This is a genomic window from Actinomadura monticuli (genome assembly GCF_041463655.1).
GTDB classification, from domain to species: domain Bacteria; phylum Actinomycetota; class Actinomycetes; order Streptosporangiales; family Streptosporangiaceae; genus Spirillospora; species Spirillospora monticuli.
Window position 1 is genome coordinate 280,826 of the sequence record NZ_JAXCEI010000010.1, and the last position, 57,671, is coordinate 338,496.

Here is a 57,671-nt window from a genome sequence, read left to right on the forward strand (position 1 = left end):
TTGATGGTGAAGATCAGCCCGGCCGCCGGGCCGATGAACAGCGCCGGCGCGGCCAGCAGTCCCGCCACCGCGCAGATCAGCGTGGCGATGACGAAGCTGAGGACCACGATCCGCTGCACCGGGACGCCCATCAGCACCGCGGCGTCGGAGTCGTGCGACGCCGCCCGGATCGCCCGCCCGTACGCGGTGCGGCGCAGGAACGCGTCGTAGCCCGCCATCACCGCGACGGCGACGGCGACGGTCAGCACCTGCTGCCAGGACACCGGGTCGCCGAACAGGTCGAAGCCGCCGCCGATGATCGGCTCGGGGCGCAGCGCGTCCACGTCGTAGTACCGGAGCGTGAACAGCGCCTGGAAGATCAGCGCGGCGGCGAGGGTGGCCACGATCCAGGCGTGCCGGGACCCGGACCGCCGTACCGGCAGCATGATCATCCGCTCCGTGGCGATGCCCATCAGCACCGCCGCCGGCACCGCGATCAGCACCGCGGCCGGCCAGCCCCACCCGGTCAGGGTGACGACCTGGTACCCGACCACGGCTCCCAGCACCAGCGCCTCGCCCTGGGCGAAGTTCATCACCCCGGTGGGCTGGAACACGATCGCGAGCGACAGGGCCACCAGGGCGTAGATCGCCCCGGTGAAGATCCCGTCCGCCCAGACCTGCGTCGTCACTTCGGGGCGTCCAGCTGCTTGGTGTACCAGCCCTGGCCGTCCTTGTTCCACTGGTAGAGGTGGATGCCCCCGATGTCGTAGAACTCGTGCGACGGCCCCGACTTGATCGCGTTGCCGGACGGTGTCTGCGCCGCCGGCACGGCCAGCTTCTCCAGCGCGGCGGCGACCTTGCCGGGGTCGGTGCCCCCGGCCGTCTTGGCGGCGGCGGCGTAGGCGAACACGCAGTCCGCGGCCATGGCGGTGCCCTTGGGCGAGGAGGCGCCCGTCTTCGGGCCCACGTTCTTGCCGTACCGCTTCTCGATCGCCTCGATGTGCGCGCGGTAGCCGGGCTCCCACCGGGAGCGGTCGCGGATCGGGTACTGGTAGTTGGGCGCGGGGAAGATCGCCCCCTGGGCGTGGTCGCCCGCGGCCTCCACGAACGAGATGTTCTGCATGCCCGAGCCCGTGCCGAGCAGCCGGCCGCGGTAGTCGGCCTCCCCGGCGGCGGCCATCGTCTTGGCGCCGCCGACGTTGCTGGACAGCAGGATCGCTTCGGCGTCCTTCAGCTTCTCGACATAGACCTTATGGCTCTGGTCGTCGGTCCGCGTCTGCTGGAAGCCCAGGTACTTCAGGCCGTATTTGCTCGCCTGGGCCTTCAGCATGGCGTCGGTCTGCTTGCCGGTGTCATCGTTCTCGTAAATGAGCCCGAACGTCTTCACCTTCTGCTGCTGGAGATAACCGAGAACTTTCTGGATATCCAGGGCCGCTGGGTCCTGTGAACGGAATCCGTAGCGCAGCGAGGAGAAATCACCGGTGGATACGCCGGGCTGGCAGTTGATCTTCTTGTGCTGCTCGAAAACGCCCTTGGCGGCCGAGTAGAAGGCGGTGATCGAGGGGCCGATGATCAGCTTGATCTGGTCGTCGCCGGCGAACTCGTTGGCGGCCTGCACCGCCTTGCCGGGGTCGAGCGCCATGTCCCGGGCGACCAGCGAGAGTTTGGCGCCGTCCACCCCGCCCGCCGCGTTGACCCGGTCGATCTCGACCTGGAGCGAGTTCTGCTGGGAGATGCCCAGGACGGCGAACGCGCCACTCATCGGAGCGATCAGTCCGACCTTGATAGCCGGCTTCCCTTTCGCGTCTTTGCCCGAACATCCGGACGCGACCAGGGCGAGGGTCGCAACCGTCGCCGCACACATGATGACAGGCTTACGCACCTGCGCCTCCGTAGGGGTTTGCGTCCTTGTTCCGGTTGAGGGAACGCTGTTCCGATGCAGCAAACTACGGAGGACGGGAGCGGGATGTCAATAGGTCTGATGTTTCCAAGTGTTACGTCTGGGAGACGGGCCGGAGGGCGCGCCGAGCCGGCGCGCCCCCGGCGGTTCCGCGGGTGCGGAGTGCTCAGGAGGCCGTCGGCTCGCGACGGAAGCCCAGGTGGACGGGAGGGTCGGTGACGATCCGGGTGTCCACGAAGTCCCACCAGTCGTCCTGGGTGACCCGCTGGTCCTCCCAGCCGCCGTCGGCCTTGAGGGTCGCCAGCGCGCTCCGGTAGGCGCCCCAGGCCGCCTCGTCCTCGAATGCGGCCCAGTTCTCCAGCGTGTAGACGTCGCCCACCACGCTGTAGTGCCAGCGCACTTCCCGCACCGTCGGCAGATCGCGGTAGAACCAGCGCTCCCGTTCTTCCAGCCAGGCCCAGAACTCCTTCATGTTCCGCCGGGCGCGTTCGGTGAGCTTCATCCGGTAGACGAGGTAGATCATGCGGTCCTCCGCTCGTGCGGGTGTGGTCGGCTACATTAGTAACAGCCGTTAAAGAGGGCGCGCATCCCGGCCCGATATTTCCGCCCGTCCGGCGCCGTGACGAATTCACTATTGACAGGGCGGCGAGTTCCGGGCCATCCTCTCCCAGAGTTATGAAACAGCGTTCCGCATGGCGGAACGACGCTACGGGAGGCGACCGGCGTGCGACCCCATGTCGAACTGATCCAGGAGCAGGACTACATCTGGCACGCGGCCGAGCTGGTGGGCGGCGAGGGCCGGGCCAGCGAGCGGCGGCTGTCGGTGGACGAGGAGGACGGCTCCTCCTCGCTGCGGGTGGACTTCCACACCGATTGGGGGCGTGGGCCGGGGATCCACCACGCGAACACCGAGTACTACGTGGTCGAAGGGGAGATGGACTACGGCGGCCGGAAGATCGGCAAGGGCGGGTACGTGTACGCGCCCAAGGGCGTGCCCGCCGACTACGTGAAGTTCGCCGAGGGCACCCGCATCCTGCACTACCGCGAGTACGGCGACGCGGGCTTCGACGCGGTCGAGAGCCCGGCGGCGCCGGGCTGGAAGGACGCTCGCGAAGAGGTCATCGTCATGGACACCGAGGCGATGACGTGGGACGCCGTCCCCAACGCGGGCCCCATGCCGGGCCTCTACATCAAGTACCTGCACGTCGACCCGGTGACCGGCTTCTACACGCGGCTCGTCCACTCCGAGGCGGGCTGGACCGAGCACCGGCTCGCGCACCACCCCTGCTACGAGGAGGCGTACACCCTCTACGGCCAGATGGAGGGCAACTTCGGCACCCTCGACCTCGGCACGTACTTCTTCCGCCCGGCGCGGGTCAAGCACGGCCACTTCACCACCATGGAGGGCGGCGTCACCTGGCTGCTGCGCTCCGACGGCGAGCTGATCAACTGGTACACCCAGAACGAGTGGGTGCGCTGGGGCGGCGAGGCCCTCAACTACGGCCCGGACGGCGGCTTCATGCGCTGGTCGATGTCGTCCCACGACCTGGGCCGCGGCACCCCCGGCCGCAGTGACCAGGACGTGGCCGACTTCAAGAAGTCGATCGACTTCCAGCGCGAGCAGGGCCAGCCCGACGTCGACTTCGCCCAGCACAACGCGTCGGACAAGAGCCTGATCGCGATCGCCAAGGCGCTCGACACCGCCCGCCTCCAGGCCGGCCAGGGCCCGGGCCTGGCGCACGACCACGACCATGACGACCACGACCACGACCACGCCCAGCTCGAACTGGACTGGGGGCCGGACCCGGCGAGCCTGGAGCACCCCGACGAGCGCACCGACGACAACAGCCACAACTGGGGCATCGGCCGCGCCTGGCAGGAGGGCCAGCAGGTCCCGGTCCCGATCATCTCGACGCTTCCCGTCCGCAGCCGCTCCACGGGCCGCTGGAACGGCGAGGGGATGTAGCCCGGCCGGGCGTCCGGCTCCGCCGCATGATCGTCGACCGGGCGGTCCCGCGCCCGGCTCGGCCGGGCCGCCGCCTGTCGGCGTGGGGTCGGTCGGGGTCGGGGTCGGCGACCGCGGCGTGCGGTTGCCGTCCGACACCCGCAGGAACCTGAGGGCCGAGGGCGCGGTCCGTCAGGACAGGCGGGACTCGATCGCCTCGATGATGCGGGGGCGCAGCCCGGCGGCGGGGATGACGGCGTCGACGGAGCCGACCTCGACCGCGCGGCGGATGTCGTGCACGCGGTCGAACTCCGTGGCCACCTCGCCGAGCTTCTCCGCGCGGACCGACGAGCGCAGCTCGTCGAGCTCGGCGAGCAGCGCGGCGCGGTCGGGGCCGGTGGCGGCGGCGACGCGGGCCTCCAGGTCCCGGACGCGGGGGTCGGCGGCGGTGCGCGCGTCCACGTCGCGGGAGAACACGACCGCGGCGGCGGGCGCGCCGCCGAGCACCGAGGCGAACGACCCCTCCAGCGCCAGGACGGTCATGTTCGGGTTCAGCGCCTTGGAGAACACCACGAACGCGCCGCCGTGGTAGCGGGAGATGACGCAGAACACGATGGGACCGCGGAAGTTCACGATCGCGCGGCCGATCTCGGCGCCGTACTCCAGTTGCAGCTTCCGCAGCGACTCCGGCGAGCCGTCGAAGCCCGACAGGTTCGCCAGCACCACCAGCGGCCGGTTGCCGCTGGCCGCGTTGATCGCCCGCGCGGCCTTCCTGGACGACTGCGGGAACAGCGTGCCCGCGGTGTAGGCGTCCGGGCCGTCGGCGGGCGGGAAGCCGCGCCGCGGCACCGCCTGCGACTCGATGCCGAGCAGGCACACCGGCATGCCGCCGAGATGGACGTCCTGCACGACCGCGGTCTCCGCGTCCGCCATGCCCGCCCAGCGTTCCAGGACGGGGTGGTCCTGGTCGGAGAGCGCCCGCATCACGGTCCGGATGTCGAACGGCTTCTTGCGGTCCGGGTTGGCCTCGGCCGAGAAGATCTCGCCGACGGTCGTGAAGTCGCTGCCCTCCACGGTGTGCGGGAAGTCGGAGACGTCGCGGTCGACGGGATCGGTGGTGACCGCGCGGCGCGGGGCCCGCTCACCCGGCGCGACGTACGTGTGGTCGTAGTACGACATCAGCACGTCCCGCGCGGCGACCAGGTTCGGCGCCCAGTACTGCGCCTGCCCGTTCGGGCCCATCACCCGGTCGTAGCCGCCGATGCCGAAGTTGTCCTCGGCCGACACGCCGCCGGAGAAGTCCAGCGACTGCTTGCCGGTGAGCACCATCGCCGACTCCGGCGTCATCACCAGGACGCCCTTGGTGTGCATGAGCATCGTCGCCTCGGCGTTCCAGTACGGCTGCGCGCCGACGTTGATGCCCGCGACCACGACGTTGATCTCGCCGCCGTCCTGGGTGAACTCGACGATCCGCTTGAGCGCCGCCGCCACCCAGTCCATGTTCTCCGTGCCCGACTCCATGGAGATGCGCGCGCCGGCGGACAGCGCGTACCACTCCAGCGGCACCCGCATCCGCTCGGCCAGGTCCAGCGCGGCGATCACCCGCCGGCACTCGGGCTCCGACAGCGCGCCGAGCGCCTTGGTGGGGTCGCCGAGCAGCACCACCCGGGTCACGCCCTCCGGGTGCCGCCGGGTCGGCGTGGTGACGACGCCCGCGACGATCGCCGCGGTGTTGCGGCCCTTCGGCCGGTCCACCGGCACCAGGGCGTGGCCGTCGTCGAGGTCGTGCTCGGTGAACTCGCCCAGGACCTCTGTCAGCTCGTACGGGTACACCGTGTTGCGGCTGCTCGCGCGCAGCACCTTCTGCCGGTAGCCGTCGACGGGCTCGACCGGTTCGTCCGACGGTTCCCCGACGGTCAGCCGGGTGCCGCCGGCGGCGTCGAACGAGATCCGCAGGACGATCTTGACCAGCTCGCCCGTCTCCCGGTCGCGCCGCCGCGCGATGAACTCGATCTCCTCCAGCCCGGCGCCCGCGGCCGTCGGCAGCATCCGCTCGACGAGCATCTCCATCTCCGCGCGGGTGAGCTCGCTCGGCGGCCAGACGTAGATCACGATCCGGTTGGTGGTGAGGCGCTTGCCCGACGGCCGCCGCTCCTGCGCCCGGCGGATCGAGTCCAGGCAGGTGGCGAGGGTGAACTCGGCGGTCGGGAGGCTGAGCAGCCTGCCCTCGTGGTCGCGCAGCTCGGACAGGTCGCGCACCTGCGCGAACGCGACGAGCCGGTCGTCGGACGGGTTCTCCCGCGCCACGCACCGGTAGAGGTAGACCTCCTCGTCCGAGGACGGCAGCCGGGTGAGGTCGAACCTGCCGAGCCGCTCCATCCGCATCCGCTGCGCGATGTAGGGGTGCAGTCCGCGGATCAGCCGCTCCTCGGTCATCCCGGCGGCGGACGGGCGGAACGTGAAGTGGTGGTGCATGACGGCGCCGCTGCTGCCCGCGACCGTCGCGGTCAGCCGGCGGACCCGGTCGGGCAGCGGATGCGCGCCGATGACCTCGTGCAGCGCCGCCGCCATCGCCTCGAAGTCCTCCGGCTGGTTCTCCCAGGAGAGGTAGACGTCGGCGTCGACGGCGTCCTCGCCGTCCGCCAGCTCCGCGAGCCCGCGCAGCGCCCCGCCCAGCGCGTCGAAGCTCACCGCGGTGGAGACCAGGCTGGACCCGGCGCGCTCGGCGACGATGAACGCGCAGCCCGCGACCTCGCTCGTGCGGACGCCGGCCAGGCCCTTGTTGCCGTAGTAGCGCCGGGTCAGCACCTCCAGCATGACCGAGTTGTCCCGGACGCCGCGGCGCAGCCGGCGGCCGAGCAGCCGCACCAGCGGTTCGGTGCTGCGCACCATCTCGGCGATGCGCTCGGCGCGGTCCGGCGCGTCCGGGTGGGCGTCCAGGTGGTGGAGGTGCGCGCGGACGCCAGCGTAGACGCGGGCGCGGTTGCGGCGCAGCATCGGCTGCGCGTACCAGGCGAACACCACGCCGCACGCGAGGTCGTAGACGACCGGGAAGCGGATCTGCGTCGCGGCGATGAGCCGCTCCAGCGCGAGGCCCGCGGGCTCGCGCAGCGCCTCGGCGGGCGGCGGCTCGCGCAGCCACGCGCGCAGCAGCGACGTGACGACCGCGGCGTCCGCGGACGCGCGCTGCTGGGCGAGGAAGATCCGGAAGACCGCGGCCTCCAGCTCGGCGGAGCGGTCCAGCTCGGTGACGCCGTAGTGGCCGAGGGCCTTGGCGAGGGCGGCCTGGAACGCCTCCGGCAGACCGGCCCGCTCGACGTCCAGGCTCTGCAGGTAGGTGTGGAAGTACTCGCGGGCGCTGTGCACGTGCCCGTCCCCGTCGGCGCCGTCGCCGCCCGCCGGGCGGTTGCGGCTCAGCTCGGCGAGGTCGGCGAACACGTCGAGAAGCGCGATCTCCGCGGCGAGCCGGCGGTGCCCGTCCGCGGCGGCGGCCTCGCGCGCGGCGAGGTAGTCGTGCAGGACGCGGCGCTCGTCGTGCGGGTCGACGTCGAAGCCGAGCAGCAGGCTGCGCAGGTCCTCCCGGCCGCGCGCCGCGCGCTCGCACGCCGGGACGGCGCCGGGCGCGGCGGGCAGGTCGAGCTGGACGGACGCGGCGGCCGAGGCGTCCCCGGCCTCGTCGCCGTCGCCCGCGAGCGGCTCCAGCCGGAGCAGCGGCGCGCCGGTCTCGACCTGGCTGCCGACCGACACGACGCATTCCTTGAGCCGGGCGCGGAACGGCGCCCGCAGCACCGTCTCCATCTTCATGCTCTCCAGTACCAGCACCGGCGCGCCCGCCTCGACCTCGGCGCCCGCCTCCAGCGGCGTGGCGACGACCAGCGCGGGCGCGGGGGAGCGGACGACGCCGCCCTCGTCCCGGCTGACCCGGTGCGTCACGCCGTCGACCTCGACCAGGTGGACCGGCCCGTGCGTGCCGGTGAGCAGCCGGTACCGGGCGCCGTTGACGACGATCTGCGCGGTGTGCCGGTCGAAGCGGTCGATCTCGACGTCGGCGGTGCGGACGTCGTCGCCCGCTTCGATGCCGACGCGGAACCGCTGCGCGCCGATCCGCGCGACGCGCACCCGGTAGGAGGCGCCGCGCAGCTTGAGCTCCAGCGGCCGGCCGCTCTCGTGCCGCACCTGCGGGCGCCCGCCGGACGCCGTCGACAGCAGCCGCCGCCGCGCGGCGCGCTCCCCGTCCTCGTAGGCGTCGATGGCGGCGGCGGCCAGCGCGATCGCGGAGTGCCGGTGCGAGACGAGGTCGCCCTCGGCGCGCACGCGGTCGATCCAGCCGGTGTCGGCGCCGGCGCCGATGACCTCCGGGCGGTCGAGCAGGTCGAGCACGAAGCTCTTGTTCGTCGCGCCGCCCTCGATGATCACCGTGGTCTGCGCCATCGCCCGGCGCAGCCGGCCGAGCGCCTCGTCCCGGTCCCGGCCGTAGGCGATGATCTTCGCGATCATCGAGTCGAAGTCGGCGGGGATGGTGTCGCCCTCCCGGACGCCGGTGTCGACCCGGATGCCCGGTCCGGCGGGCAGGTCGAGCCGCGCGATGCGGCCGGGGGCGGGCGCGAAGTCGCGGTCGGGGTCCTCGGCGTTCAGCCGCGCCTCGACGGCGTGCCCGCGCTCCGCCGGCGGCGCGCCCTCGAGCCGGCCGCCCGCCGCCACGTGCAGCTGCGCCCGCACCAGGTCGAACCCGGTGGTCGACTCGGTGATCGGGTGCTCGACCTGGAGCCGGGTGTTGACCTCCAGGAACGCGAACAGCTCGTCGCCGGGGTGGTAGAGGAACTCGACCGTGGCCGCGCCCCGGTACCCGACCGCGACGGCGAGCCGCTCGGCCGACGCCTTCAGCCCGGCGGCCTGCTCCGGGCTCAGCACCGGCGACGCCGACTCCTCGATGATCTTCTGGTTGCGGCGCTGCACCGAGCAGTCGCGGACGCCGAGCGCCCACGCGGTCTCGCCGTCCGCGATGACCTGCACCTCGACGTGCCTGGCGCCGGTGACCAGGCGCTCCAGGAACACCACGCCGCTGCCGAACGCCCGCGCGGCCTCCTGGCTGGTGCGCTCGTAGGCGTCCGCCAGCTCGGCCTCGCTCGTGATCACGCGGATGCCGCGCCCGCCGCCGCCGGCCGTCGCCTTCAGCATCAGCGGGTAGCCGATCTCGGACGCCGCCGCGAGCGCCGCGTCCAGCGTCTCGACCGCGCCGCGGCTCCACGGGGCGACCGGCACCCCGACCTCCTCGGCGATCAGCTTCGCGCCGATCTTGTCGCCGAGCCTGCGCATCGCCTCCGCGCTCGGCCCGACGAAGGTGACGCCGACCTTCTCGCACAGCTCCGCGAACGCCGGGTCTTCGGCGACGAACCCCCAGCCGACCCACGCCGCGTCGGCGCCGGTCTCCACGAGCGCGCGCTCCAGCACCTCCAGATCCAGGTACGGGCGCGCGGACGCGGGGCCGAGGTCGTAGGCGATGTCGGCCTCGCGCACGAACGTCGCCGTCCGGTCGACGTCGGTGTGCAGGGCGACGGTCTCGATCCTCGTCCCGGTCTCCGCGGCGATGTCCCGCACGGCGTGGATGAGCCGCATCGCGGCCTCACCCCGGTTGACGATGGCGACACGACTGAACACCCGACCGAGCCCTCCTGTAGACCACTGCGCACGCCGCGAGTCGGCGACCCCGACGGTGCCACCTTTCCGCCTACCGGTCCGTAGCGCCATGTCGCAGACATCGCACGCTGAGCCCGTCGAGTTGTGGGAATCGTGCAAAGCGGCGCCGTCGCCCCGGGCGCGGTTCCGGGTGTTCCGCGGCCCTGGCCGGGCACCCTGCGGGAGTGGAACCGCTGCTGACGTTCGGGCACGGCACCGCGGGCCGCGCGGAGCTGGCGCCCCTCCTGCGCGATGCCGGGGTGCGGTCCGTGGTGGACGTGCGCACCGCGCCGGGCAGCCGGCGCAATCCGGACGTGCACCGCGACGCCCTGCGGGAATGGCTGCCGGCCGGGGGCGTCGGCTACCGGTGGGACCAGCGGCTCGGCGGCTTCCGGCGGCCCGCGCCTGACTCGCCCGACACCTTCTGGCGCAACGACTCCTTCCGCGGCTACGCGGGGCACAGCCGCACCCCCGAGTTCCTGGACGCCGTGGACGAGCTGCTGCGCGAGGCGGAGCCGACCCGTACGGCGGTGATGTGCAGCGAGTCGGTGTGGTGGCGCTGCCACCGCCGGATCATCGCCGACTTCGCCGTGCTGGCCCGCGGCCGCGCCGTCCTGCACCTCGCCCATGACGGCCGGCTCTCCGAGCATCTCCCGACGTCCGGGGCACGCCTCCGTGACGATGGGCTGCTCGTCTATGACGGAGAGTGAGTGTCCGCCGATGCCCCGGGACCGGGCGGCCAGGGGGCCGGCCAGTGCCCCACCCTGGTGCGCGCTCCGCCCCCGCCGGTGACAGTTGGCCCATGGCTTCCGGAAGAAAGTTCGGGGGAGCTGTCACAGGGCGGGCGGCCGTCCTGTCCTTGATGGCAGCCGGACGGCACGGAACGCCCCGGCGGACAGGAGGGAATGCGGCATGAAGATCGTGGTGATCGGCGGCACCGGCCTGATCGGGTCGAAGCTGGTGGCGGGGCTCGGCGAGCGCGGCCACGAGGCGGTGGCGGCCGCCCCGAACACCGGGGTGAACACGCTGACCGGGGAAGGTCTCGCGGACGTCCTGACCGGCGCGCAGGTGGTGATCGACGTGGCGAACTCGCCGTCGTTCGAGGACGCCGCCGTCCTGGAGTTCTTCGAGACCTCGACCGACAACCTGATGGCCGCCGAGGCCGCGGCGGGCGTCGACCACCACGTCGGGCTGTCGATCGTGGGGACCGAGCGGCCGCCGGAGCGCGGCTACTTCCGCGCGAAGGTCGCCCAGGAGAACCTGATCCAGAAGTCCTCGATCCCCTTCTCGATCGTGCACGCCACGCAGTTCTTCGAGTTCACCAGGGGCATCGCCGACTCGGCCACGGAGGGGAACACCGTCCGGATCGCGCCGGTGGCGTACCAGCCCATGGCGGGAGACGACGTCGCCCGCCAGGTCGGCAGGGTCGCGCTCGGCTCACCGCTGAACGGGCGGATCGACATCGCCGGGCCCGAGCGGTTCCGGATGGACGAGTTCTTCCGCGACGCGCTGGCCTTCTGGAACGACCCCCGCGAGGTGGTCACGGACCCGCACGCGCACTACTTCGGGGCCGAGGTCGAGGAGAACAGCCTGGTCCCGATCGGCGACGCCGTCCTCGGCACGATCCGCTACAGCGAGTGGCCCAGGCGCGGCCAGGCCGCCAAGTAGCGGACCGGCCGGAGACGGGGGTTCCGCCATGACGGCACCGGCGATGGTCGCCGAGTTCGATGACGTCGCCGGCTGGACGGCGGACGCCGTCGAGCTGCTGGGGGAGCGGCACGCCATCCCGGCGGCGTGCCGCGGCAGCGCGAGCCCGGCCGCGCTGGCCTGGCTGGCGGAGGCGTGCGAGCTGTCGGCCGGGACGACGCTGTTGGACGTCGGCGCCGGCGCGGGCGGCCCGGCGGCGTGGGCGGCCGAGCGGTTCGGGGTGCGGCCGGTCCTGCTGGAGCCGATGCCGGCCGCGTGCCGGGCCGCCGCCCGGCTGTTCGGGCTCCCGGTGATCAGCGCGGACGGCACGCGGATCCCGCTGCGCACCGGGTCGGCCGGCGCCGCCTGGTGCCTCGGGGTCCTGGACACCGTCCGGGACAAGGCCGCGATGCTCGCCGAGATCCGGCGGGTCCTGGCGCCCGGCGCCTCGCTGGGGCTGCTGGTCGTCGTCGCGCGGAGCCCGCGGGTCCGCGCGGCCCCGGACGGCAACCACTTCCCCACCCAGCGGGAGCTCGCCGCGCTGCTCGACGCCGCCGGTTTCGACCTGGTCGAGCAGATCGACCGGCCGGAGAGCGTGCCGCTGGCGTGGTCCCGGCGCGCCGAGCAGGTCGCCGCGGTGGTGGCGGCCCGCCATCGCGGCGACCGCGCCTACGCGCTGGCGGCCGGCCAGGGCGAGCGGCTGTCCCGCCTGCTGGCCTCCGGCCGGCTCTCGATGCAACTGGTCCATGCGGTCGGCCGCCCGGTCCGCCGGGCGCCCATCACGCGAGGAGAAGGAATGAGCAAGGACGGCGACTTCGAGATCGAGTTCGAGGTCGAGATCGAGGCGGAACTGAGCCTGGTCGAGTCGAGCCGCGCGGACGAGGCCGCCGGGCGGCCGACCGCCGAATGGCTGTTCGACCCGACGGACGCCGAGCGCGACGAGGTCGGCCTCCGCAACCTCCTCGGCGCGGCGGAGGCATTGGAAGGCGAGCATGAGTGACCCGCAGGCCATGACCGCGGCGGCCCCGCCGGCCCGGATCACGACGCTCGAAAGCCTCCGCGAGCACCTCCAGTGGGCGATCGAGCTGGAACACGCGACGCTGCCCCCGTACCTGTGCGCGCTCTACTCGCTCGACCCGGCCCGCAACCCGGAGGCCGTGCGGGCGGTGGGCAGCGTCTTCGCCGAGGAGATGCTGCATCTGGCGCTGGCCGCGAACCTGCTCAACGCGGTCGGCGGCCGGCCCCGGCTGGACGTCCCGGAGATGCTGCCGCCGCATCCCCGCCGGCTGCCCCACGGCGACCGCTCCCTGCGGCTCTCCCTGGTCCCGTTCGGCGCGGAGGCGATCGAGACGTTCCTCCGCATCGAGCGGCCGGCGCCTCCCGGCGCGCCCGCGGAGGCCGACGGCTACGAGACGATCGGGCAGTTCTACGACGCGATCGAGAAGGGACTGCGCCGGCTCTGCGACCGGCTCGGCGAGCGGGCCGTTTTCTGCGGCGACCCCGCCCGCCAGGTGACGTCCGCGCACTTCCGCAACAGCGCCGGGCGGCTGATCGCCGTCACCGGCCTGGCGTCCGCGCTGGACGCGCTGAAGGAGATCGTCGAGCAGGGCGAGGGCACCGCGCGAGGCGAGGTCTGGGACGGCGACCGCGACGTCTTCCACCCCGAACGCGACGAGGTCGCGCACTACTACCGGTTCCAGGAGCTGAAGCTCGGACGGCGATACCGGCGCGGCGACACACCGGAATCCGGGCCGACCGGCGAGGCGATCAGCGTGGACTTCGAGGGCGTCCACCCGATGAGGCGCGACCCCCGGCGGGCCGACCACGCCCCCGGCAGCGCCGTCCGCGCGGCCCAGGAGGAGTTCGACCACACCTACTGCGCCGTCCTCCATCTCCTCGACGAGGCGTTCAACGGCACCCCGTCCATGCTCGCGGTCGCGATCGGCAGCATGTACGCGCTCAAGGCGCAGGCCCAGGCACTGATGCGCATGCCGGACGAAGACGGCATGACCGCCGGCCCCACGTTCGAGTACGTGCCGCCCGGGGAGCGCGGCTGGAGGGCCGGGGAGGGGCGCCGCATCGTCGTCCTGCGCGACGGCCCGTACGTCGTGTACGGCGGCATCCCGCTCCGCCGGAAGAGCAAGATCGTCTCGGCGGACAACGACGCGCTGACCTGGAAGACGGGCGAGGACCTGCCCACCGAGGACGTCTACGCGCTGTGCCGGTGCGGGCATTCGGGCTCCAAGCCCTTCTGCGACGGGACGCACGCCGTGATCGGGTTCGACGGGACGGAGGCCGCCCCGCTGCGCCCGTACAAGGAGCTCCAGCACGTCCACGACGGAGTCGGGATCTCGGCCCAGCGGGTCGGCGAGCTCTGCATCCACGCCGCCTTCTGCATCGGGCGCACCAGGCCGATCGCCGCGATGCTCGCCGACACGGACGACAGCGACGTGCGCTCCGACATCATGGGGCGGATCGACCACTGCCCGTCCGGGTCCTACAGCTACGCCCTGGAACGCGGCGGCGAGACGATCGAGGCCGACCTCCCGGCGGCCGTCTCCGTCCTGGCGGAGGAGGACGGCCTGGCCAGCGCGCTGTGGGTCACCGGCGAGGTGCCGGTCCACCGGGCGGACGGCCTGCCGCAGGAGACCCGCAACCGCGTGACGCTCTGCCGCTGCGGCCGTTCGGCGAACAAGCCGCTGTGCGACGGCACCCACCGGGAGATCGGTTTCCGTGACGAGCGAACACCGTAACGGCGCCGCGCGGCCGCCGGGCGCCGGGATCCGGATCAGGGTGCGGATGCGGGCGCGCCCGATCGACGAGCCGCACCGCGCCGCGAGCCCGCTGGAACTGCTGTTCGACCTGACCTTCGTGGTCGCGATCGCGGCGGCCACCGCATGGCTCGCGCACGACATCGCCGAGGGCCACGGCGCCGCCGGGGTCGTCCCGTTCCTCCAGGTCTTCTTCGCGATCTGGTGGGCCTGGATGAACTTCACCTGGTTCGCCTCGTCCTATGACACCGACGACGTCGCCTACCGGCTGCTGACCATGCTTCAGATGGCGGGCGTGCTGGTGCTCGCCGCGGGCGTCCCGGCCGCCGTCGACCATACGGACTACCGTGCCGTCACGATCGGCTACCTCATCATGCGGATCGGCCTCGGCGCGCAGTGGGTGCGGGCGGGCGTCGAGGAGCCGGCGGGCCGCCGCACCGCTCTGCGCTACGCCGCCGGCATCTCCGTCCTGCAGGTGGGATGGCTGCTCCGGCTGCTGCTCGCCGAGACCGGCAACCTGCCGGCGTCCGCCGAGGTGCCGGCGTTCGTCGCGCTGGCCGCGTGCGAACTGGCGGTGCCGCTCTGGGCGGAGCGGGCCGCGCCGACCACCTGGCACCCGCACCACATCGCCGAGCGGTACGGCCTCTTCACGATCATCGTGCTCGGCGAGAGCGTCCTCGCCGCGACCCGGGGCGTCGCGGGATCGCTGGAGGACACCGACGTCGGCGGTCCCCTCCTGGTGATCGCCGTCTCCGGTCTCGTCGTGCTGTTCTCGCTCTGGTGGCTCTACTTCCTGGCGCCGGCGGGCGAGGGGCTCAGCGACCGCCGGCACCGCTCCTACCTGTGGGGATACGGCCACTACGGCATCTTCGCTTCCCTCGCCGCCCTCGGCGCCGGCCTGGAGGTCGCGGTCGAGCAGACCGGGCACGGCGTGCACGCCTCGCCCGCCGCGATCTGCTACGCGGTCGCGATCCCGCTGAGCGCGTACCTGGGGCTGCTGTGGCTGGTGCACGCGTCGATCGTGGCCGAGCCGCTCGCCCATCCCGTCGCGGTCGCGGCCTGCGTCACCGTCATCCTGCTGCTCCCGTCGGCGGCGCCGCACGTCGGGACGGCCGCCGTGATCGCCGCGATCGCCGGGCTCTGCGTCTTGCTGACCGCCTTCACCATCGCGTCCAGGCGTCCCACCCGAGCCGGGGGGTGATGGAATGGGGGGCAGGACGCCCACCCGACGCATCCCGGCAGGAGCGCACTTGAGCCGCGACCCCGACATGCCCGCCCCGACCCCGCCGCCGGTTCCCGGGGGACGGGCGCGCGGCGTCCTGGTCAGGCTGCTGGTCCTGGGGGCGGTCCTGCTCGGGCTCGGGGTGCTGGCGGCGCTTGCCGGTGAGGCGCTGTGGGAGGACATCGGCGCCTGGGTCGACTCGCTCGGCCCGTGGGGGCCGCCGGTCTTCGCGCTCTGCTACGTGCTGGCGGTGACCGCGCTGGTGCCCGGTTCGGTGCTGAACGCGTCCGCCGGGGCGCTCTTCGGCGTCGCCGTGGGGACGGTGGCGGTGCTCGCGGGCGCCACGGCGGGCGCGGCCCTCTCCTTCGGCCTGGCCAGGCTCCTGGGACGCCCGGCCGTGGCCCGCCTCGCCGGGACGGGGCGGCTCGCCCGCCTGGACGCCTACCTGTCCCGCCGGGCTTTCGAGTCGGTCCTGGTCCTGCGCGTGGCGTCGGTGTTCCCGTTCGGCGCGGTGAACTACGGGGCCGGGGTGGCCGGGGTGCGGTTCGCGCCCTACATCGCCGGGACCGCGCTCGGGATCGTGCCCGGCACGCTCGTCTACACCGGGCTCGGCGACGCGCTCCGCGAGCCCGGCTCCCCGCTGGTGTGGATCGCGCCGGTGGGCCTGGTCCTGCTCAGCGCGCTGAGCTGGTGGACGGCGCGGCTCGTCCGCTCCTCCGCGGCCCGCAAGGAACCGGGCGCGGAAGACGCCTCCCTCAGCTGAGGCGCTGCCCGTTCCGCCCTGTCACAGGCGCGGAAGAACGCGCCCCTCCCCGAGAAGGAATTCGAGAAGGGGCGCGGGCGAAAGACTCAGCCATTCGGCAGGTCGTAGCGCCCATTCTTCGCATCGGCGAGGAACCGTTCCCAGACTGCGTGACGGAAGCCCAGCACCCCGGCGGAATGCGGTGCCCTGCTGTCACGGACACCGATCACTCGCGGCAGCAGGCGCGCGGTCTCGACACAGTCGCCCATCGCGGAATGGGAGCTTTTGAACCATCGGGCGTCCGAGAGCGGAGCGCGGCGCATCAGGACGTCCTTTCCGAACCGGCGGGCGTGGTGGGCTGCTTCTCGCGCGACTCTTCGGCGCCGTTCACCGGGTCGGGAGTCGGCGTCCGTGTCTGCGTCGGGGTCGGGGTCGGTGGCGCGGTGGGCGGTGGCGTCGCGGGATCGGTGCGGCGCTCGCCGGGCTCGGACGGCCGCGCCGGAACGATGTGCACGGCGGTCGCCTTGCACGTCCCGGACGGCCGGTTCCGCGTGACCCCGACGACGATCGCCCCGGCCGTCCGGGTGATCGGGAAGCTGAGCGTCGCGGGGTCCTTCGCCTGGTTCGCCAGCGGCGTCCCGCCGGCCGTCGCGGTCCAGTCGCACCCGGGCGTTCCGCTCGGGACGTGGGCCATGAGGATGCCGTCCACCGCCGGCGCGCTCAAGGTGATCTTCACGTGTCCGACCGGCAGGTCGCTGGTGACCGTCCAGGTCTTCACGCCCGGACCCCCCTTCCCGGGCGGCACGGGGGGCATGGGGATCGCCTTGATCCCCTTCGCGGACGGGGAGGGAGCCGCCGTGCCGGATCCGGGCCGTCTGGGCGGGTCCATGGCGCTGACCTCCGTGATCCGCGGCGGCACGTCCGCCATGCCCGTCGGCGGAATGCCGCGCGGTTCCTGCGTCGGCTTCCCCTGCGCGGCCGGCGGAGGGGTCTGCATGCCGCGGAGGTCCAGCATCCCTACGTAACCGAGCAGGCCGAGGACGAGGACGCCCGCGGCGGCGGCCCCGATCACCGCCCAGGGCGAGATCGTCCGCCTGGCGGTCTCCGGCGCCTTGCTGAGGCTCTCCGCAACGAGGCGGCGCACGACCGGGAGGTCCTGTTCCACCAGCGAACTGATCTCCGCGCGCTTCCGTGCCCGGCAGCCCTCAAGCATGGCCTCGACCTGCGCGTCGTACACGCCCGCACTCTTCTTCTTCGTCATGAGGTCTCCTCTGCTCCGGTCATTCCGAGGATGGGTGCGAGTAGCGCCTTGGCCTTTTTTATGCGCCTGTTAACCGTGGATTCGGAGATGCCGAGGAATGCGGCTATCTCGGCGGCTGACATGTCACCGAAGAAACGGCAGAGGAGCACTTCGCGGGACTTCTTGGGGAGCTTGTCTATAGCCTGCTCGACCATGATCTCTTGCTCGCGCGCGTCGGTGGCCAGATCGCACTGCCGTGCGTCGATACGGCTCTGCAGCTCATGTATTTCTGTGGGAACGTCCTTCTGGTCTCGTCTGTTCCACTTTTTCAGTGTGTTATTCATGGTCGTGTAGATATAGCCATCGAGGTTCTTGATGTCCTTCTGCGGGTTCGCAAGATCCCGTTCGATGATCTTCAGCGTCACCGTATGGATGAGGTCCACCCTCTCCGCCTGGGGCAGCGGATGGAGGCCTCCGACCTTGTTCGCGGCCTCGGCGGCTTTTCTGTATATCTTCTCGAACTTCTCATCCGGCACTGCCGCGGAAGGCGATTTCGCCTTGTTGATATGAAGTATGCGCAATGTCCTAGTTGACTCTTTCGTAGGAGGGGCTGGTATGGCCGGCTTCCCTTCGTGTGCTGAGCCCGTTCACCTAGAAAGAGTCGTGGCGACGCATCCGCGCGCGTAAAACCGCATAACTTTTTGATCACGACCGTCGGGTGGAGTTATTGGATCAATTTGCCCGTGTTTGCGGCCGATTCGAGAAATCAGATTATGGCGACAGGTGTCGGTAAAAGTCGCCAATCGACTGGAATTCTGAGACTCTCGGGAACCTGTGGGAAAGTGGCCGCATCGCATGGCAACGCGACCCCGGGCAGGACCTGCCCTGGGTCGTGGCGTTGAGGCGTCCTGCGCGGCAGGTGCGGCCGCTGCCGCGGGCGGGGCGGCATGCGGCAGGACGGGTCGGCCGCCCCAGGTCGTGTTGGCCGGGGGCGGTCAGGGAGAGCGCCGGGAGGCCGTATCGCCGTCCCGGGGCCCGGTCAGCCGGTCAGTCCTCGCTCCAGCCGTGCTTGCGGGCGAAGGCGAGGAGGCTTTCGCGGAGCTTCACCACGTGCGCACCGGTCAGTTCCGGCGCGGTGTCGAGGATCAGCTCGGTCAGCTCGATGCGCAGCTCCGTCGTGGTGAGGACGTCGCAGAGGCCCTCGTCGTCGGCCGAGGAGACCCGGGCGGCGCTCGCGGGGACCACGCGGTCGCCGACGACGCTGACGTCGAACGCCTTCAGCCCGCGCTCGCCGTCGATGAGCTCGTATTCGACCGACGTTCCCGTGGTGATGAGGGTCTTGTCGTCGTTCAGATCATTCACGTGGACGAAGACGTCGGGACCGCCCTCGTCGGGGGTGATGAATCCGTACCCGCGAACCTCGTCGAACCGCGCGATCCTGCCCACATGTACCACGACGACATCCTCACCGAACGCACCTGCACCAGCTGCCGCCGAAATGCGCGGAGGGATCACGATCGCGCCGCACCGTCCCGGCCTTCGGTCCCAGCGTAGCCAAAGAGCGGCCCGGCGTGCGCCGATGGCATTTCCGCCCGAATTGGCCTGTCGGGGCGGTAAGGGGCCAGGGCTGCCTCCTCATCGCGGAGATCGGCGGCGATGAGGTCGGCCAGATGCGGGCCGAGGGTGATGCCGCTGTGGGTCACGGCCGTGTAGAGGCCGGGGCGGTGCGGGCCGACGAGCGGGCGCCCGTCGGCGGGGAGCGGACGGACGCAGCGCCGGAACCGCTCGATCCGGGCGGTGAGGCCGGGCAGCAGCGCGCGGGCGCGGTCGAGCAGCTCGGCGGCGCGGGCGTGCAGGTCGGCCGGCGGGGTGCCGAGGTCGGTGGCCTCGTCCAGGTCGGCGGCCTCCAGCACGAGACCCCCCTCCGGCGTGGGGCGCATGTCGAGGGCGGGGGAGTGGACGACGCCGTTGAGCAGTCCGGGGGCCGGGCCGGTGGTGGCGGTGAGGCCGGGCGCGGCCGACCCGGGCGCCTCCGCGTCCACCAGGGGAAGGCCGACGCCGGCGGTCGCGAGCAGGGCGGCGCTGTGCCGGCCCGCCGCGCAGATCGTGAGGTCGGCGTCCAGGTCGTCGCCGGTGCCGAGCCGGACCCCGGTGACGCGCTCGCCGCGCAGGTTGAGCCGGGTCGCCGGCACGCCGGTGATCACCCGGGCGCCGGCGTCGCGGGCGCGGCCGGCGAGGGCGGCGACCGCGTCCGGGCCGTGCACCCAGCCCTCGCCGGAGTAGTGCGCGGTGACCGCGCCGGCGGCCGGGCGCAGGGACGGCTCGATCTCGCGCAGCCGCCCCGCCGTGATCAGCTCGGCCCGGTAGCCGAGGGCCGACAGCCGCGCGACCCGCTCGCTCAGCAGGGTCTTGACCGGTTCGGTGTCGGCCCACGCCGTGTTGCCGGTGACGCGGAACCAGCCGGGGTCGCCGAACTCCCCGGCGAGGCGCCGCCAGGCGCCGAGGGCGGCGACGCGCAGGGAGTGGTAGGCGGGGTCGCTCGGATCGTTGGCGTTGAGCCAGGCGAAGCTCGCGCCCGAGGCGCCCGCCCCGGGCCGGTCGCGGTCGACCAGGGTCACCTCGGCGGCGCCCTCGCCGACCGTCCCGCCGGCGAGCCGGTCGGCGAGGGCGGCGCCGATGATCCCGCCGCCGATGATGACGATGCGCACGGGTTCCAGCATCGCAGGCGGGCCACCGCCCGGCCATCCCGGCGCCGGGCCGGATGCGGGCGGGCCGGATCCTTCTAGGCGGCGGCGGTGCGGCCGATGCGGACCCGCCAGGTCTCCGGCCCCTCCTCCAGGTAGTCCCAGGTGAACGCCCCGTCGTGCTCGGCGGCGAACTGGTAGTACAGGGGCTTCGGGTCGTGGTCGTTGATGAGCACGAAGCCCTCCCCGGAGCCGAGCGAGGTCCACGTCTCGAAGATCAGCTCGTGCCGGCGCGCGGGCGCCTCGGTGCGGACGTCGAGCGGTCGGTCCTCTGCGGCCATGACGGTCTCCTCCCGGTATTTATCCAAGATCAGATTGTTTATACAAGGAGGTTAGTGCAAAATAGCGGATGCGACAACGCGCGAAGGCCCCGCCCGGACGAGCGCCGGGCGGGGCCTGGGCGTGCCGTTCAGCCGCCGAGGTTCACGCCCGGCCCCGGCGCCGCCGGCCGCTTGTTTGCGGGGTGTGCTCTCGGGTACCGGGCGGGGCGTTGATCGTTGGCCACGACGGTCGGCGTTTCCTTGGGGGAGGGGAACGGGCGGTGGCGATTCCGGGGGCGTCCCTGGCCAGGGCGGTGCTGGGCGCGCCGGCCGCGGCGGCGGCCACGGCCTCGGCGCTGGTCGCGCGAGGAGCGCGTGAACTGTACGCGGGCCTGGAGAGCGCGGAAGCGGCGCTGACCCGTGCGGACGACGGCGGCCCGGCACGGCCCGCCACCGTCCGGACGGACCCGGTCTCCGCGATGCGCGACGCCGCCGGCGAGCAGGCGCGCCGCACCTCCCGGGCGACCGGCGCGCTGGCGTCCCTGGCCGCCGGAGGACCCCGGCGCCGCGTGTGGGCCCACCGCGGACGAGCCCACATCCAGGCGCACGGGCTCTCCGGCAGAGGACCGCGGCACCGCCGGTACGTCCGGGCGCTGACCGAGGATCTGCGCCGCCTGGACGGCGTGAACTGGGCGGAGGTCAACGCCGTCACCGGAAGCGTCCTGGTCGCGTACGCCGAGCACGACGTCGACCTCGGGGCGCTGGTGGCGGCGGTCCAGGACGTCGAGGACGCGCACCACGCCACCCCGTCCGGCGAGGCCGCGCACGCGCGGCCGCCCGATGACGAGATGGCGTGGACGGCGGCCACGTCCGCCCTGGTGGCGGACTGCGCCGGGATGGCCGGGGCGGTGGCCGCCAGGCTGCTGGGCCTCCCGGCGCTGCCGAGCCCCGTCCAGGCCGCGGTGGCGGCCGCGGACTCGGTGCCGGCCGTCCGGGCGGAGCTGGCCCGGCGGCTGGGCGAGCCGCGCGCGGAGGCCCTGCTCGGGCTGGCCGGCGCGATCGTGCACGGAGCCGGCCAGGGGGTCGCGCCGCTCGCCGCCGACGCCGCGCACCGGGCCCTCCAGCTGTACGAGATCGCGGCGCGCCGGGACGCGTGGCGGCGCCGCGAGCCCCGGCTGGCGATGCCCGGGCGGCAGCCGCAGGTGCGCGGCGTCCGCGCCGAACGGCCCTGCCCGCTGCCCGACGGCCCGGTGGAGAAGGCCGTGAACCGGACGGCGCTGGCCCATCTGCTCGGCGCCGCCGGCGTCCTCACGGCCACGCGGGAGCCGTCCGCCGCGGCCGACCTGCTGCTGGAGACCGTGCCCAAGGCGGCGCGGCACGGCCGGGAGGCGTTCGCCGCGGTGCTGGCGCACGACCTCGCGTCGCGCGGCGCCGTGCTGCTGGACCCGTCCGCCCTGCGCCTGCTGGACCGGGTCAGCGCGGTGGTCATCGACTCCGCGGTGCTGTGCGACGGCGACCTGCGGCTGCTGTCGGCCGTCGCCACCGCCGACGGCATGGACGATGCGGAGGTGTGGCGCGCCGCCGGAGCGGCGCTGGCCGCGATCACCCCCGACGACCTGGACGGACCCGGCCCCTGGCGCACCGGCGGGACGCAATGGCGGCTGGTCCGCGCGGCGGACGCGCCGTCCGGCGGCGCCGCCGGCCCCGCCGGCGTCACGCTCGACCTGACCGGCGACCGCGGGCCGTGCGGCCGGGTACGGGTCGGCCGCTCCCTCGATCCGCTCGCCGAGGCGCTGCTGGCGGCGGCGCACGAGGCCGCCGACGTGGTCGTCCTCACCGAGCACGCCGGGACGCGCGAACTGGTCGCCTGGAGCGACGACCCCCCGGTCGCCGCCGACGCCATGGCCGAGTCGGTGCGGGCCCTGCAGCGCGACGGGCACGTGGTGCTGGCCGTCACCAGCGGGCGGGACGAGGTGCTCGACGCGGCCGACGTCGGGGTGGGCGTGCTGCCCGAGGACGGCCCGGCCGACTGGTGCGCCGACCTGGTGTGCGGGCCGGGGCTCGCCGAGGTGTGGCGGCTGCTGACGGCGGCCCGCCCGGCGCGCCGGGCCGCCGACCGGGCCGCGGAGCTGTCGCTCAGCGCGTCGGCGCTGGGCGCGCTGCTCATCGCGGGGCGTCCCCGGCGGCGCCGCGCCGGGCTCGGCCCGCTGCGCCGCGCGGCCGCGCCCTGGCGCGACCTGCCGCCGGTGCACGCGGCGTCCGTCACGGCGATGCTCGCGAACGCGGCGAGCGCCAGGCGGGTGTCCCGCCGCCCGCTGCCGCCGCTGGTCGTCCACGAGGCCTGGCACGCCGTCACCGCCGAGGAGGCGTTCCGGCGGCTGGCCCGGACGCGGCCCGGGGACGCCGGAGGCGCGGACACCGGCTCGCGCGCCGCAGCGCTGGCGAGGGCGCCGCTGGTGCGCGCGGCGCTGGTCCGTCCCGCCGACGCCGCCGTCCGCCTGGCCGCCGCGGTGCGGCAGGAACTCGACGACCCCCTCACCCCCGTCCTCGCGCTGGGCGCCGCGGCCTCCGCCGTCGTGGGCTCCAGCGTGGACGCGCTGCTGGTCGGCGGCGTCATGGCCGGCAACGCCCTCATCGGGGGCGCGCAGCGGATGCGGGCGGAGAAGGCGCTCGGCGAACTGATGCTCGGGCAGCAGGTCCCCGCCCGGCGCGTCCGGGCTCCGGCCACCGCGTCCCCGGGCCCGGACGCGTTCGCCGGACTGCGGTCCGCCGACGCGGAACGGGTCACGGCCGCCCGCCTGCGGACCGGCGACGTGATCTTGCTGCGCTCGGAGGACGTCGCCCCGGCGGACGTCCGCCTGCTGTGGGCCGAGTCGCTGGAGGTGGACCAGGCCGCGCTCACGGGCGAGTCCGTGCCCGTCGACAAGAGCGTCGAGCCGTCGCCCGGCGCCGACCCGGCGGACCGGCACTGCATGGTCTACGAGGGCACCACCGTCGTCGCCGGCGGCGCGGTCGCCCTCGTGGTCGCCACCGGCGAGGCCACCGAGGCCGGACGCGCCGCCGCCCTGGCCGGGACGGCGCACGGCTCGTCCAGCATGCAGGCCCGCCTCGCCGAGCTCACCCGGCAGGCGCTGCCCGCCATCGCGCTCGGCGGCGCGGCCGTCACCGTGCTCGGCATGCTGCGCGGCCAGCCGCTGCGCCGCGCCCTCGGGTCCGGCGTCGCGGTCGCCGTCGCCGCCGTCCCCGAGGGCCTGCCGCTGGTCGCCACCGTCTCCCAGCTCGCGGCGGCACGGCGGCTGTCGCGGCTCGGGGTCCTGGTCCGCTCCACCCGCGCGCTCGAAGCGCTGGGACGGGTCGACACCCTCTGCTTCGACAAGACCGGCACCCTCACCGAGGGCAGGCTCCGCGTGGTCCGCGCGGCCGGCCCGGCCCGCCCGCTCCCGCTCACCGGCGACGACGGGCGGCGCATCCTGCGGGTCGCGGCACGGGCCTGCCCCCGGCAGGACGCGCAGGTCGCGCACGCCACCGACCGGGCCGTCCTCGACCGCGCCGCCGACCTGCCGCCCGACACCCGCTGGACGCTGGAGGAGGAGCTGCCCTTCGAGGCGACCCGCGGGTTCTCCGCCTCCCTCGGACGCGACGGCGACCGGACCGTCATCGCCGTCAAGGGCGCCCCCGAGGTGCTGCTCGCCGAATGCGCCCGGCTCCGCGCCGCGCGGCGCTCCGAACCGCTCACCGCGGCCCGCCGCCGCGCCGCCGCCGCGACCGTCCGGCACCTGGCCGGGCGGGGACTGCGCGTCCTCGCCATCGCCGAGCGCCCCGTGACCGACCCCACCGGGGTCCGCGGCCGGATCGCCGACCACGTCGAGGACCTCACCCTCCTCGGCTTCGTCGGCATCGCCGACACCCCGCGCCCGACGGCGGAGGAGGCGGTGCAGCGGCTCGGCGGCGCGGGCGTGCGGACCACCATGATCACCGGCGACCATCCGGCGACCGCCGCCGCGGTCGCCGCCGAACTCGGCATCCCCGACGCCGACCGGGTCGTCACCGGCGCCGAACTCGACGCCATGTCCGCCCCGGAGCGGATCGAGGCCGTCCAGCGCGCCGCCGTCTTCGCCCGCGTCTCGCCCGCCCAGAAGGTCCGCATCGTGAAGGACCTCCGCAAGGCGGGGCGCGTGGTCGCGATGACCGGCGACGGCGCCAACGACGCCGCCGCGATCCGCCGCGCCGACGTCGGCATCGCGGTCGCCGGACGCGGCTCCGGCGCCGCCCGCACCGCCGCGGACCTCGTCCTCACCGCGCCCGACACCGCCCTCATCCTGGACGCCCTGCGCGAGGGCCGCGCCCTGTGGCACAGCGTCCGCGACGCCGCCGCGATCCTCGTCGGCGGCAACGCCGGAGAGGTGTCGTTCACCGTCCTCGGGACGGCGCTGAGCGGGAGCGCGCCGCTCAGCCCCCGCCAGCTGCTCGTGGTCAACATGCTCACCGACATGCTCCCGGCGCTCGCCGTGGCCATCACCCCCGCCGACACCGGCCCGGGCGCGGACGCCCCCGTCCACGGGTTCACCGGCCGGGACATGCGCCGCGTCCTCGCCGTCCGCGGCACCGCCACGGCCGCGGCGGCCCTGCTCTCCTGGCAGGCGGGCCGCCGGACGAGCCTGATCCCCGGCGGCCGGCGGCGCGCGTCCACGATGGGCCTGGCGGCCCTGGTCGGCGCCCAGCTCGGCCAGACCCTCATCGCCCGCTGGCGGAGCCCCCTCGTCCTCGCCACCGGCGCCGTCTCGGCCGCCGCCCTGTTCGCGATCATCGAGACACCGGGCGTGAGCCAGTTCTTCGGCTGCACCCCGCTGGGCCCCACCGCCTGGACGATCGTCACGGCGGCGGCCGCGGCGGCGACGCTGGGAGCCGCCCTGATCCCGCACCACCCGCAGCCGGCCGCCGACCCCGGCGAGCCGGCCGGCTTCAGCGGCGGGCGCGAGCGATGACCCGGAGGAGGGCCTCCGGATCGGGGGCGTTGACGATCCTCCATCGCGTCCCGCCCGGGACGAGCGCCCACCACTCCTCGGTGTGGACGCCCCACCAGCAGATGACGCCGGACCGTTCCTGCAGGTCGGCGATCGTCGCCGCGTGGGGCTGGTCCGGATGGGGAAGGGGAGTTGGACGCGCCGTCTCGGCCGGTCGACGCTCGTGCGTCCGCGCGGCGAGGGCAGCGGTCACGTACGGAATGAGGATTCGTGTGATCCGCTCGGCGGCGAGTGCCGGTCTGGTGTGCGGGGCCAGGTCCTCGCCGGTGCTCGACCGGTACCACCAGACGTCGGGGGTCGTTGCGGGGACGAGGGTGATGCTGTCGCCGACGTCCGGGACGGCCGGGTCGAACACGCGCAGAAGCGGGCATGAGCCCTCGTAGCGCGGGACGGCCTTCCACCCTTCCCGGATGACTGCATGCGCAAGTCGGTCAAGGCAGACCGAAATAGAAGAAGTCGGGGCGTCGGCGTTCAGATTCTTCGGTTCGATCCGCCGCATTACCAGCGCACCCACTTACCGGGGTCGGACGTCCTTTTGCGGGACGCGCGAGTGAGTTCGTCCGCGAGTGCCTTGCGAAGGTCTTCCGCGCTGTCGCGTACAACGGTCGGATCTACACCGGACTTAGGGTCGTGCAGGGTGGCGACCCAATCGCCGAGCCTTCCGTCGTAGCGTGTGGCGCGCCAGATTCGATGACCCTGAAAGTCCTCACGGAGCCGGGCCAATGCCTGGTCAGCGGGGTCGACGGTCATGTCCATGATCAGTTCGAACTTTCGTCGTGATTTCTCTCCGTTACCGCTTCCCACCCTCCTGTAATCGGGCTACGCTCTGGAAGAGCGGGAAAGAAGAAGTCCCGAAAACCCGCATCTCCCCCTTAGAAAATGATCTTCCTTTCGAATATCCGGAGGTTCCCGTGCCTCGTCGCCCCCGCGACCCCGGCGTCCCGTCCTCGCCCGCCGAATACTTCGGCGTAGAACTGCGCGCTAAGCGGGAATTGTCCAGCTTGTCGCGACCGCAACTCGCGGAGAAACTCGGCTACTCGCCCCAGCGGATCGGCCAGATCGAAGCGGGCGGCAGCCCGCCGTCCGAGGACTTCGCCAACGACTGCGACGTCTTCTTCAAGACGGACGGCTCGTTCCACCGCATCTGGAAGTGGATCAGGGACTTCGGACGCCTTGCCGTCCTGCCTCCAGGCTTCCCCGACTTCATCGCCCGCGAGCGAGAGGCCGAGGTGATGCACATCTTCGAGACGATGGTCATCACCGGCCTGTTTCAGACGCCCGAGTACGCCTACGAGGTGCTCAAGTCCGACAAGACATCCGAAACTGTCGAGCAGCTCGTCGCGGCTCGAATGGAGCGGCAGGACATCCTCAAGCGGGAAAATCCGCCTTGCGTGGTTGCGATTTTCGACGAGGGTGCCGTTCGCCGACCCTTCGGAAGCGCCGAGATCATGAAGGGCCAGATCCGGCACCTCATCGAACTCGCTGACCTGCACAACATCGTGATCCAGATCGTCCCGACGGCCAAGGGAGGCTATGCGGGGCTGGCGGGCTCATTCACGATCATGAGTTTGCGAGACGATGACGACGTCGTGCACGTAGGTAGTCACGTAGGGGCGCAGCTTGTCGCCCACCCTGACGCCGTCCGGAAGTATGGGGTACGTTTCGATTTGATCAGGGGTGCGGCGATGTCCGCTGATGACTCCTTGAACCTGCTCCGGACGATCTTGGAGGACCTGTGAAAACGCAGGACGTGTCCGCCATGCAGCGGCGTAAGGGCCGTCGCGGTGGTGTCATCGGTGGACAGAGTGTCGAGGTCGTGCTGGTAGCGGCGCGCTGGCGAAAGAGTAGTCAGAGCGACGACACCGGCGGTCAATGCGTCGAGGTTTCGTCAATGGTGCCCTTGCCCCTTGCAGAGTGGCGTAAGAGCAGCAAGAGCGATAAGACCGATGCGTGCGTCGAGGTGGCCGACATGTCGGCGGCGGTGGCGGTGCGGGATTCCAAGGACCCGGACGGCCCGAAGTTGGTGTTCGGATCGGCCGCGTGGGAGGCGTTCGCGTCACAGGTCAAGTCCGGCACCCTCGACCTGGCCTGAAACCGGCGAGACAGAGCCCTCGGCCCGACCGATGTCGGCAGGCCGGGGGCTTCGTGCGTCAGGCGTCCGGCCGGGACTGCCCGCTTGTCCGCCGCGCGTCTGGGCTACCTGCCCGCCCGTGGCCGGGACGCAGGCCCACCGTCCCGGCCACGGCACGCCGGTCCTGGGCACGCGGGCGCCCAGGACGGTGCCACACCACCATGGCCAAGCCGCTGGGCGCACCCATTGCCTCGTCCCGCCCGCCTGCCCGCCTGTATGTGCGTGACGCCACCGGTCCGCGCGACGGCCGCACTGTCCCGTCCCGGACGGGTGACGCGCGACGGTGCCCGCGCGACCCGCCATCGCGTCCTGTCCCGGTATGACGCTTCATGGCGGCAGTGACCGTTCAGACAAGAAGAATGTCCTGAGCTGGACGGGTGGGCTTGCCGAGGGTCGCGCCCGGGCCAGACAACTCCGGCCCTTGCCGCCCCGCCACGGGCCCCTGCAACGGCTCGATCGCCTCGGCGATCGGGTGCTCTCGGTCGCTCCCGGCGCCCTGACCGGCATGAGTGCGAATGCGCGACGGATGATCAAGGTGAGCGGTTGACGCGTTGGCCTTTTCCGGCAATGAGTGCCACCGCCAGGTCGGGCCAAGTGTCTTATACGTGACTGCTTTTCAGCTCTTTCGCGATCGGGGGAACCATGCGAAGTCCGTGCTTCACGTTCACTGCCAAGGTCCGTCGTCTCATGCCGATACCGGCGATAGTGCCGGCGTTGGCGTTCGTGGTAGCAGTGCCGCCGGCGCAAGCCGCACAGCCGCAGCCCTGGCAGGTGGTGAAGACCAACGACATCGCCCAGTACGACGACATGGCGGCGGTCACGGCGACCAGCAGGCGCAACGCCTGGACGTTCGTTGTCGGTGACCAGCACGAACAGATCATCGCGCAGCACTGGGACGGCAGGGTCTGGCGCGACGTGGGGGTGCCCGCCGGCGTGCCCGGGGAGGTCCGAGAGGCCAGTGCCGCATCCGCTTCCAATGTCTGGGCGGTCGGCGACAGCGACAGCGCGTCCAGAGGCTCGTACGCACTGCGCTGGACCGGTCGCGAATGGGTGGTCGCGCACCGATGGGCCACCGGCGTCGTCAGCGGCGTGACCGCGGTGGGCCGCAACAAGGCATGGGTCTTCAGCGACGGACGCCGCGATGCCGGCGTGGGCACCTGGTACTTCAACGGCCACAGGTGGACCCAGGTCCAGCTGCCGTACAGCATCGAACGGGCCGACGCCGTGTCAGCGCGCGACATCTGGGCGATCGCCAACGACTCCTCGGACAGCTTCAAGGTGATCGCGCATTACGACGGCACGGCCTGGACCCGGGTACCGGTCGGCGGCGCGCTGCCCGAGGACATCCAGGGCGGCGAGGGAGAGCCCTCCCAGCAAGTCTTCCTGTCGGACGTGGTCGCGGTGTCGGCCACGGAAGTCTGGGTGACGGGGACGGTGTGGCGTACCGACGACCTCGGCACGACGCGGCTTCCGGTGGCCGCCCGCTGGGATGGCAACCGGTGGCAGAAGGTGGACGTGCCGGGGAACTGGAGTCCGCGGGTCGCCGCGGCCGACGGCCGAGGCGGGCTGTGGATCTCCGGGGAAGGCGATGAGGGGGAGTCGGGCCGTGCCGCACCGGTGCTGATGCACCGCTCATCCGACGGCACGTGGTCGAGTTCGTCCGTCCAGGCCGGGGACCGTATCGCCTACGTCGACGGCATGGCCCTGGTTCCGGGGACGACCACCCTGTGGGGCGTGGGTGAGCTACGGCCCGCGGATCAGTCCTCGTCCGACGGAGCCATCTTCCGCCAAGGGTGAGCACCGCCGACCGACAGGGAACGCGGCGGGGCGATCGCCCACGGGAGATCGCCCCGGCGAAAGCCTGAGGCATGGCGTCCGAGAACGCGGCCGGCCGACGGGCTGTTCCGTTCGTGGGTCACCGACCACGCGATCGGCGGCGTCGCTGGACCGGTGGCCGGTGTTCACCGGCGGTCGAAGCCCCGTCCGGCCGCGGCGGCCGGCCGGCTGACACATTCCGGCCACACCCCGTTACGCGTACTTCTACTGGACGAAGATGGGCGCCGTGGCCATCGAGCAGGAAGTCGAGGACGCCGCGGAGTTGCGGCTCCGGGTCCGCCTGTGCATGAACGACCCGCGGCTGGAGGACCTGGCCGCCGCACTGGTCCGCGAGGAGATGATCGAAACCCTGACGGGCGTCCGGACCCGGCTCCCGTCCGCCCTCGACGGCGCCGACCTCGGGGGCGTCTTCCAGGCCATGCGAGACCTGATCCGCACCATGCGGTCCGCGCCGCCCCACGACCTCACGGCGGCCCGGCCGCGGCTGCACGACTTCGCGTGCCTCGACGCCGCACCCCTGGACGGCTCGCCCGAACTCGACCAGGCCCGCACCATCCTGGTCCAGCTGTCGGTGTTCGCACTCTTCTGCCTCACGGTCATCGAGGTCTTCGAGAACGGTGTCTTCGACACGCGCCGGGCGGTGTCGCTGGGCGCAGGCGACTCGCCGGGCTCCTTCGAGGAACTCGGCGCCGCTCGCCGGGAGTTGAGCATCTCACCCGCCGGCTGCCGTGCCACCCTCGCCCGCTTCCGCGAAGCATGGAACCTTCCCCCCCGTCCGACCGGAGGCATGACCGCCCGCCCCCGCGTGCGGAGCCGGTGCCCGGGCGCCTCACCGCGGAATAGCAGCACCGGGAAGCCCGTACCGCGTTAGTACGCGACGCGGTACCAGTGCGCGGACTCGCCCGCGAGCGATTCCAGCCGGACGCGTGTGCCGCCCGGGTCGTCGAAGAGCCGCACGCCGTCACCGAGGAGGACCGGGGCGATGAAGACGAGGACTTCGTCGAGGAGCTTCGCCTCGATGCACTGCCTGGCGACGTCCGCGCCCAGGACGTTGACGTAGCGGTCCCCGGCGGCTGCCTTGGCCTCCGCGACCGCGGACTCGAGGTCGCCGGCGAACGTCACGCCCGCGACCGGACGAGGCGGTGGGCGATGGGTGAGGACGACCACCGGCCCGTGATACTGGCCGCCGAACGCGCCCTCCTTGTCGGTGCCCTTGTTCGGGTCGTCGCCGCCGAAGGTGCGGTTGCCGACCAGGAGCGCGCCGATCTGCGCGAGCAGCCGCTCGGCGGTCGGGTTCGGCTCGCCCAGGTGCTCGGTGAGCCAGGACATGTCCCCGCCCGGTCCGGCGATGAAGCCGTCGAGCGACATCGTCGCCGAGTACAGCAGCTTGGCCACAGGTCTTCCTGCCGTCGTGTTTCTCAAGCCGAGACCCCGGAGGCCCGCACCGCGATGCGGATCTCACCAGGCCCGGCGTGCGACGGGATTCTCAGAGCTTGAAGAGCTTGGTGTAGGGAGCGAGGACCTTGATCTTCTGCGTTCCGAAGTCGACCAGGACGGAGTGCCCGTCATGGACCTCCACGACGCGGCCGAGCCCGTACTTGTCGTGCGTGACCCGGTCCTCGGCCTCGAAGACCTTCGCCGGCGGGGCGGCGGGCGGGGGCTTGAAGGGGCTGGTGGGCAGGTGTCGCCGTCGGGCGGATCCGGTGGATTTCACCCTTGCAGTATGCGCCCACCTGGGGTGTTGTGTGGCCGTCTTCGGACAGGAGAGATCGAATCTTCACGCGGAATCCCGCGTGTGGTGCCGTCTCCGGGCCGTGTGCTAGGCTTCGGTGAAAGTTGCGGTTCCCAAGACATGTTCATGCGCCTGCGGATCAACTTCGGCGGGCGCATTTTTTGTTGCTCTGGATTTTCCGGATGGGCCATCGCGGCGTCCCCGGACGCGCAAGGCGCCGGGACCGACCAGAGGGAGAACGACCATGGCCACCGGTACCGTCAAGTGGTTCAACGCGGAAAAGGGCTTCGGCTTCATCGAGCAGGACGGCGGCGGCGCCGACGTCTTCGCCCACTACTCCAACATCGCGGCCCAGGGCTTCCGCGAGCTGCAGGAGGGCCAGAAGGTGTCGTTCGACGTCGCCCAGGGCCAGAAGGGCCTGCAGGCGGAGAACATCGTCCCCGCTTGATAGCCGATCGTGTGGCGGGCGGGCTCGCGTAGCCCGCCCGCCGCGCGAGGTGTCCGCACGGGCACCGGCTCCGAGGGGCGCACCCCGCCCCGGCCCGCAGCGGAAGCGTTTCGGGTTTCATCCCGGTTCGTCTTCGAGAACTTGTCGTCCGGCCTGCGGCCGTGATTCCGCTCCGCGGAGCACTTCCTCGACACGCACCGCTTTCGAGGAAGGCCCCACCATGTCCCAAACCTCCGGCCCGGCCGCCAGGGAACGCTCCTCCCGGTCCCGCCGCGGCACCGGCCGCCACCGCCCCGCGCAGCGGCCCGACGCCGGGACCCGCGTCCCGGAGACCTCCACCCCGCCGCTCCCGAAGGTCGAATCCTTCTCGGAGCTGCCGCTGCCGGCGCCCCTCCTGGCGGAGCTCGCCCGGCAGGGAGTGACGACCCCGTTCCCCATCCAGGCCGCGAGCCTGCCGAACGCCCTCGCCGGCCGGGACGTCCTCGGCCGGGGACGCACCGGCTCCGGCAAGACCCTCGCCTTCGGCCTGGCCGTCCTCGCCCGGACCGCCGGCCACCGCGCCGGGCCGCGCGCCCCCTCGGCCCTCGTCCTGGTGCCCACCCGCGAGCTCGCCCAGCAGGTCACCGCCGCGCTCGCGCCGTACGCGGACGCCGTCGGCCTGCGGCTCGCCACCGTCGTGGGCGGCATGTCCCTGTCCCGCCAGGCGAGCGCGCTCAAGAGCGGCGCGGACGTCCTGGTCGCCACCCCCGGGCGGCTCGCCGACCTGATCGAGCGCGGCGACTGCCGGCTCGGCGAGGTGCGGACGACCGTGCTGGACGAGGCCGACCAGATGACCGACATGGGCTTCCTGCCGCAGGTCACCCGGCTGCTGGAGCAGACCCCGCGCGGCGGCCAGCGGATGCTGTTCTCCGCGACCCTCGACCGCAACGTCGACCGGCTCGTCCGCACCTTCCTCAGCGACCCGGTCACCCACTCGGTCGACCCGCCGGCCGGCGCGGTCTCCACCATGGAGCACCACCTGCTGCACGTCGCCGACGACGACAAGCACGAGACGACGGCGCACATCGCCGCCCGCGCCGGGCGGGTGATCATGTTCGTGGCCAAGAAGCACGCCGCCGACCGCCTGGTCCGCAAGCTGACGGCCCGCGGCGTCCGCGCCGCCGCCCTGCACGGCGGCAAGACGCAGTCGCAGCGCAACCGCGCGCTGGACGGCTTCCACACCGAGGACGTCACCGTGCTGGTCGCCACCAACGTCGCCGCCCGCGGCATCCACATCGACGACCTCGACCTCGTCGTCAACGTCGACCCGCCCGCCGACCACAAGGACTACCTCCACCGCGGCGGACGCACCGCGCGGGCCGGGCGCACCGGAACCGTGGTCACCCTCGTCCTCCCCGACCAGCGCCGCGAGATGAACGACCTGATGACCAAGGCCGGCATCACCCCGCACACCGCGAGCGTGCACCCCGGCGACGGCGAGCTGGCGCGCATCACCGGCGCCCGCCCCCCGGCCCGCCCCGCGCCCACCGCTGCTCCCGGGCGGGCACCGCGCAACGGCGCGCCTTCCCCGCAGACCGGGAACCCCCGTTCTACCGCGTCGAGGCGGGGGTCGCGCGATGGCGCGTCCGCCGGGCAGGCTGGGAACGGCCGCGCCGCCGCGCCGAAGCGCGGGTCGCGCGATGGCGCGGTTGCCCCGCAGGCCGGGACCCCGCGTTCTGCCACGTCGAAGCGGGGGTCGCGCGACGGTGCGTCCGCCGTGCAGGGCGGGAACGCTCGGAGTGGCGCGCCCGCGCGCAGGCCGCGGCGCCGCGCGTCGTCGCTGAACACCTGACGCCGAACAGCTGAGACCCCGCGGTACGCCGATCGCGCTGCCCGGGGAGAGGCCCCACAAGCCGCACGGCCCGATCGATGAGCCGGCGCCGTTGGCGAGGGCATGGCCGAGTCCGGAGGGAAGAAGACCCGCCCTCGCCCTCGCCCTCGCCGTCGGCGATCGGTCACATCGTGTCGAAGAGGTTGCGCTGGCCGGCGCGGAACCGGTGGGCGTCGAGGTCCTTCAGGCCGTCGAGCTCGGGGGGCTGGTAGAGGGGCCACACCTGGACCTTGGCGGCGGGGGAGCCGGCCGCGTCGAGGAGCGCGTTGACGGCGGCGCGGCCCGATTCGTTGGCGCCCTCCATGGTGGCGAGGTCGACGCTCGTCCGGACGAAGTCGCCGGCCATGAACAGGTTCGGGACCTCCGTCCGCGGGTGGGGGCGGTTCTTCCAGCTGCCGACCGTGTTGACCATGAGCGGCTCGTCGTTGGAGCTGCGGCCGGCCGCCGGGTCCCAGGTGATCGCGGGGTCGAGGAACCACGAGTGCAGGAGGTCGTCCGGCAGGACGGAGCGGCCGGTGTCCTCCAGGTGGTCCTTCATCTGCGCCCAGGCCTCCTTGACGACCTGGGCGGGGCTGCACTGCTTGGCCGGCTTGCCGAACAGGATGCCGGGGGTGTCCCAGTCGGAGATGTCCAGGGAGAGGGTGTCCAGGACGTTCCCGTCGCCGTAGCCGGCCGGGATGTCCCGGTCCCAGAGCTTGCTCTGCAGCACGGCGGTGATCTGCCAGGGGGAGTCCATGAAGTTGACCTCCTGGCCGATGCCGTCCGGGGTGCGGCGCAGGAAGAGCTGGAGGCCGTTCATCCACTCGGTGTGCAGGTCCTTCAGCGCCTCCAGCGACGGGTCCAGCGCCAGGACGTCGGGGGACAGCAGCGCCCGCGCGCGCTCGACCGGCATCGCCGAGATGAACCAGTCGGCCTCGGCGGTGCGGCGGCGCCCGGCGCCGTCCACCAGGCGGACGGAGGTGATCCGGCCGGAGGAGACCTCCAGGGCCTCGGCGGTCTGCCCGACCTCGAACCGGACGCCGCGTCCGCGCAGGTAGTCCACCCAGGGGTCGATCCACGCCTCGTTGGTCGGCCCGTTGAGCATCCTGGCGATGGCGCCGTCCGCGCCGAGGCCGAGGCCCGACAGCACGAACGCCTGGCCCATGGCGCCGACCGTCTTGGTGCTGGCGACCTCCTCCTTGACGGCGACCAGCCCGCGGGTGAGGAACCGCGCGACGATCGCCTGGTAGTCGCGGGACTTGCCCTCGGCCCGCACGTACTCCCACCAGGGGACGTTCTCCCACTGGCCGAGGCGGCGCTCGTCGCTGCTGGTCATGTAGACGATGAAGCGGTTGACGAACAGGGCCAGCTCGTCGGGCGGGATGGCGCCGGCCTGCTCGACGACGCCGGTCAGCGTCTCCTGCAACGAGGCCAGGTCGAACCCGCCGCCGGAGCCGGAGAAGTCGGGCGTGATGATGTCCGAGCGGCCCCCGTTGCGGGCGATGCGCGTGGAGGTCAGCGGGAACATGTTGTCGTGGACGCCGTTGGCGTTCCCCTCCACCGGGATGCGCCGCATCGTGTCCGGGACGTTCCGGTAGAACCCGGGGAAGAAGCGGAAGCCGTGCTCGCCCTGGAGGTCGCGCCGTCCGCCCTTGCCGGTGCCCGCCACCGGGATGCTGCGCGCCTTCCCGCCGAGGGCCTTGCGCTCGAACACGGTCACCTCGAAGCCGCGTTCGACCAGTTCGTGGGCGGCGGCGAGGCCGGACATGCCGCCGCCCAGCACCGCGACCCTCCGTTTCGCCTCCGCCGCGCGGGCGGACGGGACGGGCAGCAGCGCCGCCGCCCCCATCGCCGCCGTGCCGTACAGGATCCGCCGCCGGGAGACACCGTCGTGCGTCGGTTCGTTCATGGTCGCCGTCCTTTGCGGGTCAGGAGGAGCGCGGCAGCCGCGCGGGCAGCGTCCGGATGTGCTCGATCAGGCCGAGGGAGCCGGGGACGGTGCGGCCGAGCGACTCGGGCAGGGCGAGCAGGCCGGCGTCCAGGATGAACGGGTCGACGACGTGGAAGCTGCGGTCGAGGCCGGGCCGCTCGCCCTTGAGGCCGTCGGGCGTCGCGAGCTGGGACGACGGGCACGTCAGCCGGGTGGTCTCCGGGTAGGAGAACAGCCCGGACACCCGCCAGTCCGACAGCTTGATCGTGCTCATGCAGCCGTAGGTCTCCTCGGGCGTCGCCCGGCCGACCACGCCCTGCCAGGTCCCGTCGCCCTTGACCACGCCGCCGAGCAGGGTGGCGGTCCCGTCCGGCTCGTGGGACACGCCCCACTCCCAGCCGGAGTAGCGCTGGTCGACGACGCTGAAGTTCCCCCAGTTGTGGTCGTGGTAGCCGCGCCATCCGGTCACGTCGATCCGGGACGATCCGGGCGGTTCGAGCCAGCCGGTCACCCGGCTCGTCGCGACGGGCGACGACCAGTACATCGTCTGGCCGCCGTCGTACTCGATGGGCCCGCCGGTCACGCCCGGCACCGCGTCGTCGAACCAGATGTCGCCCTTGGCGAAGATCCCGTGCCAGGTCAGGTGGTAGCCGCGCGCCGGGTCGTAGACGAGGTCGCCGGCGCTGCTGCGGACGACCGGCCCGTCGGTCGCCTTGACGTCCAGCGCGAGCTCGGGGAGGACCAGCTTCTCCCCCTCCTCCGGGTACCAGAAGATCAGTGCGGTCGGCACGGGCGCGGTGAACAGCATCGCGATGAAGGTGCGCTTCGTCGCCGGGTCCATGACGTGCGCGTACCACCACTCGGTGGCGGACCCGGGATGCGGCCCGTCGTCGCGGGGCTCCGCGAGCTTGCCGGGCACCGGCGTGAGGTCGGAGCCGGTGACGTCGGTCCGCGGGATCCACGACCCGGGGTCGTCGTCGCCCGCGGCGGGGCGGACGGTGGCGGCGGTGATCGCGCCGGCGGCCAGCATCGCCGCCAGTGGGACGGCGAGTTTCCGCCGGAGGGTGTCGAGACGTACCACGTTGAGCCTCCTCGGCCGAGCCCCCGTGACGTCCGGCCCCTGGTGTGGAGCCGTGGACCGAGTGTGATTCGGTCAACGGTCGGTGTCAAGCACTGTGTCGACACACTGTCCGACAATGGCCCGCGCCGGGTACGCTGCCGCCATGGCCTCCACCACGCGTCCGCGCAGGAAGGTCCGCGAGCGCCGCGAGGACGTCCGGAACCGGGTCCTGAGCGCGGCGACGGAGATGATGGCCGACGGGACGCCCTACACCGAGCTGCCCGTCCAGCGCATCGCCGAGCGGGCCGACGTGGCGCGGTCGACGTTCTACCTGCACTTCCCCGACAAGAGCCGGCTGCTGATCGCGCTCGCCGAGCAGGCGGTGGAGGAGCTGTTCGGCGAGGCCGTCATCTGGTGGCGGGCCGACCACGCCGGCGGCCAGGACGGCGTCGCGCACGCCATGCGGCAGATGATCGCGGCCTACCGCGAGCACCGCCGGGTCCTCGACGCCCTGGGCGAGGTGGCCGGCTACGACCCGGACGTCGCCGCGTTCTGGCGCGACCGGAAGCGGCGCTTCGACGAGGTCGTCCGGGACCGCCTGGACGCCGAGCGCCGCGCGGGCACCGTCGACCCGGCGATGGACGTCCCCGCGACCGCGCAGGTGCTGATCTGGATGGTGGAGCGGACGATCGCGGGGCACTGCCGCCACGACGAGGGCCCGGGGGACGAGCGCATCGCCCGCACCCTCGCCCGCGTGATCTGGCTGACGGTCTACGGCATGCCGCCGTCCCCGCCCGGCGTCCCGCGCGAGCCCGCCGCCCCTTGATTGTGGACAGCTGTCCAGACTAGATTCCACCTGTGCAGAGCGCCGATCTCCCCGAACTGGGCTGCTACGGGCTGGCCGGCCATTCGGGCAGCCCCCGCGATCTCCTCGGCGAGGTCGCCGAGGCCGAACGGCTGGGCCTCGGCGCGGTGTTCCTGTCCGAGCGCTTCACCACCAAGGAGGCCGCCGCGCTCGCCGGCGCCGCCGCGGCGGTCAGCGAGCGGATCGGCATCGCGACCGCCGCCACCAACCACAACACGCGGCACCCCCTGCTGACCGCGACGTTCGCGACGACCATGCACCGGCTCTCCGGCGGGCGCTTCGCGCTCGGCCTGGGGCGCGGCTTCGACATGCTCTTCGACGTCATGGGCCTGCCCCGCGTCACCACCGCGCAGCTCGACGACGTCATCGGCATCCTGCGCCGGCTGTGGCGCGGCGAGGCCGTCGCCGGGCACGACGGGCCCGCCGGGACCTTCCCCTACCTCAGCCAGGACCCGTCCTTCGACGAGGACATCCCGGTCATCCTCACCGCGATGGGGGAGCGGACGCTGGAGTTCGCCGGACGGGTCGCCGACGGCGTCGTCCTGCACACCTTCTTCACCGACGAGACCCTCGCCAAGGCCGTCGCCGCCGTCCGGCGCGGGGCCGGCGAGGCCGGGCGCGACCCCGCGTCCGTCCGCGTCTGGTCGGTGCTGGCCACGGTCGGCGACCACCTGGACGAGGAGGCGCGGCTCCGCAAGCTCGTCGGCCGCCTCGCCACCTATCTGCAGGGGTACGGCGACCTGCTGGTCCGCGTCAACGGCTGGGACCCGGCGGTTCTGGCCCGGTTCCGGGCCGACGACCTCGTCTCGGGCTACCCCGGCGCCTTCGACGTCATCGGCACGCCCGGCGACCTGCGGCATGTCGCCGGGCTCATCCCGGACGCGTGGCTCGCGGCGTCCGCGACCGGTTCGCCCGAGCGCTGCGCGGCCCGCGTCGTCGACCAGTTCGACGCGGGCGCCGACGGCGTCATCCTGCACGGCGCGACCCCCGCCGAACTCGCTCCGGTGCTGGACGCCTACCGGCGCGTCCGGCCGGACGGGTTCGACGGCCTGCCCCGCAACCCCGGCCGGGCCCGCCCGTGATCACCGCGTCCTGGCTCGGCGGCGTCCTGGACGGCCGGGTCGACGACGTCGCGATGGAGCCGATCGGCACCGGCCAGATGGGGTCGGTGTACCGGCTGAGCCTGACGGGCGGCGGCGTCCCGGCCCGCCTCGTCGCGAAGCTCCCGCTGCCGGACCCCGCCGTCCGCGCCATGGTCGGCGGCACCTACCGCACCGAGGTGATGTTCTACCGCGACATCGCCGGCACCGTCGCGATCCGCACCCCGCACTGCCACCACGCCGAGATCGACCTCGACACCTTCGAGTTCGTCCTGCTGCTGGAGGACCTCGCCCCGGCGGTGCAGGGCGACCAGCTCGCGGGCTGCTCGGCGGACCAGGCGCGCGCGTGCGTCGCCGGCCTCGCCGGGCTGCACGGCCCCCGCTGGTGCGACGCGTCCCTCCTGGACGCCGGCGGGCTGACCCGTCCGGACGCCTCCGACGCCGCGACCCTCGCCGAGGTGTACGCGCCCGCCGTCGAGATCTTCGTCGACCGCTTCCCCGACCGGCTCAGTGCCGAGGACAAGGACACGCTCCGCCGCAGCGCCGCCGGCATCGACGCGTGGCTGGTCGGGCGTCCCGAGCGGTTCGGCCTCGTCCACGGCGACTACCGGCTCGACAACCTGCTCTTCCCGCCGGAAGGCGCCCCCATCACCGTCGACTGGCAGACCCTCACGATCGGGCTGCCCGCGCGCGACCTGTCCTTCTTCCTGGCCACGAGCCTGAGCGTGGCCGACCGCCGCGCCCACGAACGCGACCTCGTCGCCCGCTACCACGAGGCGCTCCTCGGCCACGGAGTCCGCGACTACCCTTTCGACCTCTGCTGGGACGACTACCGCTTCGCCCTCCTGCAGGGCCCGCTCATCATCGTCCTGGGCTGCGCCTACGGAACCCCCACCGAGCGCGGCGACGCGATGTTCCTCGCCATGACCGCCCGCGCCTGCGCCGCGATCCGCGACCACGGGGCCGTCCCGTAAAGTCGCCCGGTGACCTCGACACTGCGGACCGACCGCCTCATCATGCGCCGCTGGACGGACACGGACCGGGAGCCGTTCGCCGCACTGAACGCCGACCCGGAGGTCATGGAGCACTTCCCGGCGCTCCTCACCCGCGCCGAGAGCGACGCGATGATCGACCGGATCGAGGCGCGCCGCGCCGGGACCGGCTTCGGCTTCTGGGCCCTGGAGGTCACCGCCACGGGCGAGTTCATCGGCTTCGCCGGCCTCTCGGTGCCGCGCTTCGAGGCCCACTTCACCCCGGCGGTGGAGATCGGCTGGCGCCTGGCCCGCTCCGCCTGGGGCCGCGGCTACGCCACCGAGGCCGCCCGCCGCGCATTGCGCCACGCCTTCGACGACCTCGCCCTGGACGAGGTGGTCTCCTTCACCAGCGTCCGCAACCTGAGATCCCGGGCCGTCATGGAGCGCATCGGCATGACCCGTGACGAGTCCGGCGACTTCGACCACCCGATGGTCCCCGAGGGCCACCCCCTGCGCCGCCACGTCCTCTACCGGATCACCGCCCCGCCCCGGGCGGTGTAGGGGCTCAGTCCTCTTCGGGGGGCGGGCCCTCCGTGGGCGGGAGCGGGGTCTCCTTGGTCGGGGGCCCGATGAGGCCGTGCATGACCGCGGCGACCGCGCCTCCCACCAGGGGGGCGACGATGAACAGCCACACCTGCGACAGGGCCGTCCCGCCGACGACCAGGGCGGGGCCGAGGCTCCGCGCCGGGTTGACGGACGTCCCCGTGATCGGGATGCCGATCAGGTGGACGGTGGTGAGCGCCAGCCCGATGGCGACGCCGCTGACGGACGCGATCGCCACCGGGCTCGTCATCGCCAGGACCGCGAACACGAACAGGGCCGTCAGGACGACCTCGGCGAGGAAGGCGCCGCCCATGTTGATCTGGATCATGCTGGCGGCGCCCCAGCCGTCGGCCCCGAGGCCGACGGTCGCGCGGTTGTAGAGGGGGGAGCCGGCGAACGTCGCCCAGAGCAGGAGCGCGCCGAGGATCCCGCCGATGAACTGGGCGATCCAGTAGCCGACGGCGTCGAACGGGGTGATCCGGCGGGCGAGCAGCACGCCCAGCGTGACGGCCGGGTTGACGTGGCAGCCCGAGATCGGCCCGATCGCGTAGACGAGGACGAGCAGCACCAGGCCGAACGCCAGCGCCGTCGCGACCACTCCCGCCGACAGGCTGCGCCCGGCGACGCCGAACCCGAAGGACAGGGTCGCCACGCCCACCGCGACATAGACGAGCAGCAGCGTTCCGATGAGCTCCGCGGCGAATCTCCTGTACACGGCCGTCCCCTCCCAGGCTGGTGCTACCGGCCTACCCGCCGGGTGGCGGAGATCAGCCGAGCATGATCAACCATGGCGAAGGCTTGGCGTTCCGATGGCCCGCGGAGTTCCCGGAGGTCAGTTGCGGGCGAGGGACGACCAGCTCTCGTCCCACAGCGCGTCGCGCCGGCGGTCGCAGCGGCGGCGCGTGAAGAGGTAGACGGCCAGCAGCGGCAGGCCGACGGCGCCGGCCGCCATGCCCCCCGACACGGCGGAGGTCGCGATGGTCTCGGCGTGGGTGCTCGGGGCACGGGCGAGGGCGCCGGACGCGTCCACCCAGATCCGGTGGCTCATCCCCGGTCTGACGGACTTGTCCGCCGCGACGACGGCCGTGTGGGGCCGGCCGTCGGGGGACGTCCAGACAAGTTCGGCGTAGGCGTGCCGGACGCCCGCGCCGTCCTGCGGCTGCGTCCGGGTGACGCGGGCGTCGACCCGGTGGTTCGCGGACTGCTGCCGCTCGGCCGCGACGCCCGCCTGGTAGGCGTGCGCGGCGATGACGGCGGAGACGGGCGGCGCGAGGCCCGCGAACAGGACGGCGGCCCCGGCGCCGACCGCCCGCTGGCGGCGGTCGACGGGGCGGCGCAGGTCGTTGCGGTCGAAGCCGAAGCGGCGGACGCGTCCGAGCCTTTCCATCTCTCCTCCTCCCCCTCCGAAGGTAATAGGTGTGCAAAGTGCTCCGGCACGGCGCGCGTGTTCCGCGCGCCGGGACCTTCGTCCTCTTCTTGGGCGGGCGGGCGGCGCGCAGACTGGGCAGAAGGAGGCAGGCATATGAACGGCGAAGAAGGGACACGATGGCCGCACATCCTGTTCGGGTATGACGGGACGGCGGAGAACGAGGCGGCGCTGCGCTGGGCGGTCGAGGACGCCCGGCTCCGGGGCATCGGGCTGGTGATGTGCCACTGCTGGCACTGGCCCTATCCGGCGGGCCACACCGACCCCGGCATCGAGGCGATCATGAAGCGGGCCGGGGAGAACCTCCTCGACCGCGGTGTGCGCCGCGCCTACGAGCTGGGCGTGCCGGGCGCGGTCCGCAAGCGGCTGCGGCGAGGACCGGCGACCGAGGCGCTGCTGCGCGCGTCCGCCGACGCCGAACTCGTCGTGATCGGGGCGCCCGGCCAGGCGGTGGAGGGGTCGGTGGCGCGGGAGCTGCCCGCCCGGTCCCCCCGCCCGGTGATCGTGGCCCGCGCCGGAACGCCGCCGCCCCGCGTCGTCGTGGGCGTGGACGGCTCGCCCGGCTGCTCCACCGCCCTCCGCTTCGCCGCCGAGGAGGCCGCGCTGCGCGGCTGGGACCTGCAGGTCGTCCACGGCTGCTGGGAGCCCGGCGCGGTCGTCGAGTCCGAACTCGCCCTCTTCCACGACCGGGAACTGCTCGCGGAGACCCGCGCCGCCGAACTGGACCGGGCCGTGGAGCCGCTGCGCGAGCGCCACCCGGATCTGAGCATCGAGGCGTCCTCCCTCCTGGAGCGCCCCTTCGACGCCCTGCGGGACGCGGCGGAGGACGCCGGCCTCGTCGTGCTCGGCGACCGGGGCACCGGTTTCGACCCGCTCGGCGCGACCGCGACCGCGATCCTGCTCCGGGCCCGCTGCACCGTCGCGATCGTGCCGGGACCAAGGTCCCGCGACGCGCGGACGCTCGCCCCTGACCGGCGCGCCCCCGCCCGGCAAGGCTAGAAGCGGGAAGGGAGCGGTGATGACTGATCGACGCGGTGTGGTCGTGGGCTACGACGGGTCCGGCCAGAGCGAGGAGGCCGTCCGGTGGGCGGCCGAGGAGGCGCGGCTGCGGGGCGTGCCGCTGACCGTCGCGCACGCCTGGGAGATGTACGCGGCGGTCGGGCCGATGGCGGTCCCGGTCGCCGACCTGCGGGCGGCGGCCGAGGAGGTCGCGGCCGAGGGCGCCAAGCACGCCCGCGAGGAGACCGGCGACGTGCACGCCGTCCTCGGCCGGGGCGGGCCGACGACGGCGCTGATGGAGGCCGCCGCCGGCGCCGAGCTGGTCGTCGTGGGCTCGCGCGGCCGCGGCGGGTTCGCCGGCCTGGTGCTCGGCTCGACGGCCGTGGAGCTGGCGGCGCATGCCCCGTGCCCGGTCGTGGTCGTCCGCGAACGGCGCGCCGAGGGCCCCGTGGTCGTGGGCGTGGACGGCTCCGCCGCCTCCCTGGAGGCGATCGGGCTGGCGTTCACCGAGGCCCGGCTGCGCGGCGCGGAGCTGGTGGCGCTCACCGCCTGGCCGGCCGACGCCGAGCCGGGGCCCGCCCCGCTGGTGGACGCCGAGGTGCTGCGCGAGTTCGCCGGCGAGCGGCTCGCCCGCCTCGTCGCGCCCTGGCGGGAGAAGTTCCCGGACGTCCCCGTCCGGACCGAGGTCGTCACCGGCCCGCCGCGCCAGGTGCTGCTGGCCGCCGCGAAGGACGCCGGCCTCCTCGTCGTCGGGTCGCGCGGGCTCGGCGGCTTCCGCGGCCTGCTGCTGGGCTCGGTCGGCCACGCGCTGCTGCACCACGCCGCCTGCCCGGTCGCCGTCACGCCCGCCCCGCGCGACTGACCGGTCCGCCGCGACGCGCGGGCGTTCCCGGCGGGGACGCCCGCGCGTCGCTACTCGGCTACCAGGGCCTCGGTGGCGTTCAGGGCGGGGCCGGTCGGCAGGTCGGGGTCGAGGATCAGCTGCAGCAGCAGGCCGTCCAGCATGGCGGTGAACAGCATGGCGGTGCCCTCGCGGCGCTCCGCCGGCCAGTCGGGGCACAGGTGCCCGAGCCGCGCGGCGATCCGGGCCCGGACGGCCCGCGACCAGTCCCGCCGCTCGGCGCCCATCCGCGGGTCGCGCAGCGCCCGCACCAGCAGTTCGGCGGCGAGCCGCAGGTTGCGCTCGCCGGCCGCCATCCGCGGCACGAGATCGCGCAGCGCGCGCAGCGCGGCCGGGGTGTCGGGCGCGGCGATCAGCGCGTCCACCACCGGATCGACGATCATCTCGCTGGCGCGCTGCGCGACCGCGATGTGCAGGCCCGGCAGCCCGTTGAAGTAGTGGTGCAGCAGCCCCGGACGGGTACGCGCCCGGTCCGTGACGGCCCGCGCGGTGACCGCCGGCCAGCCGCCCTCGGCGAGCAGATCGAGACCGATCTTCACGAGCTGGTCCCGGCGCGCCCGCCCGCGAGGAGTCGACGCCCGGCCCGCGCCGGCGGAGTCCTCGTGGGTCATGCCGCCCAAGCTATCCCAACCCTTGCAGCGGGCAAAGATCGTCGCCCGCGGCTCGGCGGCGGCACGGGCACACGGTCCCGAGAGCGGACGTCCCGGCGATGCGTGCGCGTCCGCACCGGCGGCTGGGACCGGGACGGACCGGTGCGGGCGGGCGCGGGGGCCGTCTACGACGGTCCCCGCGCCCTCCTGGACGACCTGGACGCCGGCCCCCTCGGATGAGGGGACCGCGCTACGACGCGCGCTCGCGCTCCGCGCGCAGCTGCATCGCCACGTCGATGATCATGTCCTCCTGGCCGCCGACGTAGCCGGCCTCGCCGACCTTCTGCAGGATCTCGTGCGCCGGGACGCCGTAGCGCTCCGCGGCCCGCTCGGCGTGCAGCAGGAAGCTGGAGTACACGCCCGCGTACCCCTGCGTGATCGCGCCCCGGTCGGCGAACGGCAGCCGGTGCAGGAACGGCTTCACGACGTCATCCGCCGCGGCCATCGCGCCCTGCACGTCCACGCCCGTCGGGACGCCGAGCCGCTCGAACGTCGCGACCAGCACCTCGGTGGGGGAGTTGCCCGCCCCCGCGCCGAGCGCGCACAGCGCCCCGTCGATCTGCCGGGCGCCGTTCTGCTGCGCCAGGACGGAGTTCGCGACGCCCAGCGACAGGTTCTGGTGCCCGTGGAATCCGACCTGCGCCTCGTGCCCGATCTCCTTGACCAGCGCGCTGATCCGCTCCTGCGCGTCGCCGAGGACGAGCGCGCCCGCGGAGTCGACGACGTACACGCACTGCGCGCCGCCGTCCACCATGATCCGGGCCTGCTTCGCCAGCTCCTCCGGGCCGACCCGGTGCGACAGCATGAGGAACCCGACGGTCTCCATGCCGAGGTCGCGGGCGGCGGCGAAGTGCTGCAGCGACACGTCCGCCTCGGTGCAGTGCGTCGCGACCCGCGCGACCGACGCGCCCGCGTCGTGCGCCATCTTCAGGTCCTTGACCGTACCGAGCCCCGGCAGCAGCAGGACGGCGATCTTGGCGCGGGTCGCCTCGTCCACGGCGGCGGCGACGAGCTTGACGTCGTCCTCCAGCGAGAAGCCGTAGTTGAAGGACGAGCCGCCGAGGCCGTCGCCGTGCGTGACCTCGATGACCTCGACGCCCGCCGAGTCCAGCGCGTGCACGACGCCGCGGACCTGCTCCTCGGTGAAGCGGTGCGCCATCGCGTGGCTGCCGTCCCGCAGCGTCGAGTCGGTGATGCGGATCTTCTCCGCCGTCTGCTCGGTCATGAGGTGGCCTTCCTGCGCGCGAGCTGCTCGCCCACCCGGGCGGCGGCCGCGGTCATGATGTCGAGGTTGCCGGCCCACGGCGGCAGGTAGTCGCCGTTCCCGCGGACCTCCAGGAACACCGCGACGCGGGCCATCCCGTTCCAGATGTCGCGGGGCTCGTCGAACTGCGGCTCGGCGCGCAGCGTGTAGCCGGGCACGTAGGTGGCGACCTCGGCGACCATCTTCTCGATCGACGCGGCGATCGCCTTGGTGTCGGCGTCGGACGGGATCGCGCAGAACACCGTGTCCCGCATGATCATCGGCGGGTCGACCGGGTTCAGGATGATGATCGCCTTGCCCCGGCCGGCACCGCCGACCTGCTCGATCGCGCGGGCGGTCGTCTCGGTGAACTCGTCGATGTTCGCGCGGGTCCCCGGCCCGGCGGAGCGCGACGCGATCGACGCGACGATCTCCGCGTACGGCACCGGGACGACCGACGACACGGCGTGCACGATCGGGATCGTCGCCTGCCCGCCGCACGTGATCATGTTGAGGTTCGGTGCGTCCGACAGCGTGTCGAGGTTCACCGGCGGGCACACGAGCGGGCCCGCCGCCGCCGGCGTCAGGTCGATCGCGGTGATCCCGGCCTCTTCGTAGCGCGGCGCGTTCGCCAGGTGCGCCTTCGCCGACGTCGCCTCGAACACGATGTCGGGCAGCGTCGGCTGCTTCAGCAGCCAGTCCACGCCCTCCGCCGACGCCTGGACGCCCATCTTGCGGGCGCGCTCCAGACCGTCGGACTCGGGCACCACCCCGACCATCGAGTGGACGTCGACCAGTTCGCTGCGCGTCAGCTTGACCAGCAGGTCGGTGCCGATGTTGCCCGGCCCGACGATGGCGGCCGTCAGCTTGCTCATGGGTGCTCCTTGCGGGGGGACGACCCCCCGCTCCCCCCGGTTCGCTTCGCTCATGCCTGCTCCTCCTTTCCGAACCGGGCGGTCACGGAACCGATCCCGGCGAACGTCGCCGTCAGCGTCTCCCCGGGCGCGACCGGCACGGCCGCGGTGATCGAGCCCGGCAGCACCACGTGCCCCGCCTCCAGGCTCACGCCGCGCTCGCCGAGCACGTTCGCGAGCCACACCAGCGCGTTGATCGGCGAGCCCAGCACCGCGCCGCCCGCGCCGGTGTCGATCAGGTCGCCGTCGCGGCGCAGCAGGCAGCCCATCAGCGACAGGTCCTGGTCGTCCAGCCGGACGGGGCGGGTGCCGAGCACGACGCCGCCGCTGGAGGCGTTGTCGGCGATCGTGTCCGGCAGGGTGATCTTCCAGTCCGCGATGCGGGAGTCGATGACCTCCAGCGCCGGCAGCACGTACTCGACGGCGGCGACCGCGTCCGCCGTGGTCGCGCCGGGTCCGGCGAGCGGCCGGCCCAGCACGAACGCGATCTCCGGCTCGATCCGCGGCTGCAGGAACCGCGAGGTGTCGATCGGGGCGCTCTCCTGCAGGAACATCGTGTCCAGCAGGACGCCGAAGTCCGGCTGGTCCACGCCCATCTGGCGCTGCATCGCGGCCGAGGTCAGCCCGACCTTGTGGCCCTTGATTCGCGCCCCGGCGGCGGTCCACGCCTCGACCTGGGCGAGCTGGACCGCGTAGGCGTCGGCCACCGACATGTCCGGATGGTCCTTCGTCAGCGGCGAGATGGGAGTGCCGGTGGCGTACGCGTCGAGCAGCGCCGCCGCGGCCTTCTCCACGGAACCCGGGTCCATTGGGCCGTCCTTTCGTCGTCTGCCGCCGAGCCTCCCCCGCCCGGGGCGCGCCGGGCAACGCACGCGTCCCGCGTGGTGGGACACTTCTTCTACAGTGGCGCCATGCCGCCGGACGACACCTTCCTGCGCCGCGCCGTCGCGGTGCTGACCGCGTTCCGCGCCGACGACGACGGCCTCGGCGCCGCCGAGCTCGCCCGCCGCAGCGGCCTGCCCAAGTCGACCGCCCACCGGATCGCCCTGGACCTCGCCGAGGCGGGGCTCCTGGAGCGGGACGGCGCGCGGGTGCGGCTCGGGCTGAAGCTGTTCGAGATCGGGCAGCGCGTGCCGCGCCAGCGGGTGCTGCGGGACGCGGCCGTCCCCTACATGTCGGACCTGCGGGAGGCGACCCGGCAGACCGTCCACCTCGCGGTGCTGGAGGGCGCCGAGGTCGTCTACGTGGAGATCCTCGGCTCGTCGGGCGGGCCGCGGCTGCCGTCGCAGGTCGGCGGGCGGCTGCCCGCGCACGTCACCGGGGTGGGCAAGGCGATCCTGGCGTTCTCGCCCCCGGAGGCGGTGCGGGCCGTCCTGGACGCGGGGCTGGTCAAGCGGAGCGAACGCAGCGTCGTCGCGCCGGGGCTGCTCACGAAGGAGCTGGAGCGGATCCGCCGCGAGGGCGTCGCCTACGACAGGGAGGAGTCCGGCGCCGGGATCGTGTGCGCGGCCAGCGCCGTCCTCGGCCAGGACGGCCTGGCGCTGGGCGCCCTGTCGGTGTCGGGGTGGGCCACGAAGATGCGCCTCGCCGCGGTGGCGCCGGCCGTCCACACCGCCGCGCTCACCCTCTCCCGCACCCTGCAGGGTTAGCCTCCGGGGAGGTGGCGGGCCAGGAGCTGCGCCAGATGCTCGCCCTCGCGGTCCGCCAGGTCGCTGAGCTGGGTGCGGCAGCTGAACCCGTCGGCCAGGACGACCTCGTCCGCTCCGGTCTCGCGGACGGCGGGCAGCAGCCGCGTCTCGGCGACGGCCACCGAGACGTCGTGGTGGCCCTTCTCGACGCCGAAGTTGCCGGCGAGCCCGCAGCAGTCGCCGAGCCGGCCGACCTGCGCGCCCGCCTCCCGCAGGAGGGCGGCGTCCTTCGTCCAGCCCATGACGGCGTGGTGGTGGCAGTGCGGCTGCGCGATCCCGGTGACGCCGGACAGGTCGGGCGGCGTCCAGTCCGCGGTCTCGGCGAGCAGCTCGGCCAGGGTGCGGGTCGCGGCCGACACCTCCCGCGCGGCGGCGGCGTCCACGCCCCGCAGCAGCTCCTCGGCGTCCGACCGCAGCACGCCCGTGCAGGACGGCTCCATGCCGACGACCCGCGCGCCGCGCCGGACATGGGGGAGCAGCGCGCGGACGGTCCGCCGGGCCCGCGCCCGCGCCCCGTCGAGCTGGCCCGTCGAGATCCACGTGATGCCGCAGCACACCGGGCGCTCGGTGACCGTCACGCGGTAACCGGCGTGCTCCAGCACCCGCACCGTCGCCGTGCCCACCTCGGGGGAGAAGGCGTCGGTGAAGCTGTCGACGAACAGGACCACGTCGCCGTTGCGCCCCTCGGGGCTCCGGTGGGACGCGAACCAGCGGCGGAACGTCACGGGCGCGAACGCGGGCAGCGTCCGCCGCCGGTCGATCCCCGCGCCCCACGCCACCAGGGGCTTCAGGGCCGGTGACCGCAGGGCCGCGTTCAGCGGCCCGATCGACGCGGGCGCCTTCGCCGCGAGCCGCGTCCAGCGGGGGAGCCAGCCCAGCGCGTAGTGGGCGCGCGGCCGGATCCGCCTCCGGTAGCGCCGGTGCAGCGCCTCCGCCTTGTACGACGCCATGTCGACCCCGGTCGGGCAGTCGGACGCGCACCCCTTGCACGACAGGCACAGGTCGAGCGCGTCGTGCAGCGCGTCGGACTTCCAGCCGTCCGGCCCGAGCCGGCCGCTGACGACCTCCTGGAGGACGCGCGCCCGCCCCCGCGTGGAGTCCTTCTCCTCGCGCGTGGCCAGGTAGGACGGGCACATCACCCCGCCCGCCGCCGTATTGTCGGCCCGGCACTTGCCCACGCCCGTGCACCGGTGCACGGCCCGCGACAGGTCGCCGCGGTCGTCCCGGTAGGCGAGACCGAGCCCCCGGTTCAGCGGGACGAGCCGGACCGCGCGCAGATCCTCGTCCACGGGAGCCGGCCGCACGATCACCCCGGGGTTCAGCACGCCGCCGGGGTCGAACACGTCCTTGACGTCCGCGCACAGCGCGAGGGCGCCGGCCGAGTACATGTGCGGCAGCAACTCGCTGCGCGCCCGCCCGTCGCCGTGCTCGCCCGACATGGTGCCGCCGTGCCGCGCCGCGAGCGCCGCCGCCTCGTTCAGGAAGTCGCGGAAGACCCGCCTGCCCTTCGCCCGCCCGAACGGGAAGTCGATCCGCACGTGGATGCAGCCGTCCCCGAAGTGCCCGTACGGGACGCCGAACAGCCGGTACTCGCCGAGCAGCGCCTCGAACTCCCGCAGGTAGGCGCCGAGCCGCTCGGGCGGGACCGCCGCGTCCTCCCACCCCGCGTGGGCCTGCTCGCCCTCGGGCGTCCGCGCGACGAGCCCGGACCCGTCCTCCCGGATGCGCCACAGCGCCTCGGCGAGCGCCATGTCCTCGACGAGCGTCGAGTCGACGCACCCGGAGTCGCCGGCGACCCGCTTCGCGGCGGCCCGCAGCGCCCCCGCCTCGGCCCCGGCGAGCTCCACGAGCAGCCACCCGGACCCCTTCGGCAGCGGCGGGACGGCATCGGCGCCGCGCCGCTCCCGCACGACGTTCGTGATCCGCGAGTCGAGCCCCTCGCACGCCACCGGCCCGTGCGGCAGGATCGCCGGGACCGCGTCGGCGGCCTCCGCCATCGACCCGTACCCGAGCACGACCAGCACCCGGCACGCGGGCTCCCGCACCATCCGCACCCGTGCGGCCAGCGTCACCGCGAGCGTCCCCTCGGTGCCCACGAGCGCCCGCGCGACGTCGAACCCCTTCTCCGGCAGCAGATGCTCCAGCGAGTAGCCGGACACCTGCCGCCCGAACCGCCCGAACTCCGTCCTGATGAGCGCCAGGTTCTCGTCCACGAGCCCCTTCAGCCGCTCGAGAAGGGGGCTCGGCGCGGGCCCGCCGGGCACGTCCCCGAGCCTGAGCCGCTCCCCGGACCCGCTGACCACGTCGAGCCCGAGCACGTTGTCGCTCGTCCGCCCGTATCCGAGCGCCCGCGACCCGCACGCGTTGTTGCCGATCATCCCGCCCAGCGTCGCCCGCGTCCGCGTGGACGGATCGGGCCCGAACCGCAGCCCGTGCCCGGCTGCCGCCTGGTGCAGCCGCGCCTGCACGATCCCCGGCTCGACCAGCGCCGTCCCCGCCTCGGCGTCGATCTCCAGCACCCGGTTCAGATGCCGGCTGACGTCCACCACGACGCCCGGCCCGACGGCGTTCCCCGCGATGGACGTCCCGCCGCCCCGCATCGTCAGCGGCACCCCGGCGTCCCGGCACACCTCCAGCACGACCGGGAGCTCCCCGGCCTCCCGCGGGGTCACGACGACCGCGGGCGGCACCCGGTACAGCGACGCGTCGGACGAGTACATGGCCCGCGCGAGCGCCGAGTCGTCCACCCCGGAGACCCCGGCCCGCCGCAACGCCTCCGCAACCTCGCCGTGCCCGCTCACCGAACCTCCGTCCCCCGCAGCGAACTCCCGACAGCCCACGTTAGTACCCGCCGCCACGCCGCCGTCCCCACCGGCGGGCTCGGCGCTTGCGCAGGTGGGGGGTACGCCACTAGGACGTTCGGCGGGACGAAGGTCCCTTCTGAGCGGTATGCCGCGTCCGCGAGGGTGAGTACCGGCGGGATGGCGATCATGGTTATCCCGCATGCGGCCGGGGAAGGCCAACGGGCACTGCGCTTGGGAGCGATGGAGAATGGTGCGGCAGGTGACTGAATCTCGGCAGGAGACCGGGCCGGCGGAGTCCGAGCGGGCCGGGGCGGCCGGGCGGCCGTGGGTCATGCTGGTGATGGCCACCCTGGGGTTCGCGGTGAACTTCTGGGCGTGGGCGCTGCTGAGCCCGCTCGCCCCGGGGCTCAAGGAGACACTGAAGCTGACCTCGTTCGAGCAGTCGCTGCTCGTGGCGGTGCCGGTGCTCGTGGGGTCGCTCGGCCGCATTCCGGTGGGGGCGCTGACCGACCGGTTCGGCGGGCGGGTGATGTTCCCCGTGGTGTCGCTGATCACGATCCTGCCCGTCCTCTACCTGGGGATCGCCGGGCACTCGTCGCTGCCGGCCCTGCTGGTCGGCGGCTTCTTCCTGGGCATCAGCGGGACGGCGTTCGCGATCGGGGTGCCGTTCGTGAACGCGTGGTTCCCGCCGGAGCGGCGCGGGCTCGCGATCGGGATCTTCGGCGCGGGCATGGGCGGCACCGCGGTCAGCGCGCTGACCACCGTCAAGGAAGCCGACAAGTGGGGCACCCAGACCCCGTTCGTGGTGATGGCCGTCCTGCTCGCCGTGTACGCGGCCGCCGCGTGGCTCATCCTGCGGGAGCCGCCCGGACGCACCGCCCCGACCGAGTCCCTCGCCAAGCGGCTCGCCGCGACCGCCCGGCTCGGCGTCACCTGGCAAATGTCGGCCCTGTACGCGGTGGCCTTCGGCGGCTACGTCGCGTTCTCCGTCTACCTCCCCACCTATCTGAAGGCCGAGTACGGGCTGTCGCAGGCGGACGCGGCGAACCGGATGGCGGGGTTCGTGCTGCTGGCCGTGGTGATGCGGCCGTTCGGCGGCTGGCTGTCGGACCGGCTCGGCGCGGTGCGGGTGATGACGGTGTCGCTGTCGGTGACGGCCGCGGGCGCGGTCGTCCAGTCGTTCGCACCGGCGCTCATGCCGGTCGGGACGATCGCGTTCCTGGCGATGGCGGCCGCGCTCGGCGCCGGCAGCGGCGCGACGTTCGCGCTGGTCGCGAAGCTGGTCCCGACGAACAAGGTCGGCGCGGTCACCGGCGTGGTGGGCGCCGCGGGCGGCCTCGGCGGGTTCGTCCCGCCGCTGCTGATGGGAGCGCTCTGGGGCAGCCTCGGGGAGTACCGGATCGGCCTGCTGCTGCTCTCGCTCGTCGCGGCGGCGGCCGGGGTGTTCACCATGACGACCGTCCGGCGCGCCGTGGCGACGCGCCAGGCGACCTGAGCTGCCCCACCGCGCTGAAGATCAGCGGGATGATGAGCCCCGAGGTGCGATTTATCCCGAAATAAAGGGGAAGAAGGGGATCCGACTTGAGTTCGACCAACGGCCGGTCTGGGATGGACGGCCCGCTGGAAGACGCGCTGGTGAGCACGCGCAGGTACTTCACCCGCGCGAACGTCTCACCCGACCTGCGCACGGTGACCAAGCGGGGAGGCCGGGAGGCCGACGCCTTCTACCGGGACCGCTGGTCGCACGACAAGGTGGTGCGCTCCACCCACGGGGTCAACTGCACCGGGTCGTGCTCCTGGAAGGTGTACGTCAAGGACGGCATCATCACCTGGGAGGCGCAGCAGACCGACTACCCGTCGGTCGGCCCGGACCGTCCCGAGTACGAGCCGCGCGGCTGCCCGCGCGGCGCGTCCTTCAGCTGGTACACCTACTCGCCGACGCGGGTGCGGTACCCCTACGTCCGCGGTGTCCTGCTGGAGATGTACCGGGAGGCCAAGGCCCGGACCGGCGACCCGGTGGAGGCGTGGCGCGAGATCGTCTCCGACCCGGAGAAGGCCCGCGCGTACAAGGACGCGCGCGGACGCGGCGGCCTGGTCCGGGCCACGTGGGACGAGGCGACCGAGATGATCGCCGCCGCGCACGTCCACACGATCAAGGAGTTCGGCCCGGACCGGGTCGCCGGGTTCTCCCCGATCCCGGCGATGTCGATGGTGTCGCACGCGTCCGGCGCCCGGTTCGTGTCCATGCTCGGCGGGACGATGCTGTCGTTCTACGACTGGTACGCCGACCTCCCGGTGGCGTCCCCGCAGGTGTTCGGCGACCAGACCGACGTCCCCGAGTCGGGCGACTGGTGGGACGCCGGCTACCTCATCATGTGGGGCTCCAACGTGCCGGTCACCCGCACCCCCGACGCGCACTGGATGACCGAGGCCCGCTACCGGGGCCAGAAGGTCATCGCGGTGTCCCCGGACTACGCCGACAACGTCAAGTTCGCCGACGAGTGGCTCGCCGCCCAGCCCGGAACGGACGGCGCCCTGGCGATGGCCATGGGCCATGTCATCCTCAAGGAGTTCTTCGTCGACCGCCAGGTCCCGTACTTCACCGACTATGTGAAGCGCTACAGCGACCTGCCCTTCCTGGTGCGCCTTGAGGAGCGCGACGGCGTGTACGTCCCGGGCAAGTTCCTCACGGCGGCCGACCTGCCGGGCGCCGAGGCGCAGTCCGAGAACGCCGCGTTCAAGACCGTGATCCTGGACGCGGGCACCGGTCACCCGCTCGTCCCGAACGGCTCGCTCGGCTTCCGCTACGGCGAGGCCGGCGAGGGCAGGTGGAACCTGGACTTGGGCGACGCCGACCCGCTGCTGTCGGTGGAGGGCGGCGAGGCGGTCGAGATCGAGCTGGCCCGGTTCGACGGCATCGACGGCGCGCCGGGCACGCTGCGCCGGGGCGTGCCCGTCCGCAACGTCGGCGGCCACCTGGTCACGACCGTGTTCGACCTGCTGCTCGCCCAGTACGGCGTCGGGCGCGACGGCCTGCCCGGGGCCTGGCCGACCGGGTACGACGACGCCTCCGAGCCCGGCACCCCGGCGTGGCAGGAGACCATCACCGGCGTCCCGGCGCAGGCCGCCGAGCGGATCGGCCGCGAGTACGCGGCCAACGCCGAGGAGACCCGCGGCCGCTCGATGATCATCATGGGCGCGGGCACCAACCACTGGTTCCACTCCGACACCATCTACCGGACGTTCCTCGCGCTGACCACGCTCACCGGCGGGCAGGGCGTGAACGGCGGCGGCTGGGCGCACTACGTCGGGCAGGAGAAGTGCCGCCCGGTCACCGGGTGGGCGCAGCTGGCGTTCGGCCTCGACTGGTCCCGGCCGCCCCGGCAGATGATCGGCACCGCGTTCTTCTACCTGCACACCGACCAGTTCCGCTACGACCAGTTCGACGCCGGCGCGCTGTCGGCGGCGACCGGCGGCGGGACGTTCGCGGGGCGGTCCACCGCCGACGTGATCGCGCAGGCGGCGCGGCTCGGCTGGATGCCGTCCTATCCGACGTTCGACCGCAACCCGCTGACCCTCGCCGACGAGGCGGAGGCCGCCGGGAAGCAGGCCGGCGAGTACATCGTCGACGAGCTGAAGGCCGACCGGCTCAAGTTCGCCTGCCAGGACCCCGACGCGCCGGAGAACTTCCCCCGCGTCCTGACCGTCTGGCGGTCCAACCTGCTCGGGTCGTCCGCGAAGGGCAACGAGTACTTCCTGCGGCACCTGCTCGGCGCCGCCGACGCCGTCCGGGCGGAGGAGACGCCGCCCGAGGCCCGGCCGGAGGAGGTCGTCTGGCGGGACGAGGCCCCGGCGGGCAAGCTCGACCTGCTGTTGTCGCTGGACTTCCGGATGACCAGCACCACCGTCTACTCCGACATCGTGCTGCCGGCGGCGACCTGGTACGAGAAGCACGACCTGAACACGACCGACATGCACCCGTTCGTGCACTCGTTCAACCCCGCGATCGGGCCGCCGTGGCAGACCCGCAGCGACTGGCGCGCGTTCCAGGACATCGCGACCGCGTTCAGTCGGCTCGCCGAGGGGCACCTCGGCGTCCGCAAGGACGTCGTCGCCGTCCCGCTGCTGCACGACACCCCTGACGAGATGGCGACCCCGCACGGGCGCGTCCTCGACTGGGCGAAGGGCGAGTGCGAGCCGGTCCCCGGCGTGACGATGCCGAAGCTCGTGACGGTCGAGCGCGACTACCCGGCCATCGCGGCGAAGATGACCGCGCTCGGCCCCCTGGCCGAGCGGCTCGGCGCCACCACCAAGGGCGTCACGTTCGACGTGAAGCGCGAGGTCGAGTACCTCAAGCACAAGAACGGCGTCGTGCGCGGCGGGCCGGCGGACGGCCGCCCGTCGCTGAAACGGGACGTGCACGCCTGCGAGATGATCCTCGCGTTCTCCGGCACGACGAACGGGCATCTGGCCACCCAGGGCTTCAAGACGGTGGAGAAGCGCACCGGGACGCGGCTCGCCGATCTCGCCGCCGAGCACGAGGGCAAACAGATCACGTTCGCGGACACGCAGGCGCGTCCCGTGCCCGTCATCACGTCCCCCGAATGGTCGGGCTCGGAGAGCGGCGGGCGCCGCTACTCGCCGTTCACCATCAACGTCGAGCGCCTGAAGCCCTGGCATACCCTCACCGGGCGCCAGCACTTCTACCTCGACCACGACTGGATGGCCGAGTTGGGCGAGCAGCTGCCGGTGTTCCGGCCGCCGCTCAACATGTCCGCCCTGTTCGGCGAGCCGGAGCTGGGGGAGACGGGCGAGCTGGGGCTGACCGTCCGGTACCTCACCCCGCACAACAAGTGGTCGATCCACTCCGAGTACCAGGACAACCTGTTCATGCTGTCGCTGTCGCGCGGCGGCCCGGTGATCTGGATGAGCGGGGTGGACGCGGCCAAGATCGGCGTCCGCGACAACGACTGGATCGAGGCGGTCAACCGCAACGGCGTCGTCGTCGCCCGCGCGATCGTCAGCCACCGGATGCCCGAGGGCACCGTGTACATGTACCACGCGCAGGACAAGCTGATCGACGTCCCCCGCGCGGAGACGACCGGCCGCCGCGGCGGCATCCACAACTCCCTGACCCGGCTGCTGATCAAGCCGAGTCACCTCGTCGGCGGGTACGCGCAGCTGTCGTTCGCGTTCAACTACCTCGGGCCGACCGGCAACCAGCGCGACGAGGTCACCGTCATCCGCCGCCGCTCCCAGGAGGTGCAGTACTAATGCGCGTCATGGCGCAGATGTCGATGGTGATGAACCTCGACAAGTGCATCGGCTGCCACACCTGCTCGGTCACCTGCAAGCAGGCGTGGACCAACCGCAGCGGCGTGGAGTACGTCTGGTTCAACAACGTGGAGACCCGGCCCGGTCAGGGCTACCCCCGGCAGTACGAGGACCAGGAGAAGTGGCGCGGCGGCTGGACACTGAACAGCCGCGGCCGGCTCGCGCTCAAGGGCGGCGGCCGGTGGCGCAAGCTGCTGACGATCTTCTCCAACCCGAAGCTGCCCGGGATCGACGACTACTACGAGCCCTGGACCTACGACTACGAGACCCTCACCAACGCGCCGCTGCAGGAGCACACGCCGGTCGCCCGGCCGAAGTCGCTGCTGTCCGGCAAGGACATAAAGGTCTCCTGGTCGGCGAACTGGGACGACGACCTCGGCGGCTCCGTCGAGCACGGCGACAAGGACGTCCTGCTCAAGGACATCTCCGACAAGGTGAAGATGGAGTTCGACAAGACCTTCATGTTCTACCTGCCGCGGATCTGCGAGCACTGCCTCAATCCGTCCTGCGCGGCGTCCTGCCCCTCCGGCGCGATCTACAAGCGCACCGAGGACGGCATCGTCCTCGTCGACCAGGACAAGTGCCGCGGCTGGCGGATGTGCGTGTCCGGCTGCCCGTACAAGAAGATGTACTTCAACCACCGGACCGGCAAGGCCGAGAAGTGCACCTTCTGCTTCCCGCGCATCGAGGTCGGCCTGCCGACGGTGTGCGCGGAGACGTGCGTCGGGCGGCTCCGCTACATAGGCCTGATCCTCTACGACGCCGACAAGGTGCTGGAGGCCGCGTCCACACCCGACGACAAGGACCTCTACGAGGCGCAGCGCAGCGTCTTCCTCGACCCGAACGACCCCGAGGTCATCGCGGCGGCCGAGCGGGAGGGCATCCCGCAGGACTGGATCGAGGCGGCGCAGCGGTCCCCGATCTACGCGCTCATCAACACCTACAAGGTGGCGCTGCCGCTGCACCCTGAGTACCGGACGATGCCGATGGTCTGGTACATCCCGCCGCTGTCGCCGGTCGTGGACGTCATCCGCGACACCGGGCACGACGCCGAGGACCCGGGGAACCTGTTCGCGGCGATCGACGCACTGCGCATCCCGGTGGAGTACCTGGCAGAGCTGTTCACCGCCGGGGACACCGCGGTCGTCGACGGCGTCCTGCGCCGGCTGGCCGCGATGCGCTCCTACATGCGCGACATCAACCTCGGCCGCGACGCCAACGAGGCCATCCCCGAGGGGGTGGGGATGACGGGCGAGACGATGTACGACATGTACCGCCTGCTGGCGCTCGCCAAGTACGACGAGCGGTACGTGATCCCGACGGCGCACGCCGAGGACGCGCACGGCCTGGAGGAGATCGCCACCGAGTGCAGCCTGAACTACGACGGCGGGCCCGGCATGGGCGGCGCCGGGCTGCCCGGCGGATCCGGCCCGTTCGGTGAGGCGTCCGGGCGCCCGAACCCGATCGCGGTGGAGAACTTCCACATGCTGCAGGGGCGGCAGACCGCCGACAGCCCGGTCGACCCGGCCGACAAGCACAAGCGCGTCAACCTTCTCAACTGGGACGGCAAGGGCGCGCCCGCCGGGATGTTCCCCGAACGCGAGGGCGGCTCGGAGGTCGGGCCGGGGGGCACCAACCCGCCCGCCGACTCCGGCGCCGCCGAAACGGAGCCGAAGCCGTGAAGATCAAGACCGCCGGCAAGAAGGGGCTGGACGACGCCGAACTGGCCACGGCCTGGCAGGCGGCGTCGCTGCTGCTCGGCTACCCCGACGAGGAACTGCTCGCCCGGCGCCCGCTGCTGCGCCGGGCCGCCGCGAGCCTGCCCGCGCCCGTCGCGGAACCGCTCGGCCGCGTCCTCGACCACCTGGACGCGACCCCGCCGCAGACCCTGGCGGCCGACTACGTCGCCACGTTCGACCACCGCAAGCGGTGCTGCCTCTACCTGACGTACTACGCCTACGGCGACACCCGGAAGCGGGGGATGGCCCTGCTGCG

The 57,671-nt window shown here is 73.1% G+C and carries 47 protein-coding genes (2 of these 47 running past the window's edge); 25 read left to right on the plus strand and 22 right to left on the minus strand.

The window, feature by feature from the left end:
• From SM611_RS23760 to SM611_RS23770, 3 genes are all read right to left on the minus strand, one after another.
• Positions 1 to 668: the 5' portion of a branched-chain amino acid ABC transporter permease gene (locus SM611_RS23760; protein ID WP_371952102.1), read on the minus strand. The gene continues 202 nt to the left of window position 1, outside the view; only the first 668 of its 870 coding nucleotides appear in the window; it begins with the start codon at positions 666 to 668; its stop codon lies off the left edge, out of view.
• Entirely contained in the window at positions 665 to 1,843 is a 1,179-nt protein-coding gene (locus SM611_RS23765) for an ABC transporter substrate-binding protein (RefSeq protein WP_371952163.1), read from the minus strand. The genes SM611_RS23760 and SM611_RS23765 overlap by 4 nt, the downstream gene beginning before the upstream one ends.
• Positions 1,844 to 2,045: 202 nt before the next feature.
• On the minus strand, positions 2,046 to 2,402 hold the full coding sequence (locus tag SM611_RS23770; RefSeq protein WP_371952103.1) for a hypothetical protein: 357 nt from the start codon (positions 2,400 to 2,402) through the stop codon (positions 2,046 to 2,048).
• 201 nt (positions 2,403 to 2,603) lie between these two features.
• Between SM611_RS23770 and SM611_RS23775 the strand changes: the two genes are divergently transcribed.
• A complete protein-coding gene (locus SM611_RS23775) occupies positions 2,604 to 3,845 on the plus strand; it encodes a DUF4437 domain-containing protein (protein ID WP_371952104.1) in 1,242 nt (413 codons plus the stop codon).
• 171 nt (positions 3,846 to 4,016) lie between these two features.
• Here the strand turns inward: SM611_RS23775 and SM611_RS23780 are convergent, their stop codons facing one another.
• Positions 4,017 to 9,482, minus strand: a complete 5,466-nt coding sequence (locus SM611_RS23780) for an ATP-binding protein (protein WP_371952105.1) — start codon at positions 9,480 to 9,482, stop codon at positions 4,017 to 4,019.
• 203 nt (positions 9,483 to 9,685) lie between these two features.
• Here SM611_RS23780 and SM611_RS23785 point away from each other — a divergent pair, with 203 nt between their 5' ends.
• The 6 genes from SM611_RS23785 to SM611_RS23810 all read left to right on the plus strand — a co-directional run bounded on the left by SM611_RS23785 (position 9,686) and on the right by SM611_RS23810 (position 15,942).
• Positions 9,686 to 10,210, plus strand: coding sequence for a DUF488 domain-containing protein (locus SM611_RS23785; RefSeq protein WP_371952106.1), 525 nt, complete (start codon positions 9,686 to 9,688; stop codon positions 10,208 to 10,210).
• 202 nt (positions 10,211 to 10,412) lie between these two features.
• Positions 10,413 to 11,168: an SDR family oxidoreductase gene (locus tag SM611_RS23790; RefSeq protein WP_371952107.1), complete on the plus strand. Its 756-nt coding sequence runs from the start codon at positions 10,413 to 10,415 to the stop codon at positions 11,166 to 11,168.
• A gap of 28 nt (positions 11,169 to 11,196) precedes the next feature.
• Positions 11,197 to 12,186, plus strand: a complete 990-nt coding sequence (locus tag SM611_RS23795; protein WP_371952108.1) for a class I SAM-dependent methyltransferase — start codon at positions 11,197 to 11,199, stop codon at positions 12,184 to 12,186.
• Positions 12,179 to 13,939: a ferritin-like domain-containing protein gene (locus SM611_RS23800; RefSeq protein WP_371952109.1), complete on the plus strand. Its 1,761-nt coding sequence runs from the start codon at positions 12,179 to 12,181 to the stop codon at positions 13,937 to 13,939. The genes SM611_RS23795 and SM611_RS23800 overlap by 8 nt, the downstream gene beginning before the upstream one ends.
• Positions 13,920 to 15,158, plus strand: a complete 1,239-nt coding sequence (locus tag SM611_RS23805) for a low temperature requirement protein A (protein ID WP_371952110.1) — start codon at positions 13,920 to 13,922, stop codon at positions 15,156 to 15,158. The genes SM611_RS23800 and SM611_RS23805 overlap by 20 nt, the downstream gene beginning before the upstream one ends.
• A gap of 49 nt (positions 15,159 to 15,207) precedes the next feature.
• Positions 15,208 to 15,942: a TVP38/TMEM64 family protein gene (locus SM611_RS23810; RefSeq protein WP_371952111.1), complete on the plus strand. Its 735-nt coding sequence runs from the start codon at positions 15,208 to 15,210 to the stop codon at positions 15,940 to 15,942.
• A gap of 86 nt (positions 15,943 to 16,028) precedes the next feature.
• Here the strand turns inward: SM611_RS23810 and SM611_RS23815 are convergent, their stop codons facing one another.
• The 6 genes from SM611_RS23815 to SM611_RS23840 all read right to left on the minus strand — a co-directional run bounded on the left by SM611_RS23815 (position 16,029) and on the right by SM611_RS23840 (position 20,186).
• Entirely contained in the window at positions 16,029 to 16,244 is a 216-nt protein-coding gene (locus SM611_RS23815) for a DUF397 domain-containing protein (RefSeq protein WP_371952112.1), read from the minus strand.
• On the minus strand, positions 16,244 to 17,182 hold the full coding sequence (locus SM611_RS23820) for a hypothetical protein (protein WP_371952113.1): 939 nt from the start codon (positions 17,180 to 17,182) through the stop codon (positions 16,244 to 16,246). The genes SM611_RS23815 and SM611_RS23820 overlap by 1 nt, the downstream gene beginning before the upstream one ends.
• Positions 17,179 to 17,697, minus strand: a complete 519-nt coding sequence (locus SM611_RS23825; protein WP_371952114.1) for an RNA polymerase sigma factor — start codon at positions 17,695 to 17,697, stop codon at positions 17,179 to 17,181. The genes SM611_RS23820 and SM611_RS23825 overlap by 4 nt, the downstream gene beginning before the upstream one ends.
• A 511-nt stretch (positions 17,698 to 18,208) precedes the next feature.
• A complete protein-coding gene (locus SM611_RS23830; RefSeq protein ID WP_371952115.1) occupies positions 18,209 to 18,616 on the minus strand; it encodes a cold-shock protein in 408 nt (135 codons plus the stop codon).
• 56 nt (positions 18,617 to 18,672) lie between these two features.
• Positions 18,673 to 19,869 carry an NAD(P)/FAD-dependent oxidoreductase gene (locus SM611_RS23835; RefSeq protein WP_371952116.1) on the minus strand — a complete coding sequence of 399 codons (1,197 nt, stop codon included), beginning with the start codon at positions 19,867 to 19,869 and terminating at the stop codon, positions 18,673 to 18,675.
• Between the two features lie 74 nt (positions 19,870 to 19,943).
• Positions 19,944 to 20,186 (minus strand): DUF2249 domain-containing protein, encoded by a 243-nt coding sequence (locus tag SM611_RS23840; protein WP_371952117.1) that lies wholly within the window; start codon positions 20,184 to 20,186, stop codon positions 19,944 to 19,946.
• A 260-nt stretch (positions 20,187 to 20,446) separates the two neighbouring features.
• Between SM611_RS23840 and SM611_RS23845 the strand changes: the two genes are divergently transcribed.
• Positions 20,447 to 25,150, plus strand: coding sequence for an HAD-IC family P-type ATPase (locus tag SM611_RS23845; protein WP_371952118.1), 4,704 nt, complete (start codon positions 20,447 to 20,449; stop codon positions 25,148 to 25,150).
• On the opposite strand, the gene SM611_RS23850 is transcribed toward SM611_RS23845, so the two are convergent.
• Entirely contained in the window at positions 25,128 to 25,544 is a 417-nt protein-coding gene (locus tag SM611_RS23850; RefSeq protein WP_371952119.1) for a hypothetical protein, read from the minus strand. The two genes, SM611_RS23845 and SM611_RS23850, sit on opposite strands and share 23 nt — an antisense overlap.
• A 556-nt stretch (positions 25,545 to 26,100) precedes the next feature.
• On the opposite strand from SM611_RS23850, the gene SM611_RS23855 reads away from it, so the two are divergent.
• The 4 genes from SM611_RS23855 (at position 26,101) to SM611_RS23870 (ending at position 30,027) form a co-directional block, all read left to right on the plus strand.
• Positions 26,101 to 26,928 (plus strand): helix-turn-helix domain-containing protein, encoded by an 828-nt coding sequence (locus tag SM611_RS23855; protein WP_371952120.1) that lies wholly within the window; start codon positions 26,101 to 26,103, stop codon positions 26,926 to 26,928.
• Positions 26,925 to 27,281 (plus strand): DUF397 domain-containing protein, encoded by a 357-nt coding sequence (locus SM611_RS23860; RefSeq protein ID WP_371952121.1) that lies wholly within the window; start codon positions 26,925 to 26,927, stop codon positions 27,279 to 27,281. Before SM611_RS23855 ends, SM611_RS23860 begins: the two co-directional genes overlap by 4 nt.
• A gap of 753 nt (positions 27,282 to 28,034) precedes the next feature.
• Positions 28,035 to 29,117, plus strand: a complete 1,083-nt coding sequence (locus tag SM611_RS23865; protein ID WP_371952122.1) for a hypothetical protein — start codon at positions 28,035 to 28,037, stop codon at positions 29,115 to 29,117.
• A gap of 265 nt (positions 29,118 to 29,382) precedes the next feature.
• Positions 29,383 to 30,027 (plus strand): hypothetical protein, encoded by a 645-nt coding sequence (locus tag SM611_RS23870; RefSeq protein WP_371952123.1) that lies wholly within the window; start codon positions 29,383 to 29,385, stop codon positions 30,025 to 30,027.
• On the opposite strand, the gene SM611_RS23875 is transcribed toward SM611_RS23870, so the two are convergent.
• Both SM611_RS23875 and SM611_RS23880 read right to left on the minus strand, forming a co-directional pair.
• A complete protein-coding gene (locus SM611_RS23875) occupies positions 30,024 to 30,551 on the minus strand; it encodes a dihydrofolate reductase family protein (protein WP_371952124.1) in 528 nt (175 codons plus the stop codon). The genes SM611_RS23870 and SM611_RS23875 overlap by 4 nt on opposite strands.
• A 91-nt stretch (positions 30,552 to 30,642) precedes the next feature.
• Positions 30,643 to 30,870, minus strand: a complete 228-nt coding sequence (locus SM611_RS23880) for a hypothetical protein (protein WP_371952125.1) — start codon at positions 30,868 to 30,870, stop codon at positions 30,643 to 30,645.
• Positions 30,871 to 31,132: 262 nt separating this feature from the next.
• On the opposite strand from SM611_RS23880, the gene SM611_RS23885 reads away from it, so the two are divergent.
• Both SM611_RS23885 and SM611_RS23890 read left to right on the plus strand, forming a co-directional pair.
• Positions 31,133 to 31,336 (plus strand): cold-shock protein, encoded by a 204-nt coding sequence (locus SM611_RS23885; protein WP_371952126.1) that lies wholly within the window; start codon positions 31,133 to 31,135, stop codon positions 31,334 to 31,336.
• A 220-nt stretch (positions 31,337 to 31,556) separates the two neighbouring features.
• Complete coding sequence (locus SM611_RS23890) at positions 31,557 to 33,167, plus strand: DEAD/DEAH box helicase (RefSeq protein ID WP_371952127.1); 1,611 nt, start codon at positions 31,557 to 31,559, stop codon at positions 33,165 to 33,167.
• A 163-nt stretch (positions 33,168 to 33,330) separates the two neighbouring features.
• Here the strand turns inward: SM611_RS23890 and SM611_RS23895 are convergent, their stop codons facing one another.
• Positions 33,331 to 35,094 carry a hydroxysqualene dehydroxylase gene (locus SM611_RS23895; RefSeq protein ID WP_371952128.1) on the minus strand — a complete coding sequence of 588 codons (1,764 nt, stop codon included), beginning with the start codon at positions 35,092 to 35,094 and terminating at the stop codon, positions 33,331 to 33,333.
• 19 nt (positions 35,095 to 35,113) lie between these two features.
• Positions 35,114 to 36,196 (minus strand): hypothetical protein, encoded by a 1,083-nt coding sequence (locus SM611_RS23900; protein WP_371952129.1) that lies wholly within the window; start codon positions 36,194 to 36,196, stop codon positions 35,114 to 35,116.
• Positions 36,197 to 36,338: 142 nt separating this feature from the next.
• Between SM611_RS23900 and SM611_RS23905 the strand changes: the two genes are divergently transcribed.
• The 4 genes from SM611_RS23905 to SM611_RS23920 are packed head-to-tail and all read left to right on the plus strand — an operon-like array spanning position 36,339 to position 39,675.
• Positions 36,339 to 37,001 carry a TetR/AcrR family transcriptional regulator gene (locus SM611_RS23905; RefSeq protein ID WP_371952130.1) on the plus strand — a complete coding sequence of 221 codons (663 nt, stop codon included), beginning with the start codon at positions 36,339 to 36,341 and terminating at the stop codon, positions 36,999 to 37,001.
• 32 nt (positions 37,002 to 37,033) lie between these two features.
• On the plus strand, positions 37,034 to 38,122 hold the full coding sequence (locus tag SM611_RS23910) for a TIGR03857 family LLM class F420-dependent oxidoreductase (protein WP_371952131.1): 1,089 nt from the start codon (positions 37,034 to 37,036) through the stop codon (positions 38,120 to 38,122).
• Positions 38,119 to 39,114, plus strand: coding sequence for a phosphotransferase (locus SM611_RS23915; protein ID WP_371952132.1), 996 nt, complete (start codon positions 38,119 to 38,121; stop codon positions 39,112 to 39,114). The genes SM611_RS23910 and SM611_RS23915 overlap by 4 nt, the downstream gene beginning before the upstream one ends.
• A gap of 9 nt (positions 39,115 to 39,123) precedes the next feature.
• A complete protein-coding gene (locus SM611_RS23920; protein ID WP_371952133.1) occupies positions 39,124 to 39,675 on the plus strand; it encodes a GNAT family N-acetyltransferase in 552 nt (183 codons plus the stop codon).
• A 4-nt stretch (positions 39,676 to 39,679) separates the two neighbouring features.
• Here SM611_RS23920 and SM611_RS23925 read toward each other — a convergent pair whose 3' ends face one another.
• Positions 39,680 to 40,432, minus strand: a complete 753-nt coding sequence (locus SM611_RS23925) for an aquaporin (protein WP_371952134.1) — start codon at positions 40,430 to 40,432, stop codon at positions 39,680 to 39,682.
• A gap of 117 nt (positions 40,433 to 40,549) precedes the next feature.
• Positions 40,550 to 41,104, minus strand: a complete 555-nt coding sequence (locus SM611_RS23930) for an Rv1733c family protein (protein ID WP_371952135.1) — start codon at positions 41,102 to 41,104, stop codon at positions 40,550 to 40,552.
• A 135-nt stretch (positions 41,105 to 41,239) separates the two neighbouring features.
• Between SM611_RS23930 and SM611_RS23935 the strand changes: the two genes are divergently transcribed.
• Both SM611_RS23935 and SM611_RS23940 read left to right on the plus strand, forming a co-directional pair.
• Positions 41,240 to 42,142, plus strand: a complete 903-nt coding sequence (locus SM611_RS23935; RefSeq protein ID WP_371952136.1) for a universal stress protein — start codon at positions 41,240 to 41,242, stop codon at positions 42,140 to 42,142.
• Between the two features lie 19 nt (positions 42,143 to 42,161).
• On the plus strand, positions 42,162 to 43,004 hold the full coding sequence (locus SM611_RS23940) for a universal stress protein (RefSeq protein ID WP_371952137.1): 843 nt from the start codon (positions 42,162 to 42,164) through the stop codon (positions 43,002 to 43,004).
• Between the two features lie 50 nt (positions 43,005 to 43,054).
• Here SM611_RS23940 and SM611_RS23945 read toward each other — a convergent pair whose 3' ends face one another.
• From SM611_RS23945 to SM611_RS23960, 4 genes are all read right to left on the minus strand, one after another.
• Positions 43,055 to 43,654 (minus strand): TetR/AcrR family transcriptional regulator, encoded by a 600-nt coding sequence (locus SM611_RS23945; protein ID WP_371952138.1) that lies wholly within the window; start codon positions 43,652 to 43,654, stop codon positions 43,055 to 43,057.
• A gap of 229 nt (positions 43,655 to 43,883) precedes the next feature.
• Positions 43,884 to 44,918, minus strand: coding sequence for a 4-hydroxy-2-oxovalerate aldolase (dmpG, locus tag SM611_RS23950; RefSeq protein WP_371952139.1), 1,035 nt, complete (start codon positions 44,916 to 44,918; stop codon positions 43,884 to 43,886).
• A complete protein-coding gene (locus SM611_RS23955) occupies positions 44,915 to 45,811 on the minus strand; it encodes an acetaldehyde dehydrogenase (acetylating) (protein ID WP_371952140.1) in 897 nt (298 codons plus the stop codon). Before SM611_RS23955 ends, dmpG begins: the two co-directional genes overlap by 4 nt.
• A gap of 50 nt (positions 45,812 to 45,861) precedes the next feature.
• Positions 45,862 to 46,659, minus strand: a complete 798-nt coding sequence (locus SM611_RS23960; RefSeq protein WP_371952141.1) for a 2-keto-4-pentenoate hydratase — start codon at positions 46,657 to 46,659, stop codon at positions 45,862 to 45,864.
• A gap of 102 nt (positions 46,660 to 46,761) precedes the next feature.
• Here SM611_RS23960 and SM611_RS23965 point away from each other — a divergent pair, with 102 nt between their 5' ends.
• Entirely contained in the window at positions 46,762 to 47,499 is a 738-nt protein-coding gene (locus SM611_RS23965) for an IclR family transcriptional regulator (protein ID WP_371952142.1), read from the plus strand.
• Here SM611_RS23965 and SM611_RS23970 read toward each other — a convergent pair.
• Positions 47,496 to 50,258 (minus strand): FAD-binding and (Fe-S)-binding domain-containing protein, encoded by a 2,763-nt coding sequence (locus SM611_RS23970; RefSeq protein ID WP_371952164.1) that lies wholly within the window; start codon positions 50,256 to 50,258, stop codon positions 47,496 to 47,498. The two genes, SM611_RS23965 and SM611_RS23970, sit on opposite strands and share 4 nt — an antisense overlap.
• Before the next feature lie 343 nt (positions 50,259 to 50,601).
• On the opposite strand from SM611_RS23970, the gene SM611_RS23975 reads away from it, so the two are divergent.
• The 4 genes from SM611_RS23975 to narJ all read left to right on the plus strand — a co-directional run.
• Entirely contained in the window at positions 50,602 to 51,837 is a 1,236-nt protein-coding gene (locus tag SM611_RS23975) for an MFS transporter (protein WP_371952143.1), read from the plus strand.
• A 113-nt stretch (positions 51,838 to 51,950) separates the two neighbouring features.
• Positions 51,951 to 55,616, plus strand: a complete 3,666-nt coding sequence (locus tag SM611_RS23980; protein ID WP_371952165.1) for a nitrate reductase subunit alpha — start codon at positions 51,951 to 51,953, stop codon at positions 55,614 to 55,616.
• Positions 55,616 to 57,358: a nitrate reductase subunit beta gene (narH, locus tag SM611_RS23985; RefSeq protein WP_371952144.1), complete on the plus strand. Its 1,743-nt coding sequence runs from the start codon at positions 55,616 to 55,618 to the stop codon at positions 57,356 to 57,358. The genes SM611_RS23980 and narH overlap by 1 nt, the downstream gene beginning before the upstream one ends.
• A protein-coding gene (gene narJ, locus SM611_RS23990) for a nitrate reductase molybdenum cofactor assembly chaperone (protein WP_371952145.1) crosses the window boundary here: on the plus strand, positions 57,355 to 57,671 show its 5' end (the start). The gene runs 370 nt beyond the window's last position; the window shows 317 of its 687 coding nt (coding positions 1–317); its start codon is at positions 57,355 to 57,357; its stop codon lies beyond the right edge, outside the window. Before narH ends, narJ begins: the two co-directional genes overlap by 4 nt.

Coding starts and splice junctions, on each gene's coding strand:
- SM611_RS23930 (WP_371952135.1), bottom strand. CDS start 41,104: ATGGAAAGGCTCGGACGCGTCCGCCGCTTCGGCTTCGACCGCAACGAC.
- narH (WP_371952144.1), top strand. CDS start 55,616: ATGCGCGTCATGGCGCAGATGTCGATGGTGATGAACCTCGACAAGTGC.
- SM611_RS23935 (WP_371952136.1), top strand. CDS start 41,240: ATGAACGGCGAAGAAGGGACACGATGGCCGCACATCCTGTTCGGGTAT.
- SM611_RS23840 (WP_371952117.1), bottom strand. CDS start 20,186: ATGGCCGCAGAGGACCGACCGCTCGACGTCCGCACCGAGGCGCCCGCG.
- SM611_RS23980 (WP_371952165.1), top strand. CDS start 51,951: ATGGACGGCCCGCTGGAAGACGCGCTGGTGAGCACGCGCAGGTACTTC.
- SM611_RS23955 (WP_371952140.1), bottom strand. CDS start 45,811: ATGAGCAAGCTGACGGCCGCCATCGTCGGGCCGGGCAACATCGGCACC.
- SM611_RS23960 (WP_371952141.1), bottom strand. CDS start 46,659: ATGGACCCGGGTTCCGTGGAGAAGGCCGCGGCGGCGCTGCTCGACGCG.
- SM611_RS23890 (WP_371952127.1), top strand. CDS start 31,557: ATGTCCCAAACCTCCGGCCCGGCCGCCAGGGAACGCTCCTCCCGGTCC.
- dmpG (WP_371952139.1), bottom strand. CDS start 44,918: ATGACCGAGCAGACGGCGGAGAAGATCCGCATCACCGACTCGACGCTG.
- SM611_RS23885 (WP_371952126.1), top strand. CDS start 31,133: ATGGCCACCGGTACCGTCAAGTGGTTCAACGCGGAAAAGGGCTTCGGC.
- SM611_RS23770 (WP_371952103.1), bottom strand. CDS start 2,402: ATGATCTACCTCGTCTACCGGATGAAGCTCACCGAACGCGCCCGGCGG.
- SM611_RS23940 (WP_371952137.1), top strand. CDS start 42,162: ATGACTGATCGACGCGGTGTGGTCGTGGGCTACGACGGGTCCGGCCAG.
- SM611_RS23970 (WP_371952164.1), bottom strand. CDS start 50,258: ATGTACTCGTCCGACGCGTCGCTGTACCGGGTGCCGCCCGCGGTCGTC.
- SM611_RS23765 (WP_371952163.1), bottom strand. CDS start 1,843: ATGTGTGCGGCGACGGTTGCGACCCTCGCCCTGGTCGCGTCCGGATGT.
- SM611_RS23800 (WP_371952109.1), top strand. CDS start 12,179: ATGAGTGACCCGCAGGCCATGACCGCGGCGGCCCCGCCGGCCCGGATC.
- SM611_RS23905 (WP_371952130.1), top strand. CDS start 36,339: ATGGCCTCCACCACGCGTCCGCGCAGGAAGGTCCGCGAGCGCCGCGAG.
- SM611_RS23895 (WP_371952128.1), bottom strand. CDS start 35,094: ATGAACGAACCGACGCACGACGGTGTCTCCCGGCGGCGGATCCTGTAC.
- SM611_RS23815 (WP_371952112.1), bottom strand. CDS start 16,244: ATGCGCCGCGCTCCGCTCTCGGACGCCCGATGGTTCAAAAGCTCCCAT.
- SM611_RS23820 (WP_371952113.1), bottom strand. CDS start 17,182: ATGACGAAGAAGAAGAGTGCGGGCGTGTACGACGCGCAGGTCGAGGCC.
- SM611_RS23790 (WP_371952107.1), top strand. CDS start 10,413: ATGAAGATCGTGGTGATCGGCGGCACCGGCCTGATCGGGTCGAAGCTG.
- SM611_RS23795 (WP_371952108.1), top strand. CDS start 11,197: ATGACGGCACCGGCGATGGTCGCCGAGTTCGATGACGTCGCCGGCTGG.
- SM611_RS23965 (WP_371952142.1), top strand. CDS start 46,762: ATGCCGCCGGACGACACCTTCCTGCGCCGCGCCGTCGCGGTGCTGACC.
- SM611_RS23945 (WP_371952138.1), bottom strand. CDS start 43,654: ATGACCCACGAGGACTCCGCCGGCGCGGGCCGGGCGTCGACTCCTCGC.